The following is a 57,671-nucleotide window of genomic DNA, read 5'->3' on the forward strand; positions in this document are numbered from 1 at the left end:
ATCTTCTGCGAAAATGCATGAGAACCCAAAATTTGTATTGGCATCATATTTTGGTTTAGACCTTCCAAAAGCTGAACTCTAAAATTGGTACTCTTTGATAAAAATTGCCAATAGTAGTATTAAGATTGTGACCCTATCTAGCAATGGCAGATGCTGGAACTTTGCTAAAATAGTTATAACTAAAACCTACAAAGCAAAAGTTCCAAACGCAAATAAAGAAGTACATCGACCCTGAAAGATTGCCTTAACTAAAAAGCAACCTTAATTTTTTTTTCGGTTTAACATTGGGGTTAGTAATTCTTGGTGATTTCGGTGTAGTGGATTCTCAGTAATTGCGATTATACATCTTAATTAATGCTTTTTAATTTATTAAAAAAATCCTGCCGTCTATTTCTTGAAACAGGAAGTTTACTATTATCTTCCAATACAATATAACCTTCGTTAAGGTACTTTTTGATATGGCTTAGATTAATGAGATACGATTTATGAATTAAATAAAATGATTGATTGTCCAGTAACTTATTAAAATAGCCAATGTTATGTGAACTCAACATTGATTTTTTGTTCACAAAATGTATTTTAGTGTAACCATTATCTCCTTCAAAATGTAAAATATCTGACATTTTAACAAACTCCAGACCTTCCTGTGAGGGAATAACTATTTTTTTATTTTGAAAAGTTTGGACCCCTAAATTTTCAATAAGTAATTTATTTTTTTCCAAGGCTGATTTGTCTTCAATGTTTTGAATGGCTTTATTGACCGTAATCATTAAATCTTGGTTATCCACAGGCTTTACTAGATAGCCAATAGCACAATGTTTAATGGCTTCAATGGCATAATTATCAAAAGCTGTGGCAAAAATTATTTCAAAATCTGGGTTTTTTATTTCGGCTAGTAAATCGAAACCACTCATTTCGGGCATAGCAATATCAAGAAATACCAATTGAGGCTTTAGTTGTTTTATTAGCTCAATACCCTCATCAGGGCTCTGTGTTTCACTAATTACTTTTACATTGGGGCACAAGCGTTCTAATTTATTTTTTAAAATGGCTAGTGCTTTGCGTTCGTCATCTATTAAAATTGCGGTTACTTTCATTCCCCGATGTTTTGTTTAAAAATTAAGGAAACTATAGTCCCTTTTGCGTGCATATCAATATCTGATAAGTCCTGAATTTCATATTTAATAGTCCACTCTTTGCTTTTATTCAATAAATCTAAGCGTTCATATAACACCTTAGAAGAATTGGATTGATAGTTTTTTGAAGAAGCTTTATAGACTGATTTGGCTTTATTGATTCCAATTCCATCATCTTTTATAGTTACTTGATAGGTATCTTCTTTTAATTGTTTAAATAAGATCTTAACCGTTCCATTATCTTTTTTATGAAACAAGCCATGGTTTACTGCATTCTCTACAATGGGTTGTAGTAACATGGAAGGAATGAGTTGTTCTTCAATATCTATTTTTTCACAGACAGAAACTCGATAGTTTAATTTTTCTTCAAAGCGTAATTTTTCAATTTCCAAATAATTTGTCAATAGTTCGAGTTCTTCATTAATGGTAACAGTTTGTCTTCTGGAATATTCAAAGAACAAACGAATTAATTGAGAAAACTTTGACAGATAATTTTCAGAAAGTTCAACCTCATTTCGCTGTATAAAATACTGAATGGCATTGAGAGAGTTATGTACAAAGTGCGGATTCATTTGACTGCGTAATGCCTTTAGCTCCAAACCGGCTACTCGCTTTTCTTGTTGAGCTTTGTCATATTCCTTTTTTTGAATACGTTTTTTCATATATAGAAATAACAAATACAAACACAACAAAGCCAATAATACAAAACCTATTCTGGCAACCATTGTTTGCCACCAGGCAGGGAGGACGTTTATATATTGTTTGACAATTGTTTGCTTATTATGCTGATTTATGGCTTTTACTTCTAATTGATATATCCCTGGCGAAAGATTAGAGAAATTGAGCGTTTTGGTTTCTGTAGTTGTCCAATTGGCCTGGTTTGGTAACAACCGGTACTGAGAAGTTACATGTTCTTGGTTCACATAATCTTGTAAAGCAAAAGTAATAGACACATTATCACGTTCGGCGTGATTGTAGCTAAGCGTATCGTTTTTTGTTTTAAAATAGAGTTTAGGTTGCTGTGTATAAATTGGACTATCAAGGTTAATTTTTGCTAAACCTATATCACTTGCAACATATAACAAACTGTCTTGTTTATATATGTCGTTGGTGTTATCTTGAAGCAAACCATCTGTTGTATAATAAGCGTCTAGTATTTTAGATTCGGATAAACCTTCTGGTATAATACCTATTTTTTTCACCCCTTTTTGTGTGGCCAACCATAGGGTATCTTCTTCTTTAATAATTTTTTGTACGGACAAACCATCAGTTTCTTTTAGATGAAAAACTTGATCTTCATTGTATAAATAAACGCCCCTACCATCGGTACCCACAAGAAGGTTCTCATTTGAAGACGATAAACTGGTGATAGGTACATTTAACAAGTCATTTTGAAGTTTAGGTTTTACGAGCGAATCATTTTTGAAGACACTTAAGCCATCACTACCACCAGCATAAATCTTATTATTAAAAGCAATAAGATGCTGTAAACCAATTTTACTTCCTAAATATTTAGAATATTTATCTTCGGGCTTGTATTTAATAAGTGCTGAAGAAATTATACAATAATAACTTTTATTGAAATAAAGAATATCCTTGCCTCCTGAAAGAGCTCCACCCAAAAGAATATTATTTTTAGTGGTTTTAATTTGGAATTCATGAAAATTATTATTCTTTAACCCATAAGATTTATGAGCGGCAACAAATAAGTATTGATTTTGATTTGAGTCTTTTTTTATTTGGTAAATCTCACTATGTGGAATATTGAACTCTACTAATGATTGCTCTTTATTTGAAGTGGTGTTTAAATTATAAAATCCTTTATTGTTTACACCTAAGAATAAATTATCCCTATTGCCATTTACTTTTTGCACTTTTAAACCCTTGAAATAAATTGGAGTTTGCAATTGTGTATTTGGAATTAGCGAAATACCTTTTGAAATATCAGTTAGCCATAGATTACCTCGGCTATCTTTATAACTATATTGACTTAGTGGCTCTGGGAAAGTAAATTTTTCTAAAGCGTTAAGTTGATAGTCAAAAATTGTCAAATGGCCTGGAATACTTATTTGAAACTCATTGGCTAAACTCTTACATTTAAAGTACATTGGTTTTTCTACCCCACCCAAATCTTTAAAAGATATGAATTGAGAAGTATTGTTTTTAAAATCAACAAACATCACTCCTGTATCATAAGCTATATAACCTATTTGGTTATACATTACACCTGATGCGATAAATTGAGAACTAATTAAGGGATTCTCGACGGGTAGCGTAATAGGTGTTGTATGCTTAAACTTAAAACCCCAATCATATACTAATAGCTGTTCGTCATTTATATTAATAAAAATGATTTCTTTATTTTCAGGGTTTAAAAGAAAACTATGACTAATATTATAATCATAGCCATACTTTTTTTTGAGTTCTAATTGAAATGAAGCATAATTATCCGGGGTTAATCCCAAATCAATAATTTGATCATTTTTAATCGTATTTACATTATTACTATAAAACCAAAAATTATCTGTGGATTTGTAATAAAACCTTGGCGTTAATAAGTCTTTCTCTTTTGTAGAAAATTTATAAATGCTATCATTCATTAAATAACCCTGATAAGCACTTTTAGAAAAGTACCACAACCTACCTCGATAATCTGTTTCTAACCTCCAAGTATCGTTATTGGGTAACCCATCTTGTATGGTAAACGTTTTAAAAGTTTCACCATCAAACTTAACCACGCCTTGTTTAGTGGCAAACCACATAAAGCCATTGGCATCTTCAGCGATATCATATACATGGTTTGTAGGTAGCCCTTGTTTTGTAGTATAGCGGATAGGTTCTTGTGCAAATAAGGAAATGCAGCAAAATAATGCAATTAATATCGGGGAGTTTTTTATCACATTTTAAAGATAATGTTTATATATTTTTATTTTAATTAATTTTTGTTCTCAATACCCATTAAATAAAAATCAAAGTTTTCTGTTTTAAAAGTTGAAGAATTTAAATCAATTTCATAAAAGTTTGTCGTAGCGGCATCCCTTCTTGATGTTATATAATAGGTGTCATCACAAGCATCATAGGTTGTAGCGTAAAATTCTGGATTTAATACAATACCACTTGCCTTAAAATCAAATATTATTGTTGGGTTTTCGGCAGGATTATTAATATTGATTTCAACTAGTTCTAAACCCTCTCCTTGGTCAGTATTGCGATCCCTAATAGCCAATAAATTTCCATTATTTCGCATTTCCAATCCGAAGAATATTTGATTATTTGTAGCAAAATCAAAATCAGGCACCAATTCAATGTATTGGGTCGTCATTGTATTGGTATTAAACGTGATTAGATTTGAGCCCGAAATAAAATAAATTATACCGTTACCATCTGAAGTCGAAGACATACTTTCCCAGTTAAAATAACTCTGTAACGGGAAGCTATTGCTTGCCAATGTGGTAAGTGAGCCATCATTGGTATTGATAGATTCAATTGTATAATTAGCTGGATCTGTAGCGTAACCAAAATTGTCAATAGTTATGGTAAATAGGTTACCATTATTAAACACGGGTGCCGAGTAAAAACCAGCTACAATAATTTCTTGCCTTGTTTGCGTATCAATATCGTATTTGTATAATCGCTGTTGTAAGGGAAACTCTATATAGTATTGGTTGTTTATAACGTCATAAGCATCATAATTTGAAGGCCTGTTAAACACATCAAACTGATTGTCATCCTGCCCATCTTGTCTAATGTTTTGAAACGCTAATGGTATGTTGATTGGTTTGCTTAGACTATCTAAAGAAAATAAAGGTTGACCGATTTCTTCGGAACGCATAATAAACAAACCAGTATCACATAACCCTTCTGGCGGAATGGTATTGTCATCCAAACACTCACAATTTTCACAACCAAAAACTGCAAAAAGAGATACTAGAAAAATTAGTATTTTAATTTTTTTTCTTTTCATTGCTTTTTGGTTTTTTGAAAAAATTAGTATCTACGGGCTTATTTATAACATCCTCTTTTAAGCATTCTGGGAGTCTCTTTTTTGCTTCGTTTGCATTTTCGAAAACAAGTAAACGCATCATCTTAGTTGGTTCTGGACAGAACTCACTTTCGTTGTCATCCACAGGAATTATTTTCCAATACAGCGCATTATCTGGATAGGGTTTATTTGGGTTTAAGCCAATTTTAAAACGTCTTTTAAAATCCATGATGCGTTTATCTACCTCCTTGTATTCTCCGTTTTCTTTAATATAGAATAGTAACTGATAACCCTTATCTTCTTTCAATGTTCTTGGGTTTTCATCAATCCACTCAAAAATTGCATAAGGCGTTTCACTTAATACTACATAATCATTGTAACCTGGCGCTTCATATATTACACGTTCACAAATATATTCTTCTTTAGGCTCATTTGTTGTTATAGGAATATCTGGCTCTTCTTCAATTACTACTTGTGGGTTTGAGCCACCTCCAATTGTAATGGCTATACCAACGGTTCCATTTACAGTGTTTATATTACACTCGTACGTTTTAGTTATTTCTGGCGTGTTTTGGAGGGTTTCATATAATACGGAAGGTGACTCATCTCCAGTAATTTGTATATCTCTTGAAGTGTAGGTATGGATAAGCCCATTTATATGGGTATAATTTGCTCCAATGTGTATTCCAAGGGTATTTGAAAGTTTGTAGTTAAAACGAAATCCCGATAGCATCATAAAGTTTAGATTACTTTGTGTTTCGTTAGGTGTATTTGCTTCAAAAAGGGTGAATTGCTCTGTTGTTGGAGTAGAAACATCCACAAAATAACGATACTCCGGATAACTTACTTTGGCAATCCCTGCTTTTGTAAAACCCTGTAATTGTAGGTTTTGTGTTAGATTAAAATTAATTGTGGGACCAATATCTAGTTGTAAGCTTTTCCAGTTGAGGTTATCTCCTTGAAATAAAACACTAGAGGTAAAATTAGGGTCATTTACCTGATTAGGAAAAAGCGTTGAAAAATCAGTTTCATAACTATGATACCCGGCATATAAACCCAAGCCAAATACTTTCCAAAGGTTTTGCTTTTCTAGGTGTAGACCACCACCAAAACCATTTTTAGTGTTAAAGGTTTCATTACTAAACGCACCAATGGGTTGTCCTAATGAGAAATCTGGTAGGAGTTGGATTGGGTTTTGTTGGGCATTTGTCTTAAACACATTAAGCACGAACACAAAAATTATAATATATTTCATTAATTACTTTTTTAATCATCCCACATTAGGACATCTTTTCTTAACTCTTGTTCTAAAGTAGGCATAGGATTATCTGGTTTTGGTCTTACTCCTTGAATTATTACTTTTTTTAAATTTCCATCAATCCATCTATAATCTATATAATGAGGTTTGTCATATTCATTGTTGTACAACTCGATTAATTCATTCCACAACTCATCTTGGAATTGCCAATTTTGTCTATACCTTTTCATTAAAAAACTGTGAGCTTCATTCTCTTTTTTTGTTATAACATCACCTGTAGCATCTGCCAAAAATTTATATGGATTTAATTGAAATAATAAGTCTACATATGAAGGTGGCATTAATATGTTTTTAGGATTTCTTCCAATACTAATAATGGATCGAGTATTACCAAGATCATCAATTTCTCCCGCATTAAGCATATAATCTGCTTTTTTCCACCTTAACTCTTGTATTGCATCAAGCATCTCATTATTTCTTTCGCTATCTTCTTTATCATTTTCTTGGCTTGTTTCAATTAATGAATATCTAGTATTAACTAAATTTGGAAATGAATTAACTTCTGATGAGACACCAATAATGGATATAACTGTACCTACTGGCATAATATGTGTTTTCTTAACTCCATTTTCATTTAAACCTTTCCATTCCGGATTAGCACTGATTAATGTTCCATGTTCCATACCCCATGCTTCCTCTAAACTCCAGAATGTATCACCTTCTTTCATAGTATACGTATTTGGACTTACAACATTACCCTCTTCTAGCCCCTCAAGTTCTATATACTGAATTACTTTATTCCCTGAGAACTGGTAAGATGAATAGTGTGGATAATTTGAAGTTAAAGGATCCACAGCAAAAAAGCGTCCTAACCTTGGGTCATGTACTCTGTATTTATAATTAATACTATTATTTGCACCGTTAACCTCATCGTCTTTTTCTTGACCTTGAAAACCATATCGGTGCGCTTCGGCTTCGCTCAGCGACCTATTTTCTAATACCATTCCATACGGGTAATAGTCGTTAAAGGCTTTTATATCTGTATCGTTAAAAGCAATTATTGTATTTGTGGCTTCAGGTATTGGTGTTTTTCGATCGCTAACAACAGTCATCACATTACCTAAGTGGTTGGACACCTCGTAAGACTTGTTGCCTAAAGTGCGGGATTGGTTTTGGGCATTAATGTAGGATGCGATTAAAAGTATTATGATATTTGATATTCTAAACATTCTATATTCTTATTTGTTAGATATTGGCAAACTTTTAATCGGTTTGAACATTTATATTTTCGTTATGACTCATCCTTACAGATATATTTATTTTATAGGATGGTATTCCCATCTGACTTAAAACATTTTTTAGAGAAGCTTTTCGAGCGTTAATTAATTCCTTAAATGTCTTTCCACTATAAGAAGCATTACCTTTTATATACGTTGATCCCATTGCCTCAGCCAATGGAACTAGAGTATTTGAATTATTATAAGTCATAGTCGCCCCCATGATTATATTTACTCGATAAAAACTCGTAGGATCGTTATTAAATATTTGTACAACTTCATCAAAAGTATCTTTTAATTTCGTCCAATTTTGATTACTCATCGTTGCTTCCAACAAATCCCATTGAATAGGTACAATTTTATTGACATTTGTATTATTTACAACAGGAGGTGTGGCAGGAGGTGCAATAGGGGGATTTATGGGTGCTACCACAGGAGGTGGTGGGGGTCTTTTGAAAACTGGCACTATTATATCACTTTTTGGACTTGGAGCCAATTCACTGACCCTATATACTTCCATTTTTGATAAAGTGCTAAATTTTCTTTTTATCAACCAGCCCTCTTGTCTTTGCTTTAAATTAACTTCATCATCATTTGAAACTCTACTGTAAATTGGAACGGCCTCGACAATTGGGTTATTAGCAAATGGGCTTTGGTTATCCATCGGATTGTTGTCATGATTGTAGGAGTATGTTTTTTCTATCCCTCTCTCTGTAAGATATTCCTTATCATAAGAGTCTACTTTCTCTAAACCTTCCATCTCAATCGCATTTATGACAATATTCTCACTAAACGCATAAGTAGAATTATAAGGGTATTTTGAAGATAAAGGATCCACACCAAAAAATCGCCCCAACCTTGGGTCATGGACTCTATACTTATAATTAATACTATTGTTGCTCCCTTTTACTTCATTATCTTTTTCTTGACCTTGAAAACCAAAACGGTAATCTTTACTTTCGTTTCTTCCATCTAGTAACATCCCATAGGGGTAATAATCATTAAAAGCTATTATATCTGTTTCGTTAAAGGCAATGGTTGTATTTGTGGTTTCTGGTGCTGGTGTTTTTCTATCACTCACTACTACCATAACATTTCCTAAATGATTAGATAACTCATACGATTTGTTGCCTAACGTGCGCTTATTGGTCTGTGCAATACTTGTAGTATAACAACCTAAAAACGATATGGAAAGTAAAATTCGCATTAGCATTTTAGTTCATGGTTTTATTTTGGGTATTAGTTCCTAAGCGTTTGTTTCCGTAAAGGATGAAATCTTCTAATGTTAATTTTCCTGTATTGGTATTGTATTTGTAAATGGCTATTGGGTTGCCTTGAGCATCTAGCATATAATAGGTTTCTGTATCTTTTGTTGGGTCATAAATACCAGTGTTTTGGTCTTTTGATTTTACTAATTTCCCAATTCGATTTCCCAAAGGACCATAATAAAAAACTACATCTGCATCTTTATCAGTTTGTATAAAACTGGTTACTTTGTTGCTTACGTTCCAGTTAATCGTTTTGATATTTTCTTGTCGGTCTTGTACTAAGCGTCCTATTTCGTCATAGGTATAATTATTAGCTGTTTGTCCACTTTCTATATCTATGTCGTATCCGGCAGTGGTAATGGCATCCTCCACCTCAAATAATTGGTTATTAACTTTAGCATTAGCTGTTAAAACATTTGCAGTAGTTTTTGGCACTGGAGAATTCACTTTATTATAGCCATAAGTCATATCATCCATTTTTTCATTAGATAAATAGGCACTTGTAATGCTATTCCGTTGTAATCGTTCTATATTTCCATTACCATCAAACCAATAATTAGCGTTATAAAATTCGCTTTCATTACGTGCGTTATCCGTTGTAAAAGCATTATCGTTTAAAGGTTTGTTACTGCCTTTATCCCAATAGGGTTTAGAGCTTTTAATACGGTTAAGTTGATCATAACGATAGGCGTTTGCCATTACTTCAATAGGTTCTTGGGCCAGGTTTTTTAAACTGGTTACCATTTTGGCTATGTTTCCATTGTATAAATCTCTACTATCATTAGGGTTGAGTATGTCAATGGCATCAAAATTCCTGGCAATCACATTATTGCTACTAGATGAAATTGGTTGGTAATGATCTTTATAATAGTGTAAGCTAAAGGCAAAAGGATCGCGACCTATATTTTCGTTTAAGCCGCCTTTCATACCATCTTTTCCTGCATCGCGTTTTGCATCTACCATAGAGGAATTCATAGCAGTTATCCAACCTCTAATATCATAGATGTAGTCGTTTGCAAATACGATTTTATCTCCTATTTCTTCACGGGCTAAAGGTCCATGGGCATAGTAGAAATAACGGGCTTCTGTTTCCCAAATCATGTCATCAACACTGGTTCTTACTTTTACCAAACGGTTGTCGGCATCATAACTATAACGATGCATAAGTTGGTCTTCTTTATCTTTCTGGTAAGATACTTGGTTGACGTTACCACTTACTAAATCATACGTATAATCCAAACGTTTTACACGATGTTGTGCAAATGCCCCCGGAATGGCTCTGTTTTCTTGCCAAAGGGTTTCTACATTCCCTAACACATCGTAGGTGTAATGTGTAAGTGCATCGTACTTTAAAGGTATTTCTCTTTGCGATGGGGGTGTATTGGTACTGTCGTCATAAGAATCTCCTGTATTATCGTAAACAACTGCACTAATTCTGTTTCTTAAATTGTTTTGCGATTGATATGCTGGATGGTTATTGGGTATAATAGCTGTATTTACCTCATCATAAAACGACAAGGTGCGCTCATTTCTCTTTTTGCCGTCTAACCACTTCAGTAATAAATTAGCACCTCCATTAGCCACAGGATTATTATAATCGTTGATATCTTCGGCTGTTACTTTGTCCATAGGAGTAGGGGAAAGTAGTTCTCCAGCTTCAATAGTTCTTCCTAATGCATCGTATTGTAAATAGCTATATGCTTTTCTGGTTAACTGATTTGCATTTTGCGATACAGCCATTCTACCTAAAGCATCATACCAAAAGTTTGAAATACCTCCATCGGGTGTTTTTTGTGTGATTACATTTTGTAAGGAATTGTATTGGTAATTGGTAACCATTAAATGCTGTGTATGTACGAATGGGTTGTTATCAGGATCTTTTAAATACTCCATTGCTTTTTGATGAATCGCTGGTTTTAATATGCGACTGTCATGCACAACAGCTCCAGATTTTAAGTCTTTCTGAAATATGCCGTCTGGTGGTACAGTAGCTACCAAATCGCCTGCCTGGTCATAATAATACAGGGTATAGTGATACTCGTTGTACTCATAATCCATTTCAAATTTCTCTGAATATTGCGCCTTAGCAAGACAGCCAGCAATATAAGCTTGTCTGTACTCTTCTGCTTTTTGATTTAGCAATCGTTCAAATTCTGCATCTGCAATGGCTTGTGCATAGGCATTAATTACTGTTACACAATCTGTGTCTGGGTCTTCTTCCTTTTCGGTTTCATTACAACTAAAGTATTTTGCTAATTCATAAGGAGTAGAGGGATTGCCGCCGGTCCAGGAGTACAGCGGTTTTTTATTACAGCTTTTGTACCAATCAGAAAAATTTGGCTTTAAGCCTAATTCTGTTGTATCAAGAACTAGGTCTAAAGCATCTTGTATTTCTTGGGAATTGGCGGCATTTGCATCAGAAACAATATCTTCATAAGTTCGGTTGGGGTCAATACTTTGATTTACATCTACTACAAAGTTGTTGATTTTTGCGCAGGCACAAGATTCATCAGTTTGTTCGGGCAAGGCTTCTAAAAAACAAGCTTCCGGAAGTTGAGATGAACACCGAATGTATTCTCTTATAGCTTCATTAATGTCTACTGTAACAGCAGGGTCTTTACAGTCTTCTAAATATTGATTATAAACAAATTTTCGCAGTTCATCTTCTTGACTAGGAGTCGCCAGATCACATTTGCTTTTTAGTTTATTAATAAAAGTATCTGCAGCTTCTTCTGCTTGTTTTTCACAGGAAAATTCATTTTCAGAATTTTCCGGGTGATCGGGATCAAGGTTTTCAAACACAAAATTTTCAGGGTATCTAATGGCAAAACCATCAGAGGTAAAGCCGCTATCATCTGTTGATTTTAGGTACAAACCAGAACATTCGCTTTTAACCTTTTGATATTTTAAATATTCTTCATAAAATTTTCTTGCCCTATCTTCAAGTTTTTGTGGCGTAAATTCTGCTCTTGTAGATGCATCTGCATTAGGTCCTAATTCAATAAGTGCATCTTGTGATTGCTTTTTGAAATCGGTATTGGTTAGCCATGTATTTATTTGAGTTTGATCTGCGGGAGTTAAAGGGTCACAATCAGAATGTGAGGGATCGTCTGATGGATTACCATTAGTTCTATTTACATTTTCATCACCTTCTCCTTGAATATCACAAATAGCTTTACCACAACATAAGGTTTTATAGGCACACCATTCAGGATGTAATGACACTAGGATATCTGCGTATTCTGGTTTCCAGTTTTTTCTTAGCTCATTAAATAAACCTTCTCGTTTACCTTCATCACTCCCAAAACAATCTTTTAATCTATAAAATTCTTGGTCTGAAATTGTATTCAGCCATCCGTTCTCATCATAACTTGTATTTAGTGTGTTGACATCTGGCGCAGGTTGATACATATCTGGTAGGTTATCAAAATATTGACCACCTGGAGACATATCTTGTTTTAAGAGCGTTAGCTTTAATTCACATTCAGACATAAGAGGTTCGGTCGGATCATAAGCTTCGCATTGGTCTTTACATGCTACGATCTCTCCTTGAATACGTGTATATTCTTGTTGATCTATAACTGTTGTTACCACATCATTTTCAACTTTAGCCACATGAACTCCCGTTTCCGTGATATAATACTGCACACCATCCCGATCTTTGGCTGTCATAAATGATTCTTCGCATAAGCTTTCACAATCTGGGTTGCATGAAGTAATTGGGTCTATAATTCGTTTTGGAATACAGGTCTGGTTTTCTTTCCATTTTATTACTGCTTTGTCAACCGCCTCTTGATTAAGTGTTAGCTTTTTAACTAATTGATAAGATCCTGTTGAAACTTTTTTTGTAGAAAACTCATAAGGCATTCCATCTAAACTGGTCCCGGTAATTGCTTCTTTTTTAATTTCATCAACCAAAGTCCCTTTATATTTTAGTTTCTGGCGACTACCATATTCATCTAAAAGATAGATTTCTAAATCATAAGCGCATTGGGCATTAACCCCACAATTATTGAAAAGTGCCTGATCTATTTCATACGAAAAATTATAAGTTGTAGTTCCAATAGCGATCAATGTTTTGTTTACGATTAAACTTTCTTCTGAAATTTCATTTAAATCATTTAAATGCACTTTTAAAGTAATTGGCTTATCGGGCTTAGTATCTATAGCCAGCAAATTGTCTGGTTCATCTCCGGCTAAAGATGTTGCGATAACGCGGCCGGATAAATCTTTAATAGCGGCTGAAGCTTGTCCGTTAGCATCTATGGCTACCGTTTTTTCATAATACTCGGCAAAACCTACATTATTTCCAAAGAGCATAAATAATTCTTCCTGAAACGGGGAGCCATATAAAAATTTGGTTTCGTGTTGCATCGCTCCATTGTTTCCAAAATATTCTTTACCAACACCGCTTACTGCTTTTACACGACCCGAACCATCATTTTTATAGATAGTTCTAGAATAAGGATAGCCTTTTGCATCTGGAATGTATGGACTGTTTATTCCCTGAGAATTTGTATTTTGAGTAGAATAATAATACCCGGCGCCAAGATTTCCATTTGGCGACAATTTATCAGGTTCTACAATGTTTGGAGATTGAGGTGTGGTTTGATTACCTCTAATTGGATCTAAATCAAAATCTTTATAACTATAATCTAGTCCAGCTGAATTTTTGTGTAATGGCTTATAATAACGAATCCCTTGACTTTTTTGAGGCGCGGGTAAAACCTGTAAACTGGTCCTACCAATAAAATCGTAAATAGGTTGGGCAATTACAGCTGATTCATCCGTATTTAAAATGGTTGCCGTTTGGGTTGGTTTTAAAATACCATCATAGAAGTTAATGACTTCTTTGCGTTTTCCATCTTCGGCATAGACTACATTGTATTGCCAGTTTTTGTTGGTTTCTAAACCATTCCAGAAATAAAATGTGTTACAATATCTAGAATTGCCTGATGTGTTTCCTGACCTTGGAATTAAATCTACACCATTTTGTTTATAAAGCCCTCGTTGATTAAAAGACCAAGCTCCTTCAACTCTTCTATTGTATATTCCTGAATTTATTGTAGCTTCTTCATAACCAATCGCTCTAATACGATAAATTAAAAACCCTCTAGGATATGCCATCGATATTTTATAAAAATGCTGTTCTGTTGTTATTCTTGTTGCATTTCTAAAGTCGATTTCAAAGTTGTCTGTTTGAGTATTATTTCCAATATCTACAAATAACCATTCTACATCATATTCTGCTGCTCCCGGTAGAAAATCCCAGGAGATGGTATATTCATTTGTAGCATTGCTAAATGTCCCTACACTATTAACTCGTGGTCTTTGATTAGGATTTAAAGTATATATTCTATTTACTTCGAGATTTAAATCGAAATGCACATCATCAGGAATTCTATTATTTATCTGGGCGGTAGTACTTGTATTATTATCTAGTATAATAATATCCGTGATTTCGACTTCGGCTTTAGTAAATTGATCTCCTGATATTGGAAATATTTCGAGAGCAATATCTTTATAATTATTTGTTGGGTGATAGTTGATGGTTAACTTTTTACCGGAAAATATTTGTGAAACAGTTGTCCCGCTTACATAAGTATATAACTTGATGTTATATTCAATTTCTATAGACCAATCTGCACCATAATAATTTCTAAGTGCGTCATCAAAATATAATTTGGTGTAAAGTTTTGTGAATTCTATTTCAAAAGGGTAGGGACAATTTATGGCAGATGAGGAACTACATTTAAAGTATTGATCTTCTAAATTAATTGTATTTCCATATGCAATGTCATCTCCGTTTAAACCCTCGACAAAATGTTCTTGTGAAATAGAATAATGTGATACTAGCAATAAGATTAATATAATATATAGTTTTTTCATCATTGCGCAGTGTGGTTATTTACTAAACTATATCCTTCATAAGGAGTTGTAAGTCGAAGCTTGCTATCAATTTCAATTAAATACTTATTTAATCGAAAAATCGAATCATCTATATTTTGATTGAAGTTGCTTGTTAGATATTCGATTTTTATATGTGCTGGTTGCCCGTATTCTTGACTAACCGAATAGTAGTCGACAGTTTTTAAAAGTTTAGAATCGGTATTGAACGTATACACAGTCTTCTTAAACGTCGGATTTTCTTTGAAAGCTATTGTTGTTATTTGTGTATCCCTCTTAATAGATGCTATCATATCTTTCATTTCAGAAAAATCTGGAAGGGTTGATTTTATGTGTTCTGTTTGTAAGTGCTTTTGCTCTTCTTTATTAAAACTCACATATCTTACTTCTTTTGAAATATGATCTATTACGAGTTGATAATTAGTAGTCTGAATGGTTGTTAATTCTGGTGTTTGGATGTAAAAATTATCATAGGATTTTAGTGTATAGTTTTTTTGTTTGGGATAAGCCAATGTTTCTTTGTTATTAAACATTGCTACTTCAACTTCCATTTCATAACTATGAGCAGTATTATATGTGTTGTATACATCTCTTAAAAAGGATAGCTCTGGATCCTTTTTTTCTTGTGCGATCAATTTCATTCCTATTATTAGAAATAAAAAAGAGAACAGTTTATATATATATGAATATGTTGAGCTCACTATTTCTTGATGTTATTGCGGTTAGATGAAATTGTTTTTATACCCCGTTCGGTTTCCACCTTAGTTTGGGTAAGGTTGCCCTCCTCATCATAATTGTAGAAGGTCGCATAGTTTTGATTGCTTAAAGTGGCCTTTAATCTATAATTGGTTGGATCATAGACATAAGTCTCCATACCTGAGTTGAAGGGCTGTATGCGGATGTCGTCAAAAAGTGTTACTTGATCATCATTTTTATTGCTAAATAGTATTTCACAAGTATTAGACGTAATGGGTATTTCAAAAGTCCCTTCTAGTTTCCTCCACCCATCGATAGTTTGAGACTCTGGTTTCAATTCAATCGTATTTAAAACAGTAGCGTTTGATTTAACTATTATTATTCCGTTATCTGGAATTGAATTGTTCGAAACCCACGCACTGATATAATATTTTTTACCGCGTTTGGGGTAGAAATAATCTTCATCCAATTGATTGTAATCAACCTGATGTTTGATCCCAAACTCAACAATTAGACTTTTTTCTCCGGTATGGGCAAAATTGCTTAATTGATACGTGTTTCCTAAAAATTTAAGATTGCCATGACCGTTTCCATTGTAGACATTATACTGATCAACAGAGTAGTCTTCAAATCCATCAAAAGCAATGTCTGTTGTCTTAGAGTTTGATGCGGAAGCCGTTACTAAATGATTGTTATAACCAAATAATGATGCTGCGTAAATGTCTAATCTGTTTCTTCCTTCTTTTGAAGCTCCATTAACATTGTATTTTGTTACTTCATTAACCCAGCGCCAGTTGTAATTTTCGTTATAGCTTATAGGTTGCTCCCAGTCAAACCAGTAAAATTCTTTGTACTCACCATCTTTATCTAACCTCAATTTATCACCATAATTCCCACTTTGTAATCTGTCTATTAAATATGCCGATGTACGCATGGGTCGCCAAATACCTTTCATTCCATATGCATATGGATTTCCAGCAGAAGTGCTGTTCGCTATATCAGATAAGGAGTATCCTGTTATATCTGTAGATTCATCTTTTAACTCAGAATAATTAAGTTTCCAATCGTCTGAAAATTCGGTGGTATCTGCGTGGAGGATTGTTATGGAGTTACGTTCAATACATTCAATACAATCTTTAATAGTACTCATGTCTATTTTAAATTGAATACCATTAAAGGCACTAGTTGGATCATCATAATACATAAACGCTATACCTGTAATTGGATCATATGAATTTACATTGAATTGAATTTTATCATAGAAAAATGAAACCTGATGTATGGAGAACGATTGATCCATAGGCATAATTTTAGTTTCACATAAAACGTCTTCTCCACCAGTACTTATATCGATAATTTTAAAATCTATATAGTTTACATTGATATTGCTTTGTAGGACAATTTTATAATTATCATCATGACCACAAGGCAATATTTTATAACCTTGAGCTAATCCAAGGTTGGAACTAATGCAAATGAGTATAAGAAACACATTTTTCATATTGATCTTTTAATTGTTATATTTCATCATAAAGAGTGGGATATTTCCTGTATTAGTAATGTTTGAGGCATCAGTAGGATCTTCCAAACTCACAATCTTTCCTTTTTTGGTGCTTTGCAGGTTTTTATAACCAGATTGCATAATTGTAAAATATTTTGTCTGTAAAGAAGTAATTGTAGGTGTAGAATTGTCTCTACTTTTTAGGTTAAAAGTATTAGCAACTCTGTCTATTTCACTGATGTAATATTTTATGTTATCACTACCGATTAATACATCTCCATCTTGAAATAATTCCTCCGGAATTTGTCCACTAACATTTAATCCAGCATCTAATTTGAATTTTCCTCCTGAAGCATTGTCTATTTTGACAGTTGCTCTATAATTTTTATAAGCCCCTTTCATTTGTTCATAGGTCCAATGTGCAGGGAAATTATAGGTATAAATAAGTTGTTTCCATTCGTTAGTGACCGATGTTATAATTGGTTCACCGGTTTCATGATCAAACACTAAATTTTTGGTAGATACTTTCGCACCATCTTTATACTGAATGATGCTGTCTAAAATAGGGGTATTGTATATAATTTTATTAGTTGTAAGGTAGCGTGTACCCTTTCGTCCGGTGTTTATCTTTGGAAAAAAACTAGGTAAAACTAAAGTTGGTGGTTGATAGCTAATGTTAACTTGCCCACCTAAACCTATACTATATGTATTTGCTTCAATTTCATCAATATAAAAATCGATTTCCTTGCCCATATATACTTCCTTTTTATTGCCTTCTTTTAAAAGTGTCATCACTTTATTGTCTAAAGATTTATTGTCATTAGCTAAGGTTTTATATTTATAAACCGATTTTTGTATGGGTTCTCCGGTTGGCTGGTCGATTGTATATGGATAGGTAGCAACCGATTTCGGTCTTCCGTAAATAGAATTATTTAACGTGAATGAATACCCCATTGAATAGCCATTGTACCTAGTGTTTTGTTGCCCAATAAACGGTATAGGCACTGGAGCCCAATAAGGGGCAAACAATGCGCCGCTTCTTTTGGCTTTTGTAGGGAAATCTTTTGCAGTATAAAACTCTGATATATTGATGCCGCTTTGAGCCATAGTAACATTATCATTCTCTAAATTTCTAACGGTGACGCGGCTGTAACCAACGGATGCACTTGGGTATAATCCTGCCCCCAAAGGTTCTTCAGAAAAAGATTGCTCGTTAGAAAAAATGATTTTATGACCGTTGTTATTGGCATTATACCAAATGGGAAGTGTGAATGGAGTTTCTTCAATTCCTAAAATAGGTTCCCATTCTGCCACGCCCGATGACCTTCCATCTGATAAAGTATAATCATAAGTTTGTCCAAATTCTCTGGCATTAGTTTCATCAGATTTTAACTTAATTCTTTTTACCCTTGCGCCACCACCATATTTTCTTTCAGGACTTATTAATCGCACATAAGAGGGTTTATCTAAATTCATTTGAGAAGCCCAGCCCTTTATTTGTGCTTTTTTATAGTACCCAGTAATCATAGTTGATGCCTCATCTAACATGGAAAGAATGTTCTTTGTAAAGAAAACTGTTGGTATTGCATTTTCAATTCCATCGTATTGTACCCCAAGGTCTGGTCTTGATTTCCTGATATATTGAAATGCTGCTAAGCGAATAGGATTCAGAAAATAAGTGCTGGAGTTTTTAGGCTTGAGGCTTTTAATTTTAAAATAGCCAATATTGGTGTCTTCAATGTAACCTACCGTGCTTAAATCGTTCAAATCATTTGAAAGATCTTTTTCCACTTCTGCGTACCCTTCCACATAGTCTTTCGCCATATCCTTATTTAAATCTTTTACAACATCAGAAAGTCTATCAGGATATTTCAGTTCCATAAAAACCCGAAAGCGAACAAATTCAATTCCTTCTATCTGTTTCAGCACATTTTTCTTATCATTATTTAAAGGGAATGGTGATTTAAAATATAAATAAACATCATCAGTCTTAACTTGGGTGCGTATGCTATTACTATTGGTATAAACTTTATCTCCAGTGCCTAAAAGTTCTATATAACTAGTAGCTTTTTTATCCTGCACATAAGCATAATCATCCTTTTCATATTCAACTTTAATACCGCCTTTGGATGGTAAAGTGATCTCATTTAATAGCCACGCGGAAGCTTCATTATCTCTTTTGGCATAGTTTTCTTCTTGATATGTATATGGGTTTTCATTTACTTGTATATCTGGAATACTATTGGTTGATGTCTTTCTCAATTGATCTTCTTGATAAGCGCCCCAACGATCTTGTTGATGATCTGAATAGTCTGGATTTACACCATAATTAAATTGATATTTCGCATTTTCTCCATTTGTACTATTTTGATAGGTAAAGTATAGCTCTTTTAAGGCTGGTGCCATTTCATTTCCTGTGGTATTAGGAATCCCTTTTTTTAAGGAATAGTCTTGATTTAAGTGAACTGTTTGAATAGGACTAGGCCAATTAGAACTTGGTTGGTTTAAGTAAAACTCTTTTACCCATTTTGGGTCTGCTTTACTATAAAGGGTTATTGAAACTAATTCTTTCTGATGCTTAGTTTCTGAAGCATCAACTAATTCTGAATTTTTGGTTTCAAACACCGCAATATGGGTTTTAGTTTCAATGGATTTTACATAAAATAAATCTTTTTCACCTTCTTGATAAGATGCTTTATCGTCTTCTGTATTTTCCAAATAGCCTTTAGAATAGTAAGCACCTTTAAATGGGAATCGCCATTTGTAGTCACGTACTTTTTCATAGTTCATTTTAATATAAGTGCCAATGTCATCCATAGTGGGTCCATCATTTTTAATATCCACATAATCTTGTGATAAAATGGAAGTGATAAAGAAAGTATGTGCATAGGCTGGAATGGTTTCCCTGCTATAAAATTCGTCTTCACCAGCCTTATTATTCACTTTTGCAAATGATAAAACGTCATATGAAGGGCCAGGTATTGGTGGGTTTAGTACTGTATTAATATAGGGCGCAATAGATTCTATTATTTTTGGATTGTCACCATTTGGTCCATTAGTATAGTAATGTTTAGCACCATATTTTTTTCTTCCGTTAGGAACGGAAAAAGTTACCTTCTCAGTTGTGTGGTTATAGGCGGGTAAAAAATAATTATAACGCACGCCATTTGATTTTAACACCGATATACCATTAAGGTGATATCCTTTTCCTTTATCATAATCAATCGGTTCTAACTTGTTAGTATCGTAATTAACAATATGTGGGGAAGTATAGGAATTCTCGATTTCATCTTTTGTAAAATACTCTATGTTTTGGGTCCGAGGACTTCTCCCTTCATTTTCTTTGCCTTTAAAAGTATTCCCAGATCTATTATAACCGGAATGTGCCTGAGCTTTTGCAGCTAGAATATTATAATCCCATCTTAGGTTTATGTCAAATGCAATAGGCTTGTCAGTCTGAAACTCTTCCCAAATAGTTGTATCCATTGCGGATGCCTCGCCAATCATCTTAAAATAGAAGGGCTCAAAGAGTGGTTTTGAAGTGGTTTTTGAATTAAATTTGTAATCATATAATTCGTGTAAATAGTAGTATGGTCTATTATAGTGCTCTTTCCAAGCTCCAGAATAAGCCCCTGAATAAGTGTTTGTAAAATCAAACCCTGCTTTGAATGCCCCAGGCCCACCTAATTCAATTCCACGACTCTCAGATACCGATATTGAATTTTTTTTTGGGTCTGCTAATCGCCCTATGGAATTTTGATAGGCTCTAAAACTCCCACCTACACCATGCCCTTGAATACTGAAAACATCATAAGTTAAAACTGGAATACCTGTTAACACATTATCTTTTGTTATCGGCCCTTCGTTTTCCCTATAAAAATCCGTAACTGCATTTTCGCCATTCTTATTCGCCATATACATAGCACCAAAAGCAGGTGATTTTATTTCTTCACCAGTAACCCACGAACGGGATATATTTCCTGAAATAGATGCTATTTCATTATCTGTCAACACATTTGATTTTGTAGGGTCTGGGGTAAAAGAAAATCCGCTATTGGTTGAATACCGTGTTGCTTGAATGGATGATATTGGGGCCGAGGATGCAAATGATATTTTACCCGAAAAGGAAGATTTTTTCAAATTTAATCCAGGTCCATCATCCAACCTTAAAACTCTGTCCGCAATCATTCCCCTAAGAGTTAAATCTTGTTGCCTACTTCTTGCATGGCTTAGATTTAGATCCCCAAATCCCTGTTTAGAATTAATTGTTGCGCCGAGAGCGGTAGTTCTACTTTTCCCATTCACAAATAAAAAATCTTTATCCTCATTATAACTGCTATAAGATAAGCTTGGAGTTAAACTAAAACCTTCTTGACTCCCAAAAGAAAGACCTAATCCTGCCCCAAATCCATCCTGGTTTTTAGCATCATCTATTTGGTTTAAGGTAGTTCCGAGACTGACATTAATTCCTAAACCACTATAATTATTATAATAGACTCCAAAGCCACTACCAATTGATAGCTCAGCTCCTGCAATTTCTTTTTTTAATAGCGGAACAGCTATATCAAAATTTATTGTTGTACTTGGTTTAGTGTAAAACTGTTTAGTGATTAAGTCTCCTTTAAAATCATCTGGTGTACCTCTTAAATTTCGTTGTATTGCTCCAGCATTTAAGTTCCAACCCAAACCTACCCAACTTGCTGCTTGATCCATCCCAACATTACTGTTGTAAAACACATTAATAGGATAACCACCATCGGGTCCTGGAATGACCATCAATGGGATATTATAATTAAAATCCCCCGTATATAAATTAACCATGTCATCCACTCCAATCGGGGCAAATCCAGCGGCCTCAGGCTGCGTAGGTCCTGTTGTTTGCCCTGACATCAAATGAGTGAAAAGAAGAAAAATTATTAGTGTTACTATTTTTGTCATTTTAAACACTTTTTAAAAATGTGAGATATTTCTTTACGCCTTTTTCGTTTATAACTTCCAGTGTATAGATGCCCGATGAAAGATTATTTAAAGGAATGCTAAGCTTGTTTGTTCCGTATTTGACAGCAACTGATTGTGTGATGTTGTTTTGAACAATTACTTGCTTTTGATTGTAGATATTATATTCCAACTTCCCATCTTGATCGTTATAATTTTCTTGATAGATTACTCTTATATGGTCATCATTTATGTATCGTGGATGAGTTGTAATATTATCTTCTAACTGAATGAAATCCTCTGGATTTGATGGAACTGCAGGCACAACGTTATAAATTGTTGTGCAAGATTGTAACAGTACTAAGTAAAAAATGAGGTGTAAATATTTCATTCCTTAAAACATTATTCTCCGTAAGATTAGAAAATCATAACCTTAGAAAAACCTTGAATCTATTAAAGGTTGGTTTGAATCTATTACCTGTTGTTTTAAGTACATAAAGTGTTTTCAATGAACTTTAGCATAAAAAGGGTGAATTTTGAATGTAAGATTTAGTGAATCGAATATTTTGTCTCTATAATTCTTCTCTTTCCCTTTCTAAATACGTCTGTATGTTAATACATATGGGTTTCGACATTTTAGTCGAGACAGAATTAGAACTTGTGGCCGTTTTTTTAGAACGTAAATGGACTTATTTTTTTAAATTAGCTATAACTAAAACCACCAAATAACCAATAGTTCTAACACAAATAAAGAAGTATATCGCCTCCTAAAGATTACCTTAACTATAAAAAGCAATTTTTAATTTAAAACACTCAATGATGGATATACTTAAAAAACCAATTAAAATTGAATATATTGAAAATGCAGGTGCGTTGAAAAAATTTGCAAAACACCATTCAGACTATATTATCTGTCTTATGGATCGCAAGCCGGATTTCTGGAGAAAATTGGGTATTACCCACTCACGAATCACAGATTTGGGCCCACTCCCCAGTACTCCTGTAATAGCTCTACACAGATAGCTATGATAGCTCCATTATCAAACTTGTTGTAGTATTTTTCTACTGGTCAATTAAAAGGCTTTGTCTTTTTGAATATGGTTTAGAAGACTAATTTATGATAGATTATATATGAGCTAAAAAATCTTAACATTTTCCGAGATCTAACTAGTCGCTATGAATTCAATATTTAAAAAAACTAGATATTTAAAAAAAGTCAATTATAGGTAATCACTTCAAACATCAACTTTGTAGATTTTGACAAACTTGTAATTTGTATAATTATACAAAATATTAATTGTTAAATTATTGTTAAAATTAATAAATTATTAATTTATAACGGCTCTGGTATATATCTTTGTATTATATATCACAATAAGTTGTGAATTATTTAGATTAAGTATTTACCTATACTAAGTAGCGGGTTTTTTAACCCGCTACTTTTTTTTTAATTACAAAAATAAAATATGTTAATTAAGAAGCTCATTGATCAGGCCAATTCTATAATTTTCGGGGAAGTTACTTCCTATTAAGTCGTCAATATTTATATCTTTTAAAGATTCTTCTAATCTGAAATTCATCTCTAAATATATATAAACGTATTCGTGATGAGCTACTTCAATCTTATCATTATAGAAATCTACCATAATGACATAATCTCCTGATGTTTTGTCATGATTTATCACGAAGTAGTCATTTATTTTCTTATGTGCTATTTCGTAAAAATCTAGTCGCTCTATCCAATTTTCTTCAAGGTTTTTCATAATAAAGTATGGGTTTATTTTAATTGAACATTTAAATTCATTTTCTTAAGTTCTTCTCTTATTATATTCTGAATTTCTATTTTGTTTTCTGAAAAACACAGAATTTCATCATGTCGAGTAATTACCTGTAGCCCTGCACTTACCCCTATTCTTTCTACAATTATTTTACTCTCCTTTTTTTGCAGTATTTCCCAAAGCTTTTCTTTTTGTTTCATTTCGTTTATACTTTGTATTACGCCTGGATATAACGTTTCCATACTATCATAGAGCTTTCCAGATTTTAATGGTTTTTCATTGAAAAAAATATATTTGAAGCACTGTAACTTAATGTCACACCTATCACTATTTGTCTGAGTAGCTAAATTTTCGTAGAATACACCCATACCAACATCTTTTTTATAACATTCTGAGTCAATCCTAGTGGCTAATAGGAGTGGCTGACAGTTAGCAATGTCAATGCTTTTTAATCCCTCACGGCCGTATAATGACATGAATGGTATAGCTGTGGATGGCAAGTTAACGACATTGGAATAAAAGCGACCGGTAGCAGAAACCTTGAACCACAGATTTTGTAAATTCACCTTGAGACATTTTTGTACAGAATTATGAGCGATCTCTGGAGTTAGCTTTCTCTTCTGAACAACCCCATTAACACATTTTGGTTTTAAATCCTTTCCTATATTGTCCCGCAACCAATATATATAACTATCAAGGTCTATACGGACATTATATGAGTTTTCTATCAAGTTATGGTGTTTAGGATATTTTGCGAGCCAATACTCTTTATTCCTTAAATTTCGAAATACTTTTTCAAAATTAATCTCTACTTCCGTGAAGTGAGTAGTGTTAAGAAAAGAGAGATCAATTTTATATGATCTTGTAAAACAATCAACACTATATTTTTTATTTATCTTGATTACTTCTGCCTCTTTCAATAGAGAAATTAATTCACTGTATTGAATCATCCGGCCTTTTAAAATGAGCTTAAACGATTTCAATTCCTTCCATCCTATATTTACATACATATCGTAAGATGATTCATTTGAGGCTATCTGGCGCTCATATATGTACATCCAAAGAGATATCAAAGTTTTTTTAAGTCGGTTGATTTGCTTTATTTGATATTTGTTATAGTTAGGCGATGATTTGATGCTATTATTTATTTGTTTGAGGAGTTGAGATGGTATTAATATTTTTTTCAAGTTTCATTACTTAATTTTTTTTAATGGATAGAGTCCTTTAAGCCCTTGTGGGTTTATGAAGCTGTCGCTATATTGTGTATTCAAAAAAGGAAAGAAAGTTTATTTTAAAATCGGGTAGGCATATGATATATAATACTATTTAAGGTAGGTTAGTTAATTGAAGTTAAGTAGGTAATTAAATATTTGACCACTTATACTCCATGACTTTCGAAATCCAATAGATACTCGAAGCTGAATGAAGAGAGCCGAAAGCCCCACAAAGGGCTTTCAATCGGCGAACAAATGAATGTGTATCTTTTTTTCAAAAATTGATTGTTAGAAATAAATAATTAAGAAAACTACTCAACAAATTACAATAGGATTTCAATTTTTATTTTACACAGCAGAATTTTATTAATATTATATAGTTTTAATTTTTTCTATAATTTGTTGAGCTTCTATAGTAAGCTCACCGCTCTCGTATGTCTTTAGTAGTTGTCCGGGGAAATGTTTCTCATACCAAACTTGTTTTTGCTCCCACCTTTGTTTGTATTTCGGTTTATTGAGCATACCTACATGTTCCCAGTAATAAGTTTTGCCGTTTACGTTGATGGTGAAATCAGGTAAGTAAAATGTCTTATCAGGTGCATACAAAATAGTCTCATAGCTGAAGCTTTCGACTTCATTGCTCACAAGTAGATTAGTAATAATTACCTCAGACTTACTTCGTACCATATACTCACTCAATGTCTTATGAATCTTTCCTTCTTCATACCACCCTCCCATATTGGAGAATTCAAGTGGGAGAGGCTCAAAATTGAAGAGTGATGAGTTGATGAGTTTAAGTTTAGATCGTTCCGGCCTTCTGAGGCTTTGAAGGATACTTAAATCTTTCTCAACGAAGAGTCTAAGTTTCACTGAGGCTCGGGTAATACCTGTATAGATTAACTCGGTAGAAAGCAGAGCTTGCTTCGATTGTGGGATAACCAAATACAAGTATTTAAATTCACTTCCCTGAGCCTTGTGGACCGAAATAGCATATCCTAACTCGATGTTCTCTTCAACCTGCTTATCACCAGAGAACGAAATCGAGTAATTCTTTTGACGGTTGAACTTTACATTGAAGCGTTGAATATTGTTAATGTAATTGTAGCGTTTTCGATCACGAGCATCAATCCAAACTTGCCCCATTTCACCATTGTATATCGCTACTCGTTCATTTTGGTGTGAATCAAAATTATACCCAAAGTACGATTTTCTTCCGGCACGATTAGTGAATTGAATTACCTTATCGAAGTAAGTAATACTTGCCAGACGTCCTTTCTTGACATTCTGTCCATTCAGGTTTTCTTGCAAGACTTCATTCAGTCTAGCTGTTCCGAATAGCTCACCACGGTATGGAGAAATTACCTGATAATCCATGATATTGTCTGAGCCGGACTCTTTCATATCTACTTGAATGGATTTAATCAGATGCTTTTCGAGTGTATCTTCATTTTCCCATATGTCAATTTTCACATCCTTATCTAATGTTCCTTCTTCATTCAATCGATTTAAAACATCTTCAACATCAGACTTAACTTCAAAATGATTAAGATTATCCGGTTGAGTATATAGAGAAGCCAAATCAATGATACCAGTTCCTTTTCTATCGATACGATTCTCCATTTGGCGCATGTTGTAGCCTAGTACACCGTGAGCTTCAGGTTCAGCAGACTTTACAAATTCAATAGTTTCTTTAAAGACCTTGCCTTTGCCGATGGGTGGTAGCTGGTTTGGATCACCTACAAAAATTAACCGTTTGACATAATCCCAATGAATAGCACGGAATAGAGTAGCCATGAGCTCAAGATCAATCATTGAGGTTTCATCAATAATGTATGTAGTCACCTGAGTTTCTCGCTTTCCACCATTTTTTTTCATCGTAAAGTTTGGATTTAACCATCCGCATTGAGCCAGAAATTGATGAATGGTCATGGTGTTTACTATTGAACCTTTGGTAGACTCACGCATGCGATCCGATGCTTTGCCTGTTGGTGCTAGTAAAAGGCATTTTTCTGTATTATTCGAACTAAGTTGAATTGCCTTAAGAATAGCATTAATCACAGTAGTCTTTCCTGTACCAGCTGCACCTGACAAAATAGCTAATGGCTTTGTGAATATCTGCTGACACACCTGTACTTGGCCATCAACAGCCTTTTTATATTCTTCAGGAGATTTTAGGTATATGGAACAGCCTGGTTTTAAAATTTCGTTCTCCCACTTCTGTTTGCTAAATGGTCGTTTAATTTCCACATCGACACGACCAATAAGGTTCCTGAGATTTTTCTCGATAAACCTCTCTTGGTCATATACATCCTTGTGGTAGAAATAAGTGATACCCTCTGCTGTTCTGGTAATAATCTTATGATCAAAAAAACCCTGATCAAACTCAATATACCCCTTGTTAAAATCATTTTTCTTCCATTCCGGATAGTTAGCGAGTTTTCGATTCACAGTATCGAGGATTGACTCTTGGTCGATGAAAGAATGAACACCCTCCTTCTTCAGAACATCAATTATAAGTCCCCGTAGCCTTCTTGGATCATCTTTTGGAATCAGGATATCAATTCCCAATTCCTGAGAAGGCAATACTGCGTGATCAATCTTTTCGAAGTTAATCACATCGGAACCATCATCACCAATAAATTCCTCCTGAAGCAGAAACACATTTTCAATGATTTCTTTTGGAGTTGCCAGCAATCCATTTTCTGTTCGATTATCATTAAGAATAAGTTTTATCTGATGGGGTTTGAGATCAATTCTGCTAAGAACATTTTCTATCAGTTGCCTTTTCTCAGAAGACTCGATTTTAATGATCCAGTTTCTCTGGTATTGCTTTAATATGGCATCCGTAACATTATCGGAAGGAAAGTCTTTAAGATTTTTGTCATTGAGATACTGAAAGATTGTCTTCTTTGCTTTAATATCTTTATTCTTTGAGACTGCTTTCTTATAAAAGTTCATCAATTCAGGCATTTCCATCACTTCCAAGACAGAGAACAAACCCGGAAATGCACCTCTGTACGTCCATAGGTCATTCTGAAGGCTCAGCAACCATTTCTTTCGTTCTTCCCAGTTCTCAGTATTATCGATCTTTTCTAAATAGTTGACTATTTCAGTTAGCCGCTCCACATAAATCAATGCATCATCATCAGAAATGTGTTTCGTCCCGTATTTGAAATTTTCAGCTATTTCAGGGATATAGGTGATGTGCTCCAAGACTTCTGGATTATCTCGATATTTATGGTATGGGATGGCGAATCCCTCATCAGGAAAATGAGAAGTGATTGGCAATTGCCAGACAAAGCCATCAGCATATTTCTTTCGATTGGGCTCTGATACATTCTCGTAGTACATAACATCTCCAACCTTCTTTACCCTAGAGATTCCTACCAGAACGAAATTTCTGCTATCTTCTTGGCTAAAGGGGTTGCTTTTATTTGCATAATAGAAAATTAAGCTTTGATCTGGTGATACTTTCTTGAAAAAATCTTTGGCTGCTTGTAAGCGTTTTGCATAATCATAGATTTGACTTGATTCTGGTCCGGCCTTGATGTCATCTGAGTACATTTGCTCATATGGCCATATGCAGGCAGTAGCAGCTGGGATTTCAAACTCAATTCCGCTAGAGTCGTCACGAAAAAAGTCTGGAGGATGACTCTCCCCTTTTACTGCTTTTGTTCCGAATGCATTAATGCTATATGAGCATGGAGGAATCCCATCAATAGTTGAGCAATGGCATCCCGCTACACCTTTCTGTTCCTCCCAGTCCAAGTCTCGCGCCTTTGAGATTAAATCACCGGGGTAAGATTGCTGCCCAACGCAATAGGTATTCTTCTTTGGTTCACGGCATACGTACCCATTCCATCCATCATCATGCCAGGCAAGTCTAAGTGAGATGTGTTTGGACATTATAACTTTTTAAAATGTGTTATCATTCGATTATTTTTCATTTGCTTACAAAGTCTCGGCTATAAGTAATTGTTGTAAATAGTACTTTACGCAATTTTTTATATTATTTCAAAGGTTTTAATAAACTCCTGAAATTTCTTTTCGACATTATTATCATCTGTAACTTGAAGCATATAACTTTTCATTTTGTGATGGAAGAATACCGCTTTAGTAGTTCTTCCATTCTGGGTGTTCTCATAATAGACTGCATCAAATTTTTTATACTTCCCTCGATTATTCTTAATGGACATTTCGTCAAATTTTGCTTGATAATAATCTAAATCATTTTTATTGAAATCAATTATTTCTTGTTCTGTTTGTCCTGCAAGGACTTTATCAAAACTGCTTACATTAATATTATAATCTGTACCATTATCGTAAACGTGAAATGGTCTTGAATTATCATTCATTCCGTTTTGTTTCATTTGTTGTATTCTCAATCTATCGAGCTTTATTTCTTTATTACATTTTACCATAAATCTCTCTTTTTGAAATACTTGGTAGCCATCTTCTATTGCTTCATTTTTATTAAATTTATTAGCAAAAGGAATGTTTAAAGTTTTTTCTTTCATTTCAATAGACTTTATGCTTTTAGCAATTTGAGCAAAATTATTGTCGCTGAGTGCCATTGAATTTATTGTAAATTGCTCCCTGTTATTTCGTACTATTGCAAAAACTCCGTATGATGTTAGGGTAACAATACCTACTCCTTGTTTTTTTAGATCTTCTTCATAGAAAGAAATAACTCCTTTAAAACCGCTTTTTTCAAATTCTTCTGTCCGAATCAATTCGCTGTTTTCAAATAAATCTTTAGTATTTCGCAATGTTAAATGTTCGTTGAGTTCAGTCTTTAAATCTGAATTTCCAATTTCCCCCATGCTAATGTTAAAATAAGTGTGTTCGCCTGCTTGCCAGGTAGTTTCGTTAGTCTTGCTGTATGTGTTTGGCAAATCAATCAAATATTTAGTTCCGACATCGAACTTTTTAAACGTTGTGTCCCTTTTTTCATTACAAGAATTTAAAATTAAGAGTACAAAAAATGCTGTAAAACAAACTATTAAGTTTTTCATATCGAATAATTTTTAATTGCAAGCTTTAAATAAAAGCATAATTATGAATCCGGAAATTGCATAATAGATAGCCATTTGAAACATTTTAGAACCAGCTTTTTTAGTAGCTTCTACACTTAAACCTACAATTTCTTGGAGTGTTTGTTTGGCTAAATCCACCGCTTGTCTACGGGCATTTCTCATCCATTTTTCTAATGTTTCATCTTCTACTTCATATTCGTAGCTCCTTGATTTTGTTTTTGTATTTTCTTCTTTCTTGTATTCCCGCTCTTCACGTTGATATCGATTTTGTTTTTTGAAGTCTTTGTATTTTGAATACTCAATATCATATCTTCTTCTGGCATCGCCATCTCTTAATATAAGATAAGCTTCATTGATTTCTTGCATTTTCATGGTAGTATCCTTACCAACATTTTTATCGGGATGCCACTTTAAAGCTTGGGTTTTAAAAGCAAGTTTTATATCAGCTTGAGTTGCTGTTTGAGGAATTTTAAGAATAGAATAATAATCTTTAAACACAATTTAGTCTTTTTTGTCTAGTTGATGTTTATCAGTTTCCGTAACTTCATTTTTTACTGGAGGTTTTTTCCAAACTGCTCGAATTCCTGCAACCATACCAGCAAAAAGAATTAATCCTAAAAATCCAGGTGTTCCACCTCCTTTGCTAGATGCTACGATAACTCCAAATAAAAAAATAAATCCAATAATAATTCCGATAGTAACAATGACTTTTGACATGATTATATGTTTAGTTAGTAAAATTTTAAATTCGTTTTATTTTTTTCTTCGGGTTTCACGCAAATAAGTGTGTTTATTTCAAGGTTTAGGGTCTTTCTTCAATATTATGCACAATGGTCTCGGCCATCTGTAATTAAGTGGTTTAGCTAGTGTACACCAAACTGAAAATCCTCTCAGATTTTCAGAAGTAGTCGAGAACAAGCAATATTGTTAGCCAACACTTTTATTTATAAAGTTTTTAAAGTTATTTTTAAAATCAGGTTTAAAAATATTGACATTAAACGTTTTTCTTTCGTTCCCGTTTTTTCCTGAAAACTGCATTGCTTTAAAAAATTCAGAGTCTAATCCCTTAAATTTTTCTTTATAAAATGTATTTGAACAAACCCAAGTTTCGCAATTAAATGCTATAAGACTTGATAATCTTCTATTAGTTCTTTTAATATTTTCCTTAAAAAACATATTTACAAAAGACTTTACTTTTGAAGCATCGTCTTTATGATACCCCATTAATAAAATTGATTTTCCCAAATAAGGGAAATATGAAATAAAAATTTCAGAAGTTCTTTCCATATCTTTCCCATATTTATATTGATAATCCATTATTTCTTGTGACGTATCGTAGGTGTAAATTGAGTTCAAGCAAAGTTCTGTTAAATCCATTTCTCGATATTCAAAAAAAAACGATTCGGATTTATTATTTAAATCGCTCCACATTGAATTTGTGTAAAACTCTAAATCTTTAATTCCCAACTTGTTTTGACGTATCGTTTCTTTTAACATTTCGTCGTTTACCTCAACACCGGAATGATTTATTATACATTCTTGTATTTTGATTACAACTTCTTTTAGCCAAAGTTCATTATAAGCTGTTCTTAAAGCGAAAAGTAAGCAAGATTCATAATCGTTAAAGTCAATATCTCCTTGAGTTTCAATTTTGCTAAATACACTCGAATCGTGATTGTTACAAAAACCACTAAAAGTGTATATTTTATTAATACCTATTCTTCGAAGACCTACATATTCTTGCTTAAAATGATCTACTGATAATTCCCATAAATGATTGTCATCTGCAATGGACGATAAAATTCCGTTTTTTTGCATTATATGAGAATTTATGGCTTTCTCATTGCAATTTGGATGCATACAAGTATTGGTACTGGATTTAGCTTTATCAGCACAATCAGTAAATATTTTTGCAATTTTTGGTCTTTCAGTTCTCAATTTTTGTTCAAATATTGGCTTGCCTTTATATAAAGCCAAATGCGTTTATATTCCATTTATAAATAGCTATAAAAAGAGGGGAGTAGTTCTCAAATATAAACAAAATCTTTAATTATCATCAAAACCACCCTAGTTGCAAAAAAAATATAGGATTTAGCCTTTTAGAAGATTTTTTAAAAACCATCATGTATTTAACAAATCAAATTTAGATGTGTATTCTTATTCCAAAATTGTGGTTAGACATTTTAAGATTGGTTTTCTCTTTAATTCTTTTGTTGGGTAAATATTTATGATTGAGTTTCAAAATTGATAGGCTCAAACAACTCATTTCCCGTTCCATATGGAATTCTTCTTTCATGTTGAAAACGACCTATAATACAAGCTGGATGAGTCCCGAATTTTTTCGCGAAATTTATGATATCTTTATATGTAAGAGGGTTAAAATTAAGAATTTCATCCTCTTCTTTTTTACTTAATATCCAATCGGATGCGAATTCGTCCGCTTCTTTCTCAAACTCTTTATTTTCTCCATCCACATCTATATTTTCAATTGAAATATATTTTTTACCATGTAATAATATATGTCCGACCTCGTGGAAAAATGTAAACCAAAAAATATCATTTCTTTTGTATCGACCACTCAATTGGATTAGAGGGGTGTCCTTTATCCACCTTGTTGATCCATGAATTGGTGCTTTCGGAAGACAAGGGGTATGCACAACTTTTACCCCAGCTGATTTGCATATGTTATGTAATTCTTCAAAGAAATCCTTAGGCTGGTTGGCCATTAAAGCTTTTATCTCGTATAGTTTCTTTTTAAATAAATTCTTGTTAAACTCCGGGGTTCTAATTTGATCGGCTTGTAATTCACCTCTTCTTAGCCAAGCTGCAATAGCAGTAGCATTTTCTTGATTTTTTAGAGATATTCTGAATGCTACTCGTGTTCTCTGATTATAGTAATAATCTTCAAATCCTTTTTGAGAGGCTACCTCAAAAAATTTAAAAAGTTCTATTACTTTTTCCTCTGCCTTTCTTGTTTTTTTCACCCATCCATATTTTACCATTTTTGCATATGGAAAATTTCTTGCCCATTCTTTGCATTGCTCAATGTTCTTCTGAAAATTTACGCGGGCCTCATATTCATCATAATTTCTTTGAGCTTCATTCCAAAAATGTGCGGGTATTTTTAAAACTTGTTCAAAAAGGACAGCCATATCAGGAGTAATAGAGCTCTCGCCTTTTAACACAGCAGTAATAGTTTTTTCAGGTTTACCCGTTTTAATTGCAAATTCTTTGGCTCCTATATTTTTCTCTTCAAGTGATTCTATTAGAAATTCGGAAGGGTGTGTAACACTCTCCGGATAATAATCATTAATCGTTGCCATCTGTTCTGTCATTAAGTAATTGTTTGCTGCCTAGTGGTAATCGTCAATATCAATGATTTCGACTCCTACAATTTCTATCCAAATGTATTTACCGTCTTTATCAGTAGGGATGGGATCTTCTTGAGCTGTAAACATTAATCTATAAGGATGATCTAAATCACATGCCCATTGTCCTTTTCTATTCCCGGATAATTCATGAAAGCGTCCTGGTTGATATCGCACATCCTCTAATGTCTCAGAAAACTTTAGTTGGTCTAATCTTTTTTTAAATACTTTATGTCTTTTAGGTCCTAACTTCTTGATTCCAGCTTTATCATTATTTGCACACTTGTTCAAGTTCTTTTTTCGAAATTTTATATTCACTTAAATAGAATTTTTTCATTTTACCACCTTGTATTTTTTAAAACTCCTCTATTTAAGAACAAAGATAGTTAATATTTTAATTAACACAAAATGTAAATTAAAAATTAGACTATAATAATTCCTTGGCAAAGGGAGGAGTGGTAGAACATCTAGTGCCCTAATTTCCATCAAAATTGAATCTGTAATTTAGCTATGATCGCTTACTTTATTTTCCATCAGCTCTAGTCAAATTTTTAAAAATTGAGCTTAAATATTCCTTATTATTCTCAATAAATAATACCTTATTTTCAGCGAAGTCATCTCTTGTAGTGCCTGATCCGTCACCCCAATTCTTTCTAACCTTTTCAAATGGTGTTACAGATAGGATGAACCCGGAAATAGAAACTTCTACCTCTTTTTTATCATCCCTTAATTGCTGCTGAATTTTACTTTCAAGTGTTTTGACATCTTCTTTACACCATAAAATCTTGGGGTTATTAAAGTGATTGTCTCCAAGTAATATTCCTTTGGGATCAAGAAAGTAGATGTATTGCTTTTTACCATCCAATACCCAAAGGATAAAATCTGGATAAAAAGATGAACTATCCATGAAGAAACCAATACCCTTAACCGAAAGGTTACGAAGTACGAATAGCTGCTTATCCTTGAATTTATCTGACTCCTTTACGAACTGGCGTAGGTGATCTATAAAGTCTCTTTCACCGTTATTTAACCTTACAGGAACAGTTTTAATCTCTTTGAACTTCTTACCATCGGCAATTGAAGCAATGGGCGAATAAAGGTGCTTATCAAAGTGAATGGATGGAAGAGTATTGTCATCTTTCTCATATATCACCGTGATTTTATCTTCTATTTCCTTGATGAATGAATCGTGTTTCTTTGGCACCTTCACAATCATGGTATGCGAAGCTGGAAACATTGCTTCATGCTCTTTGTGTGAAAGCATATCATAAGTAAGGTATTTGGACAGGAACGCCTTTTCTTTATCAGCATAGAACTTATTTATATAGTCCCTCACTAGACTCACTGCAACTCCTTGTATTTTGCCCGAAATAGCTTCATTGATTCCAAATTGCCCTTTATGGCTTAGTAGATTGAAGCCACTACTTTCTATTAACTCGGATAGGACAGATTGATTTAAAATTAAGTTGTGATACCCTTTGAGTAGCTTGTATCTGTTTGCTTCCAATGAAAGCGAGTTGTAGTCAATGAAGTCTCTAAACTCTTTGAGGAAATTTTCTTGATAATCTATTACATCTTCTGCTACCTGACTGTTTAAGCCACCTGCTGCTATGGTGATTTTATTCCGCATATCAATTGTGACTCTGTTGGCTACGTCTGAGTTGTATTCTAATTCAATCAACTCATCCTTAAAGGACTTATCTTCCTGTTTTTTGAAGGTCATTATTTTCCCATCCCACAGGTCTTCATGGTTTAGTATGATTTCAATAGATATATCGGTGTAATCCGGTACTTCTTTTTCTATTTCAGTTAAGAAGCGATTCATGTATGAAGCATTCAAGCCCATAATAGAGATGGTTTGTAATGCTCGGATATGGTAAGGCGCATTGGCTTCTTCACGTTTCAAGGATAAGTTTTTACCTTTTAGACGAACACCACGACCAAATAACTGAATAATTTGAGCACCTTCACTCTTACCCATATTCATTAAACCCATGCTTGAAACTCTCCAAGAATTCCACCCTTCAATAAACTTTTTAGATCCAATGAGAATATTGATGGTAGAATTGGTTTCTGAAATGGCTTGAAATAATGAATTGGAGAAATTGTCGTCTTGGATAGTCAATTCTCCGTCAGTATCAGCTTCAAGTGTTTTTGCGTACTTAGAAACATCACCAATATTGATAACAGCAAAGTATTGGTCACTTGTTTTGGTTTTTAACGCAATCTCACCCTCGGCTTGCTTTACTTGGAAGGCTTCTATATTTCCAATACCATTGAATACTTTACTAAGAATAGTTTCAGCAATAGGTTTGGCTGTTCTGAGATATTCAAAGTGTCCTTTAAAAATATCGTTTCCATCTGCATTTCTTAGCCCTGTGCTGTCATTGAGTATTTTGTCAATATCTCCCTGTAAAGAAGCAGGTGATGAAAGAGCATACTTAAAAAACTTGATAATACGAGAAACATCAGAGACTGTGGATTTATCTGATACTGTTTTGCCTGTTCCGATTACTCGGCTTCCAACAAATACCCAAAGGGGCTTCTCGATGTTGTATTGGCGCAGCTCTTTCTCATATCTCTCAAACAGCTCAAACTGCTCGTAATAACCCAATAAACTAGCTGTTAGCAGTAACTTGTTTTGTTCTTCGCTGTACTCATTCCTGGTATCGAGGTTGAATACACTAAAGTCCTTGCCATAACCATCTGTATAAAAATGGCGATAGGAATAGTCAAAAATGATGGATTTAGCATATTCATTAAAGAGAAACTTATTCTTGTTGGTAATAACCTGTCCAAATGTTGCAGAATATTCAAAAGTGAATGAATCTTTTCCACGAGCTAGATATTCTCTTAATGATTTCCATGTTTGCTCATCAGATTTACTGCCCTTGTGTCCTTCATCTATGAATACTAAGTTCTTTGACTCTGAGAAGTAATCTACATCAACACTTACACCTTCTCCTTCTTTGTCTTTAACCAATTTGGTAATCTCTAAAATGAGAATTTCACCTTCTTTGGTTTTTAGGCTTTCTTCACTTCCTGAATAGAGCTTTACAGGAATACCACTTTTAACGCAACTTTCATAATGTTGCCTGCTTAAACCTTCATTTGGAGTTATGAGAATGATGTTTTCCCATTCTTTGAAGTACTTAGTGATTTGCCAATAGTTGCAATGCATCAAAAGGGTTTTACCACTTCCGGTCGCCATCCAATAAGCAAGTTTCTTCAAGTCTTTTTCTGTGTAAGCTTCTATTTGCTTAAAGTCTTTGTTTCCTTCAGCATAGTCATTCAGTTTGGCAATTAGTTGATTTGCATTGTTGCTGTATTGGTCACAAAAGTACTCGGTAAATAGTAAGGCAAACCATTGGTAGTATTTGAATGTGAAAAAAGGTTCTGCGCGGTTTTCACGGAGTTTTTTCTCATAGCCTTGTATGGCTTCATCGTATTGCTGTATAGCTCGATCTTCAATGAGTTTGTCTGAGTTAGACATTAAAACACTGGCAAAATAAGTATAGCCTGTTGAGCTAGTGCCTGACTCTTTGTTGTTAAACTCATCTCGCAAGTCTTCAAAGGCTTCATAACCCAACTGATGCAAGATGTATCTGAAAAGGACAAGTTGTTTTTCTAGTTGCATGGTTATGAGAGCATTTTGTTTTTGAATACTTCTTCAATGGGTTGATATCCTTCTATGTGTGCCTGGTCATTGATGTAGAGCAAATCGTATTCAAAGGCTTTGATTTCTGTTTTTAGCGATGATGAATCTGCCTTGAAATCTTCTACATTCCAATCTTTTACCGAACGCCACACTACCAATATGTTTTTATTGGCATTGTTGTGGCCATAAATGAATTGATATTTCTTTTCATTCAGTTCTTTGGTGATGCATTTTTGCATGTGCAGACCAATGAGATAGTTGAAGGTTTCCACCAAGTCAACAGCCTGCTCGGTATCGTACGTGAAGCCATCCCACACTTTGAGCTTATAGTTCCAAGGGTCTTTCATGGCTTCGGTATTCACTAAGGTCTGGCTGCCTTTTGTTTCAAACTCCAAGAAGTATTTAGGTATGTACTGCTCAAACACTAATGCTTTTTGTATGGTATCATCTGAGGCATTGAAGGCGATGTTTTCTAGGGCTTCTTCATACTGTTCTAGGCGTTGGTATTTTAAAAAAACTCCATTACCACCACCAATTGGCTTTTGTGGTTGACCTGAACTCCATTCTAAGGAATGTGCTATTTTCTTTATTCTCGGTAAAATCACAGTATAGATATAATTACCCTGCTCTATGAGTAAGCATTTGCGATTTCCATCATCTTGATTATTCAAGTTTTGGATGGCATGAAAAGTAGTTCCCGATCCCGCAAAATAATCAAGAAAGAATCCGTCATTTATACTTGTGGCATACAGAAGATACTCGATTAACTTTACAGGTTTAGGATAGTCTACTTTTTCTTGAAGAGATAGATTTTCTAATGTTATACCGCCATCACTCTTTTGACTAATAATAGATCGGAGTAAAAAGGATTCAACTTCTCTGAGATAAGTAATTGAACTTGGTTGGGTTTTTTCATTATTCGCATACCAAATACGCCCTTTCATCATGGAGCCGTCTGGTAGTATAAACTCTTCCCCATTTCGTTCGGCAGCTCTAAAAGTTTCTTCTTTCCATCTCCAACCTTTATTTGGTATAGGAGCGGGTTTATTTGTTACAGGATTAATAACCTCATATCTAGGCCCTTCAGTCTTAGCATTTGGCCATGACATATTTATTTTTCCCCATATTTCGTAGTTTTTATCAAGCTCGCAATAGAGCGTTATTCCACGGTCAAAACCTTGCTTCTTGTAATACTTTTTGAGTATCTCCTGAGCTTCTTTGATCGATTTTCCCGATGACTTAGCTTTCTTAACTATCTCATAGACTTCTTCCAAAGAATCTTTTCGCATTACAAAGGATAGGTCACAAGACTTTCGATATTCCTTATTTCGTGTATACAGATAGATATATTCATGAATATTACCAATTCCTTTATCGTTCTTAGGTATGCGTTTATTCCAAGTTATCTTTTCAACTTTGTTGATTTCTCCATAGGTAGTGTTGAGAAGCTGACCTAGAGAAAGTTCTTCATGCTCATCACAGCTCACGAATAAAGCTCCTTTATCAGACAGTAAGTCTCTATTAATTGAAAGTAAAGGTTCAAACATAGTTAGCCAAGTTGAAGATTTAAACCTGTCTTTATAAATGAAACCATCATCACCTGTGTTATATGGCGGATCGATATAAGTAGACGCTATTGATTCTTCAAATTTTGGTTTAATAATATTAAGTGCAGGATAATTATCACTCTTAATTAATAAGCCATCTATGAGCGATTCTAAATTTTGCTTTACAGAAATCTTGCCTAGCAGTAGGGATTTAAAATCAGCAGAATAGTGCACTGTATCAATTGGCAGTTTTATCAGATTTAAATTTTCATCACTTAAAAAGTCAGAGGTTTTTTTAAATTTTGATAGGTCTCCAAACATCTCCTTCCACTCCGCTATCTGCTTTTCATTCCTGAGAACTTCTTCTAAAATGGGTTTGGCGGCTTCTTCACCTACATAATCTACCAAGCGATCAATGGTAATAACCCATTCGGTACTTAGTACAAACTTCTTTTTCTCCCATATTTTCTTTTGAAAGTTTTCTATCTGGCTCACAAAGGCAATAATGGTATCAGCAATGGATTTGAATACCTTGATGGTCTTCAAGTTATGCTTGAGTCGGTCAAAGTAAGCGTCGGTATCGGTTACATATAAGTCATCTACATTTACCAATTCACTCTTGATGTAATAATCTAATTCCCGCTCCAAGAAGCCTTTCAAGTTTTTGTGAATAAAGAAATCGTGTTTGTTCTTTCGGGTGTAGTGCTGGAGCTTTTTTAAAAGTAGGGGTTTACCGTCTTGTTCTTTCCACAGGTTAGCAAGTACCGGATTGGAGCTAAACTTCTTTTTTAAGAAATCAAAAGCTATTTCATCAAGGGTATCTTGTTTGCTATTGCCTTTTACCTTCTTTTTTTCCTTGTCGGTTAGTGGTCGATATTCAAAGAAAAAAGTTGCATCTTCTTTATTAATTTCAGCTTTTTTTTCTGAAAGAATAAAATAATTTTTATCACTTTCTTTAACGTTCCCTTGTTCCAATTGCGCATCCGTTAATTTGAAGTTTACAATTATTTCTCCACTGGTTGAGGGGACTTTAAAGGCATACTGGTTAAAAGTTTCTGATGATTTAATGTAATATTGGTCTTGATTCGCCCAATGAAAATGTGTTTCTTCCCCATTGTAAGGGACTACATACTTTTCGTTCTTACCAAACCTACGTTTACTGATGAAATCGCCCTTATCATAGTAACGAGAGAAGAATAGAGTCAGATGGTTGTATATCTGATTTTCCGTTTCAATCGATACAGAAGATTCAGTGACTTTAGCCTTTAACTCTTTATACTCGGAAATTTCGTCCTTGTAATCTTCTTCGTAGATAGCTAACCGGGTTTCATCTTTCTTCTCAACAGCTTCTAACCATTTATTGAGCGAAGTTGATTTCTCCATTTCCGTAATTTGGTCTTGCACCTGCTTGGCTTCATCGGCTGATAAAGTTTGTAACTCCGCTTTTACCTTATCTACCAACAGTTGGTCAATAAAGTTGGCAATTTCTTTCTTTTTGTAATGAAGAATCTTATAAACACCAAAATCCAAGTCTTGAGAATCGAACTGAAAGAGTTGATTGAGGAAGGATTTTAGTTGTTCAAGTGAGGTATTGTTTTTAGTCATTCTGCGGGTATTTCTCTATGAGTAAATCAAGAATTTTATACTTTTCTAAAGTACTTCTTTTAGCTTTAAGCTAAAATAACTTTTTCAATATACAATTCATTAATTTCTTAAATGATTTTTGAGATTATATAGAATACCTGATATTTTATATATACAAAATGAATTCAAGCTTATATCATGTCAAGACAATATTACTTTTTTTAAAATATTTTGAAGTCGAATTTGTGAAGAATGAAGACGTCATTTTAGGTAAAAGACACTGTTACCAAAAAGGTGATATAATTACAAAATCTTTTTTTATTAAATTTAATGATGATAATATATATACCATAAAAAAAGAAAATGATTTTTTAACCGAAACTGTGGACTTAGTTTCAGCTAAACTCGACGAAATTTTAGAGTTTCTTTTCCCGGACTTAGTAAGAGTGTTAAAAATTGATTATTTATTATATTGAGTTTAAAACCATGTTTTCACTCTTTATCTTCTAGTAGCTGATTTAAAGCGTGTAATCTTACATCTTGCCCATATATTCGAGACAATTCTTTTTTAAAATAATCGAAATTCTTGAGCGGAAAGTCATGCCCCCTTCATATTCTAGATTACCATCTCCATCATACTCAATATTTATCTCCGTCATGCATCCTATGCAATTAGCGTCACCATAATTTTGCAAAGAAAGATATATGTCAGCATCCATAATTCTGTAGCTTTTAAAATAGCTTCGCCACCTTCGTATGTGTATTCATCCATTTTGTTTGAAATCTAAATGTTAAAATTTGACCTTAATTAAAACTTTTCTTTGAATAAGTCTATAAGAAGTAAATAAAAAATATTTCAAAAAAATGGAAAACTTAAAATTCAATCAAATTATTTCAAAATTTACAAAAAATCAAAAAGAGCTTGACAAATTAATCCAGGAGGCAATACATAAGGAAAAAATCTATTATTCACCACATTCGCTTAAAACGGCCCTAATTGATGCACTCAATCGTTATTCTATAAATAATAAAAAGAAAATTATAAAATTAATTAAAGAGATAGACGATTACGTTTTTGTGGCAACAACCTATGCAGTACTCGGTGAAAATATTGACTCAATTCATAAAGATTATTTGATTCAACAAAAAAAAGCATTTAAGATGCTTGATCATTTAGAGGAGTTTGAGCAAATACAGGAATGTGATTACTCTTTTGGTTTAATATTCATGATCGCTCGAAATAATATGAAGCGACTTATAAACAGCTCTCACATGGATATTAATTCATTTACTGTACAATTGGCTTTTTTTCACGATATATTAATTGAGGAAGATATTCCAGAATTTTTTATTCGATCATTTTCTAAATTAATTTTAAAAACTAAAGATTTAGAACTTAATTAAGTTTCATCTAAATTTAATTTTGAGTGGCTTTCGCCTTTTTAACATTTTTGCGGAGGCCTCTCTTTACTTTAAGGCTATGTATTTAAAATGTTCATTTTTATACAATTCGAACATTGCTAGCAGACCCGTGGCCAGAAGTCATTCTAGCATAAAAAAATGTTCAAAATTATTCCGGGGTCTCATTTCTGAAGCTTACTTTAGCCCATAAAGAGGGGTATGACAGGTTCAAAATATATAGATTACGATCGGGCATCAAATATTGGCCGAAGGCTAATAAAAAATGAAGAAAATAAGAATTTTGGACTTCTTATTATTTGCGGGATCAACCTTGGCTTGAGAATTAGTGATCTATTGCAGCTAACCTTTGAACAGCTAAAAAGGGAAGAATTTATAGTTATAGAGCGCAAAACAAACAAAAAAAGACAATTAAAAGTAAATGAACATATTCGAGATGCCCTGACTTTTTTTGAAAGTGACTTGATCTATCAAATGGGGGGCTCCGCCTTCACATCTCAAAAAGGAACAATATATTCCCCACAGCATGTAAATAGAGAATTGAAGAAGTATCTTCGAGGAAGTTTTTCATCCCATTCTTTAAGGAAATCGTTTGGCAGAAGAGTGTGGGAAAATGATGATTATAGTGATAGAGCGCTTATTTGTTTGAGCCAACTATTCAACCATTCCTCCACGCAGATAACCCGTATTTATCTTGGTATTAAACAAGAAGAACTTAATGATATTTATATGAACTTATGAACGAAATTGAAAAAATGAGCCAATTCAGTATTCAAATTTCCGCTATTTTAAGTTCTATATCTGGGTATCCGGAGATTTTAAAGGAACTTGAAAAAAACTTAAAGCACTATAGAGTACATTCCTCATTTGTGGAGTTTACAATTCCTGAAATTACACCATACACCCTCAATGTCCACTTTCACAAATTCAGTAGATCAAAGAAGTACCGCAATATTTGGTATTGCAAATATTACATTTATACTCAGCCGGGGTGCTTGAGCTTCATCAATAAAGATCTAGATTATTCGCATTTTGATGAAACAGTATATAATAGGATTTGTGAAATTGCCCATATGGAAAGTGTAATGATAAAAATAAATAGTTAAAAATGAAATACTTAAATCGACTCGATAAAATTATCACCCCTGTAGTTGTTAATTATCCTCACATTTTAAAGCAACTAGAAGCTAAAATGGAGGATGTTGTTTTATTAGAAATAGAAAAGAATGATCAGACATTTAATTACCATTTCAAAACCTTAAAAAAAAATGAAAACAATAGCTTTAGTTACTTGTTTTACAGATATTCACCGCAAATGGGATATGAGTTCTTGGAAGGTAATGACCAGTATAGCTACCTACTTAAATTACTTTATAATGAGATTCAAGCAATTTTGAAAATCCCCGAGGTTATGGAAGAAATCAATGAAAGATAATTTTTTTCTCCTTATCATACCCTAATGAAAAAAAAATGCAATAGATAGATAATAGTTTTAAAATACATCTACAATATTCTTTTTGTGCGCTTTAAAAGCGCACAAAAAGAACCTTTTAATTAAATTAATCAATAGTAAAATCGTTTAGAAAATTCAACGTAACATAGTCATGTGATTTTTTTACATTTCCTTTGATAAGTTTTGTAGGGAAACCCTGTAAATATTTTTCAGTAGTACTTATATTTTTATGGCCAAGCAAATCTCTAATTAAATAGCTATCTGTTCCTATACTTAATTGATGTCTAGCGTAAGAATGTCGAGCAGTGTGACCTACTATATTTATTGAAGAGCCCATGTATTTATCCAATAATTTGAGGTTTTTAACATAGTTATTTCTACAGGTTGAAAATTTTGCTTTTTGCTCTTCATTTAGATTTTTTCGCGGGGCAAAAGATTCTTCATTATATAAACTTTTGTCTAATCCATAAACTAAAAACTCATAGGGGTCTTCTTTCTTTTTTTGTTTTAGGAGCTGTAATTGTTCCAAAAATATAGTTTTGTTCAAGCTACACATAAAATCGACACTCTTATTATAAAATTTAGAACCAACATCTTTTTTATTAAAAAGAAACTTATGTCTTTCTTGATGTCCAAAAAAAGTCATTGTATATTCTTTATTGTTAAGTAAAAAGTTATACTTTTTTTCGAAATAGAATTCATAAAATTTCTTTGGACTAATGAAAAAACATAAATACTTAAGAAGATTCATTCCTACAAAGACAGTTAATTGATGTTTAGTTTTAAATTGGGAAAACTCTATACTGGCCTCTGTGGAATCAACCACTATATCCTTATAACGTATAGTAAATAAATCACTGATTCTAAGTCCTTGAGCAAAATACTGAACCAAAAATGTCATTTTTGTTAATTCATCTTGAGATTCTCTGGGTATATCGGCATTTATTAAATTTTTTATATGGTCAATCGTTAAAAATTGTTTTGTTTTAACAGGTACTACTATTTTAATAGATTTGAAAGGACTCCGAATATTCGACTTATGCCCATCATCAAGACCCCGATTATAAATTGTTTTAAAATGTTTAAAGTATTTAGCTATGGTTGAAGAAGCAAGATTTTGATCTATGAGATAGTTTTTGAATTTAAAAGCAAGTTTTTTGTCAATATTTTCAAATTGTAAATCTTTAACCTTGACGTGCTTTAAATAATTATTTAACATTAAAAAAGCAGATCTATATGACTTTATCGTATTCTCACTTAGCGAATGGTCAAAATTAATTAATTGATCTTGGTAATATTTAATAAAAGAACTTGAATCCACTTCAGCAATTTCATTTGTATCTGAACTCTCTATTTCCTTTATTTTCTCAGACAATAACCTATTCAATTTCTCACTATTCGGATGAGATTTTCGCACTTACAATTCTTTCGGGTTCCAAAATCTTTCATGAATTTTTTCGCCTATATTTTTAATTTTCGACTTCCGATTAACTGTTACTCTGATACCTAAATATCCTTTAGATTCATTCTTTGATTTTTTTCTAAAACAAGCTTTTACTGTCATATTTTTATCTCTTTTTTTAAGGTGTACAACACGTGTACAACATTTTTTATTAATTACTAATAGGTTTATAAATCATATAGTTTATTATTATATATTTGTTTAGAAATAAAAGTGTTAAAGTTGCAAATAAGCAAAAGACTTCCTTTCCTTTCCTGGAGGTACCACATAAACCCGAAACGTTTGTTTCGGGTTTTTTGTTTTTTAAAACCTCTCTATTTACCAAGTCTATTCTATTGAAATTCCAAAAATCTAAATATCTTTATAGCTTAAGATAAATTAACGAAAAAGACACCCTTCTTCCCGGGCATTTGTATGAAACAAGAAGACATTATAAAAGCAATCAACGAAAAATACACAGCCTTGGGTGAAAATCCAGACACCTATCTTAAAGGACTATTGCAGGCCAAACCCATTAATTATTGGGACTACATTGAGGTTGAAACCTTGCTTTCTCTGCAAAAACCGCGAACCGATTTTAAAGATGAAAAAATCTTTATTATGTACCATCAAGTAATCGAACTGCTTTTAAAAATGGTACGTCACGAGGTTATTCAGTTACATGAAATGGACAGTGTAGACGAAGAAATTTGGCTTGACAAGTTTTCGCGATTAAATCGTTATGTAAATATGCTCATCACCTCTTTCGATATCATGAAAGACGGTATGAGCTATGAAGATTACAACATTTTCCGGTCAACCTTAACCCCAGCTAGCGGGTTTCAGAGTGCGCAATTTCGGTATATTGAGATTTACTGCACTAAACTTGAAAACTTAGTAAACGAAGAAGGCAAAAAACGACTTCCTAAAAACCCTTCAACCGAAGATTATTTCGAACACATTTATTGGCGTGATGCAGGATATAATCGTAAAACAGATTCTAAAACCCTAACCCTACGTCAGTTCGAGGAAAAATATCTGGACTCATTTATCTCTTTAGCCAATAATGTGAAGGGGGATACGTTGGAAGAAAAATTTCTACAACTAGAAAATCCTTCTTCAGCACTTCAGAAAATAATCTTAGAATTTGACAAGCTATACAATGTAGAATGGCCTTTGGTGCACTTAAACACAGCAAGACATTATTTAGACAAAAAGGGAGAAAATAAAACCGCAACCGGCGGATCGGAATGGAAAAAGTATTTACATCCTAAATTTCAACAGCGAAAATTTTTTCCCACGCTTTGGAACGAAGAGTAATGAAACTACAAATAAAACGAATATACGAAGATGCTGCAAATCGAGACGGACATCGAGTATTGGTAGACAGAGTCTGGCCAAGAGGTGTTAGCAAAGAAGATGCGCGTTTAGACGATTGGAATAAAGACATAGCTCCTTCAACCGACTTGCGAAAATGGTTTGATCACAAATCTGAACGCTTTTCAGAATTCAAGAATAAATATAAAAAGGAACTTTCAAAACATACCGATGACTTAAAAGAAATCGCGTCTATTGCTAAAGAAAAACAGGTGACACTGCTGTTCGGTGCAAAAGACGAAAAACACAATCAAGCCGTTGTCTTAAAAGAATACCTTGAAAGCAACTTTTAAACTACGATTTTTGCCTTGATTCTTTTCTCAGCTTTCTTTTTAATAGCCGTAAGGCGTTTCATAATATCCATTAATTTAGCATCTTTCGTCTTTTTATAACGTTCATTTAATGCCAATATTAATTTCTTAGCTTTCTTGGAAGCTACTATTCGCTCGTTGGTAGATTTAAAGCTTGTAGTTTCTTCTTCAAATTGTAGGGCTTCATTAACAACATCCATAGTAAATTCTTTTTTTATTTGTCAGTTTTTAAAACACAAAAGACTTTCTGTCTTTTTCATTTCTGTTTTAAGCGGTTAAAAGTAATGGCTTATTCTTTCTTTAAATAATTTTAAACAATACTTTAACACTGTGTCTCAAAATCCTATTTACTGAAATTATATTTTAAAATCTATATTTTTGCATTGATTGTGTTTATTGGTAAAAGATAAAACTTATGAAACTTAGTTTTTTATTCATCATTAGTGTATCTATAGTAGTGTTTTTTTCTTCTGAAAAAGCTACTTCACAAATTTTAAATGCAGAGTCATTGCGGAAAGTAACCGACACTTCTGGTTATTCTGGTTCGGCGAGTCTTGATTTTCAATTAAAACGAAATGTAAATGATTTTTTTACTATTTCGAACAACATACACCTTCAGTATAAAATGAATAAGAGTTTAATATTGTTCAAAAACGATATCGATTTTCAGAAAATAGAGGGCGAGAAGTTGAGTAATAGCTTTATTTCGCACCTTCGGTATAACTACAAACTCTCTTCATTGATAACTTGGGAAGCTTTTATGCAAGGGCAATACAATAAAGTTAATTTAATAAACTTTAGAGGGCTGGCAGGTACCGGGCCCCGGTTTAAGCTATCACAACTGGATAATTATAAATTCTACCTTGGGTCGCTCCTTATGTATGAATATGAGGAAGTCCTCGATGGCATAACACCCATACAACGGGATATTAGGGGCAGTATTTATTTTTCGTTCAGCCTATATCCCACCGAGCATATTAGTATTGTAAGCACTACCTATTACCAACCGCAATTGAGTAAATTTAAAGACTACCGGATTTCCAGTCAGTCATCGCTTTTGGTTGGGCTTTTTAAAAATTTCGCACTAAAAACCAGTTACACCTTCACCTACGATGCTTTTCCTGCAATAGGAATCCCCAACTCACAATACGATTTTACAACTGGGGTCGCTTATACATTTGACTGATAATTTAAAACTTCCGTAAGCTTTTTGTATTTCAAAAGACTACTTTGTTATATTTACCGAAGTAAAACCAAAGAGGTTTAACTTTCGTAACTATAATAAATACTAGCAATCATGTCTAATTATTATGACCCTAAAGACCTTCGTAAATTTGGAAATATCACCGAATGGAGCGAAGAGTTAGGAGAGAAATTTTTTGATTACTACGGAAAAGTCTTTGAAGAAGGCAAATTAACTGCCCGTGAAAAATCACTAATTGCATTAGCTGTAGCACACACCGAACAATGCCCTTATTGCATTGACGCATACACTAAAGATGCATTACAACGCGGTGTAACCAAAGAAGAAATGATGGAATCCATTCACGTAGGTGCTGCTATTAAAAGTGGTGCTACCTTAGTACATGGTGTAATGATGATGAACAAAGTAAATAAACTTGACGGATAATTTATGACCAAACTTAAAACACAATCCCTACAAAAACGAAATAGCGAACTCGCACAATCTAACAAACAGCTTGAAATTCTCTCAAACGGAATTTTTGCTAGTGGTGAGTTGCCAACATTTGCAGATAAAATTGAAGAAACGGGGCAATTTCCCATGAAACCACAAAAATTGGAGATTCTTCAGATCAATTTAGGGTATATGTGCAACCAAACCTGTGATCACTGTCACGTAGATGCCGGTCCCGACCGAAAGGAAATCATGACTGTCGAAACGATGAAACAGTGTTTGGAAGTTATAAAAAATACCGGTGCGCATACCGTTGACCTTACAGGAGGTGCTCCCGAAATGAACCCGAATTTTAGATGGTTTGTTGAAGAGGCCAGCAAAGCAGGGATTGAAGATTTTATTGTACGAAGCAACCTGACGATTATCCGCGCCAATAAAAAGTATTACGACCTTCCGCAGTTTTTCAAAAAACACAATGTGCATGTAATAAGTTCCATGCCACATTGGACGCGTGGAAAGACCGATAAACAACGTGGTGAAGGTGTTTTCGATATGTCAATAAAAGCGCTGCAAGAATTAAACGCCATCGGCTACGGAATGCCAGATAGCGACCTTCGGTTGGACTTGGTATACAACCCAAGTGGTGCTTTCTTGCCTACTGATCAAGAAAACATGAAAAAAGACTTTAAAAAGGCTTTATTGGAAGATTTCGGAATTCATTTCCACGATTTATTTGCCATTACCAATTTACCAATTGCCCGTTTTCTAGATTATTTAATTGCTTCGGAAAATTATGAGGAATATATGTACCAATTGGTGGAAGCCTACAATCCTGAAGCCGTTAAAAATGTAATGTGTACCAATACTATTTCTATAAGTTGGGATGGTTGGTTGTACGATTGCGATTTTAATCAAATGCTAGAATTAAAGGTTGATAGTGAAGTACAGCATATTTCAGAATACAACGAAGACGTCTTAAACGATCGAAATATTATCATTTCGCAACATTGTTACGGCTGCACCGCAGGTGCTGGTAGTAGCTGTCAAGGTTCTGTTGCCGAATAATCTATGAACAACAATACTGCAATATTAATTTTTGCCAATTCGGCCCAACAAGAAAAGGTTCTAAAACCCTTTCGAAAATCGGCAACTTTATTTGGTGAACTTAATAAACAGACCCTTTCTAAAGTAAAAAAAACAGGCCTTCCCTATTTTCATTTTTCTGAAAAAGAACAAATCGGGAACAGTTTTGGTGAACGTTACGTCAATGCCATTCAATCTGTTTTTGATAAAGGATACGAAAACATCATTACATTAGGTAATGATACGCCGCATCTACAAACGCGACACATTTCTAAAACTGCTGAAAAATTACAACACAACCCTATTGTTTTAGGACCTTCCACAGATGGTGGTTATTATATGATGGGTTTGCGCAAATCGCATTTTGATGCCTCCCTTTTTCTGAAACTTCCGTGGCAGACTTCCAATTTGAACAGAAGGATTTCACTGCTATTCCATTCTAAAAACATTCAAATAGAATGGCTGGAAACACTCACGGATATTGATTCGGTTTCCGATATAAAAGTTGTCCTGAATAGCTTCAGAAAACTTTCTTATTCATTAAAAAAGATACTTTCTACACTTCTTATTTCTGAAAAGATTTTATTTGAATTAGCACCCATTCATTTTCAGAAAACCCTTCAAAAAACACCTTTCAACAAAGGTTCGCCCAGAATTGCTTCTTAATCAAGTTTACTACACACTGTAAACTCAACGATTACCGAAAACCATCGGTAACACCTCTATTTTACTAATCAACACATTTTTATGAAGCAATTATACATGGGCTTATTGTTTTTTATTTCAGCAATAAGCTATTCACAAACTACTGTTACCGGCACCGTAACAGATGCTACAAACGAAATGACCATTCCGTTTGTAAACGTACTTTCCAGCAATGGAGAAGCAACCACAACCGATGAAAACGGAAGTTTCACTATTGAAATTTCCAATAACGAAAATATTTTGACTTTTTCTTCAATAGGATATATCACTCAAACGGTTCCCGTGGGTGATAACACGGAGTTTTTAATTCAGTTAAAAGAAGCGACCACTAGCTTAGATGAAGTGGTCGTAACGGCTTTGGGGTTAAAACGGGAAACCAAAGAGTTAGGCTACACCGTACAGACGTTGCAATCTGAAGGTGTTAACGAAGTAAAAGCAGTCAACTTTCTGGACAACCTTTCTGGGAAACTGGCTGGGGTTACCGTTTCGCAAGGAGCCACGGGAGTGGGTTCTTCTTCAAAAATTAGTATCCGAGGCGAATCTTCTTTCTCAAACAATAATCCGCTATTTATTGTCGATGGAACCCCCATTAATAATGAAACTGTCTTTAATTTTACCAACGAAGCCGCTGCGGGATTTCAAGAAATAGATTTTGGTAACGGTGCCATGGAAGTCAACCCAGATGATATTGAATCCGTCACCGTGCTTAAAGGCCCCAGTGCAGCAGCGTTGTATGGTACACGCGCTTCAAACGGAGTGATCGTTATTGAAACCAAAGATGGTAGCAAAGCAAAAGGATTAGGCGTTAGTATTAATACGTCGCTTTTTGTTGAAACGCCATTTAAACTGCCAGAATTTCAAAATGAATATGGTCAAGGTAATGGTGGTGAATTTGCCTACGTCGATGGTCTTGGCGGCGGAACAAACGACCTTATTAGTTATTCTTGGGGCCCACGATTGGATGTGGGGAATTTAATTCCGCAATACGATAGCCCGGTTACTTTACCAGACGGTACCGTAGTTCGCGGTGGAGACACCTCGCTTTACAGTGGTTTGCCGATAACGCCAACGGCTTTCGATTCGCATCCAGATAATTTAAAGGATTTTTACCGAACGGGTATTACGACTATTAATAATGTTTCGGTTTCCAATAGTTTTTCCACAGGTAATTACCGCTTGTCTTTTACCAATCTTCGTAGCGATGGTATTATTCCTGGAGTAAATTTAGACCGGCAAACAGTGGCTACTAAATTAGCTTTTAGACCTACTGATAAAACGAAGTTTAATGCTTCTGTAAGTTATGTAAATTCGGGAAGTGACAACCGCCCTTCAAATGGCTACGGAAGTGAAAACGTAAACTATGCCTTAGTAGCTTGGGGACCGCGCTCGTTGAACATCCAAAATATGCGCGATTATTGGCAACCAGGTCTTGAAGGCGTGCAACAATATTCTTTTAACTACACGTACTTTGATAATCCCTATTTTACGTTACTGGAAAATAGAAACTCGTTTGAGCGGGATCGTGTCTTCGGAAACATTTCGGTGACGCAAGATTTTACCGAGCATTTAAGTATTTCGCTACGGTCAGGATTGGATTATTCTTCTGAAAGACGACAATTTAGACGTGCTTTTAGTAGCAACCGTTTTAAAAATGGAGCGTATGGAGAACACGATGTGTTATTTAGAGAAGTGAACACCGACTTCTTAATTAATTACGATAATATTTTCGGTAATATTTCAGTGGATATTTCCGCAGGTGGAAATCGGTTAGACCAAACGGCATCAACTAAAGAATCACAAACGGTGAACTTGGCTCAACCGGGAATTTTTAACCTCAACAACGCTGCATCACCTATTGAAGTGTTTCAGTTTGAAAGCAAAAAACGTATTAATTCGTTCTACGGAATAGCAAAATTAGGCTATAAAAACTTTCTTTATTTAGATTTAACCGCCCGAAACGACTGGTCCAGTGCGTTGGCTACCCCTTTTTCGGTAGATGGGACCTCGTTCTTTTATCCATCGGCTTCAGCAAGTTTTATTCTTTCCAATGTAACAGAATTGCCTGAAGTCTTCTCATTTGCAAAACTACGAGCCAGTGTTGCTCAAGTTGGTAACGATACGGCTCCTTACCAAACTTCGGGAGCATTTGTTTCGCAAACGCCTTATCAAGGGCAACCGACTTTTAGTAATCAAAACTTTATTCCGAATTCAAATTTAAAACCCGAACAAACCACCTCCTATGAATTTGGTGCTGATCTTCGGTTTTTCAAGGATCGTTTGAATTTTGATGTTACTTATTACAATACCTTAACGGAAGACCAAATTATTTCGCTTCCCATTGGAATTTCTTCAGGATATAATCAACAGGTTATAAATGGCGGAAAAGTAAGAAACCAAGGTCTCGAAATTATAACTGGAATAACACCTATTAAAACAGCAGATTTCCGTTGGAACACCACCTTTAACTTTAGTACTAGCAAGGCTGTCGTTGAAGATCTTCCGCAAAGTGACGGTCGATTAACACTCGCTTTTAGCCGAATATACGACAGTGCCAACCAGACGGTTTGGTTTCAAGTAGAAGAAGGTGGCGAAGTAGGCGACATCTACGGAACAGGGTATTCAAAAAATGAAAACGGTGATTTTATCATCGATGAAAATGGAAATTATATTGCCGACAACAACCTTAAAAAAATAGGAAACTACACGCCAGATTTTATGTTGGGTTGGAGTAACAATTTTGAATATAAAAATTGGAACCTTAGCTTTTTATTCGACTGGCGACAAGGCGGCGAATTGGTTTCCCGAACCCGCGCTTTGGCAACCGTTGGTGGGCAATTAGCAGAAACCACCCCGCGACCAGAAGAAGGGATTATAGCCAATGGTGTGGTGAATATAGGAACCGAAGCGAATCCTGAATACACACCCAATACGACGGCTATTTCAGCAGAAAGCTATTACCGCCAGTTTTACGATAGGAATCACGAAGAAAACAATGTGTATGATGCTTCCTATCTAAAACTTCGCCAATTTTCAATTGGGTATAGTTTTGAACTGAGAAACGGATTTTTAGGTCTGGCTGAAGGAGGACAAGTGAATTTCAACATTATTGGTAGAAACCTTTTTGCTTTTTCAGAAATTCCACATTTTGATCCGGAGCAGCTTGCCGTTCAAGGAAACGGTTTTGTTAGCGGTGTGGAAGATATGAGTTATGCGACTACGAGAAGTATCGGTTTTAAAGCCGGAATTAATTTTTAAGATGAAAACCATGAAAAATTTACTCTATATATTTAGCTGCATCATCTTGCTTTTTGCAAGCGGCTGTACCAAAGATTTTGAAGAAATAAACACGAACCCAAATGCGCCTAATTCGGTGCAACCCTCTCTATTGCTTAGACAGGTAATATACGATTATGGCGAGCAAATGAGTTACGAAGGTTTTGTGGCTGGCGATCTCTTGTCACAGCACCGCACGGCGTTAGATTTTAATTTATTCGATCGTCACGCCTTAAAATCACCCCAATTAGGTGGAAATCCGTGGCCTATTTTTTACACCAACCTTCGGGACAACCAAATTATAATCGAGCAATCTCAAAGCACAGAAACCTTCGCAGTTTATGAAGGCCCAGCTTTGATTTTAAAAGCCTATATGGCAGCAGGATTGACTGATTTATTTGGCGATGTTCCCTATTCTGAAGCATTTAATGGCGTAAATGGCACGGTAACACCAAAATACGACACCCAAGAGGATATTTATTTAGCTGAAGGCGGAATTCTAGATAACCTGGACAAAGGAATTGCAGCCATTGAAGCGTATGATGATGTAATTCCGTTAGAAGGCGATATTCTTTTTGATGGAAATTTAGACAGCTGGATCACCTTTGCAAATTCTTTAAAAATAAAGCAATTGCTTCGTATTTCGGGAAAAGTGGATGTTTCAGCAGAATTACAAGCTATTTACAATGACGGGAATTATTTAAAAACGAATGACCAAAACGCTATTTTCAATTTTACGAATACCGATCCTAATAGTTTTCGTTTGGCACAACTTCGGGTAGGCGATTTTAACAATTTTGTTCTTTCAGAAACCATGGAGGATATCCTAAAAGAACTGAATGATGACCGAATTGTTGAGTTTTTCCGTCCGTTTGAAAATTCAGATTCAGGTGAATTTAATGGATTAATAAACGGAATTGACGCTTCCAGCACTTCTATTGAACTAGCTAATTATTCCTTGGCAGGCACTTCTTTTCGCGAAGATACATCAACTTTAGACGCCAACTTTTTAACGGCTTGGGAAACCTATTTCAATTTAGCTGAAGCTGCCGAACGCGGATTCATTTCCGCAGATGCACAAACGTTATACGAAACAGGCGTAACCTTAGCTTTTGAATATTGGCAAACCGAAATGCCTTCGGATTATCTAACAGGAACAGCAGCCTATAATGCAACTGGGACAACCCCAATTGAACAAATTATCACCCAAAAATGGATTGCGAATATCATTAATGGCTATGAAGGTTGGGTAGAATGGCGACGCACCGGTTTCCCTGAATTTAAACCCGTAGCTGCCAGTTTAAACAATGGAATTATCCCTATACGCATGCCGTACCCAGCCGAAGAAGAAGCATTAAATGCTGAAAATTATCAAGAAGCAGCGAATGCCACAGATGGCAACAGCATTAACGTGCCAGTTTGGTGGGATGAATAATATAAAAAGTGATTAAATGAATGTAACAATCTGGCAGTGGGGACTCATACTAGTATCAAGTTTAATACTATTTTTCCTATCCCCATTGGCGAAATCTACCGATCAATTTTTTAAGGCGACCCATCGTAAAAAAGCGCCCTCGGCTTTATGGTTAACGGGAAGCTTAATTATCTCATGGATTTTTGCCAAAAGCATTACCAATGCTGCAAACTTAGGGTTAGATTTTGGTATTGTGGGTGGCGTCGCCTATGCTGGTTATTATTTGTCATTTGCCGTTGCTGGTATTATAATTTATCAATTGCGGGTTAAAGGAGGGTTTAAAAGCATTCATGATTTTTTAACCAACCGTTTTGGGAGAGGAGCGATGGCTTTGTTCTCAATATTAATTGCTATCCGGCTTTTTAACGAAGTTTGGAGCAATACGATGGTTATTGGCACCTATTTTGGCAACCAAGGAAGCACACCGTACTATTGGGCGATTTTAGTCTTTACTACCTTAACTTTGGCGTATGCTATAAAAGGTGGATTGAGTAGTTCTATTTTTACCGATGTGATTCAAATGGGATTGTTTGCTATTTTATTGGTTGTTATTTTAGGTGCTATTTTTTCTACGGAAGATTTTACAGTTCAAAAAGTAGCAGTTTCAGGCTCTTGGACATTTGAACTAGGATTGAACTTATTCTTTGCTGCTATTATTCAATCGTTTAGTTATCCATTTCACGATCCTGTATTAACCGACCGAGCTTTTTTAAGTTCGCCAAAAGTGACCAGAAGAAGTTTTCTCTGGGCGAGTTTACTAGGAGCAATTTGTATTGTATTATTTAGTGTTATTGGTGTGTATGCACAATCGCTAGGAATGAAAGGACAAGCAGCCGTTGAAGTGGGCAAAGCGTTTGGGGTGGTAATTTTATTGGTCATTAATTTTATTATGATCACCTCTGCGGCATCTACACTGGATTCTACTTTTTCATCGTTTTCAAAATTATTGGCTGTCGACCTAAAAATGGGTATAGACCTTACTTTTGGAAGAGCATCTATGGCGGCAATCGCCATATTAGGTACCATTCCTGTCTTTTTAAATGCTGAAATATTATCGGCCACCACCATTTCCGGAACGATGGTTATTGGATTGACGCCTGTATTTTTATTTTGGAAGCTTCCAGCGCCTAAAATCAGTTTTTATTTAAGTGTTGTTTGCGGACTGGTTTTCGGCTTTTTATTGGTTTTTAAACTATTTCCACAACAGCTCATTTTTACCGAAGGAAAATATGCCGATTTACTTTGGGTAAATGTTTGGGGAATTTTAAGTTGTATCATTTTATATTTGACACCCACATGGATAAAAAAATAGAACATATAAACATACACGGGAAGGTTTTGCTCTTTGGCGGTGTGTACAGCAATTTGCAAGCACTCGAAAAACTGAAAAGCATTGCTGAAAAAAATAATATTTCGGCAGAAAACTGCATTTGCACGGGAGATATTGTAGGCTATTGTGCACAACCTGAAGAGACCGTCCAACTTTTTAAATTATGGGGTGCCAAAAGCATTGCTGGGAATGTAGAGTTACAGTTACGGGAAGGAGCTGATGACTGTGGTTGCGATTTTAAAGAAGGATCTCGTTGTGACGGGTTTTCACAATTGTGGTATCCGTATGCGCAAAGTAAGCTTTCAAAATGTTCATTGGATTTTATAAAAGAATTACCGGATCATATTCAATTTACGTACGCAGGAAAAAAGACAACGGTCTTACATGGTTCTTGGTCTAATATTTCAGAATTCATTTACAAATCAACACCATGGCCTATAAAACAGCCAAACTTTGAAATCACCAAAAGTGACGTAATTATCGCTGGACATTGTGGATTGCCTTTTAAACATACCGAAGAAAACAAAACATGGATAAATCCTGGGGTTATCGGCATGCCTGCAAACGATGGAAATCCACACGTTTGGTACGCTATTCTGGACGATGCCGATAGAAAATTATCGATTACACATCATACCATGGATTATAACCATAAATTAACCAGTAAGTTAATGCAAAACGGCCTATTGCCCGAAGAATACGCACGAACAATTATCACCGGAATTTGGGACAACACAGAAATTCTACCTCCGGTAGAAAGTGGGTTGCAAGGGTTTGGAATTCAGCCATAATTCACATCATTTTAACATCACAATGTCACGTAAGTTAATTGATAATATGTAAGTTTAACACTCCAATAATACTATGAAATACATTTTTTCTTTTCTCCTTTTGTTACTTTCAATATCTGGTTTTTCACAGCAGTCTTTAGGAGATCTTTTACAACAGTATAATACCCGAAGTATTCCGTATATTTCGGTGGAGGAATTACGGATGCGGCAGATGAACGATTCCGTTTTAATTTTGGATGCTAGAGAAAAAAAAGAATACAACGTAAGCCATATTGCTTCATCAAAATATGTAGGGTTTTCAAAGTTTTCGATCGATTCGGTTTCTAAAAAGATTCCTAATAAAGATGCATCTATTGTAGTGTATTGCTCCTTAGGAATCCGTTCCGAAGAGATTTCAGAAAAACTAAAAAAGGCTGGATATAGTAATATTGAAAATTTATATGGAGGAGTTTTTGAGTGGAAAAACAATAAATATCCCTTAATTAATGAAGAAGGAAAAGAGACGGATAGTATTCATGGCTTTTCGAAAAACTGGAGCAAATGGCTACATAACGGAACAATAATTATTAAATAAAATCCAATGGGCTTATTATCAAAAAAAAATGTGGGTGGTGATGAAGATCTGGCTAAAGATTTTCACTTTCCCACTTCAAAAAAAGCGTTACTAATTTTTACCCGAAATCCGGAACTGGGAAAAGTTAAAACGCGTTTAGCAACAAGTGTAGGCGATGAGTCTGCCTTAAAAATTTACAAATTTCTTCTACAGCACACCGCAGAAATCACAGCCAATGTACAGTCTGATAAGTTTGTGTATTACAGTGAAGGGATTCATAAAGAAGACAGTTGGGACAATAATACCTACAGCAAAAAACTACAACAAGGAGACGATCTGGGCATCCGGATGTATAATGCATTTACCGAGGTTTTTTCACTTGGATATGACCAAGCTATCATCATTGGCAGCGATATGTATGATCTAAATACTGAAGATCTTGACAATGCTTTTACAGCATTGAAAGACCATGATTATGTAATTGGTCCTGCGGAAGATGGTGGTTATTATTTATTGGGAATGAAACAGCCCAATCAAGCTCTTTTTAGTAAAAAAGATTGGGGAAAAGATTCAGTGTTGCAAGCAACTTTAGAAGATTTAAAAGACGAAACGCTGAAAACACTAGAAGAACGAAATGATGTTGATTATTATAGCGACATTAAAGATAATGAAGCTTTCCA

The 57,671-nt window shown here is 34.3% G+C and carries 42 protein-coding genes (2 of these 42 only partly in view); 17 read left to right on the top strand and 25 right to left on the bottom strand.

Annotated elements, in window-relative coordinates; all coding sequences use genetic code 11:
• A protein-coding gene (locus DZ858_RS01560; protein WP_117157818.1) for a hypothetical protein crosses the window boundary here: on the top strand, positions 1 to 82 show its 3' portion. It extends 122 nt beyond the left edge of the window; 82 of the gene's 204 nt are visible here — the last part of the coding sequence; the start codon falls outside the window, past its left edge; it ends in the stop codon at positions 80 to 82.
• A 265-nt stretch (positions 83 to 347) separates the two neighbouring features.
• Here the strand turns inward: DZ858_RS01560 and DZ858_RS01565 are convergent, their stop codons facing one another.
• From DZ858_RS01565 to DZ858_RS15145, 23 genes are all read right to left on the bottom strand, one after another.
• Positions 348 to 1,097, bottom strand: a complete 750-nt coding sequence (locus DZ858_RS01565; RefSeq protein ID WP_117157819.1) for a LytR/AlgR family response regulator transcription factor — start codon at positions 1,095 to 1,097, stop codon at positions 348 to 350.
• Positions 1,094 to 4,036, bottom strand: coding sequence for a sensor histidine kinase (locus DZ858_RS01570; RefSeq protein ID WP_117157820.1), 2,943 nt, complete (start codon positions 4,034 to 4,036; stop codon positions 1,094 to 1,096). The genes DZ858_RS01565 and DZ858_RS01570 overlap by 4 nt, the downstream gene beginning before the upstream one ends.
• Positions 4,037 to 4,071: 35 nt before the next feature.
• Positions 4,072 to 5,100, bottom strand: a complete 1,029-nt coding sequence (locus tag DZ858_RS01575; protein WP_117157821.1) for a hypothetical protein — start codon at positions 5,098 to 5,100, stop codon at positions 4,072 to 4,074.
• Complete coding sequence (locus DZ858_RS01580) at positions 5,081 to 6,373, bottom strand: hypothetical protein (RefSeq protein WP_147309556.1); 1,293 nt, start codon at positions 6,371 to 6,373, stop codon at positions 5,081 to 5,083. The genes DZ858_RS01575 and DZ858_RS01580 overlap by 20 nt, the downstream gene beginning before the upstream one ends.
• An 11-nt stretch (positions 6,374 to 6,384) precedes the next feature.
• Positions 6,385 to 7,605, bottom strand: coding sequence for an RHS repeat domain-containing protein (locus DZ858_RS01585; protein WP_117157823.1), 1,221 nt, complete (start codon positions 7,603 to 7,605; stop codon positions 6,385 to 6,387).
• A gap of 34 nt (positions 7,606 to 7,639) precedes the next feature.
• Positions 7,640 to 8,860, bottom strand: coding sequence for an RHS repeat domain-containing protein (locus DZ858_RS01590; RefSeq protein WP_158548336.1), 1,221 nt, complete (start codon positions 8,858 to 8,860; stop codon positions 7,640 to 7,642).
• A gap of 7 nt (positions 8,861 to 8,867) precedes the next feature.
• On the bottom strand, positions 8,868 to 14,813 hold the full coding sequence (locus DZ858_RS01595) for an RHS repeat domain-containing protein (protein ID WP_147309557.1): 5,946 nt from the start codon (positions 14,811 to 14,813) through the stop codon (positions 8,868 to 8,870).
• Positions 14,810 to 15,469: a hypothetical protein gene (locus DZ858_RS01600; RefSeq protein WP_117157826.1), complete on the bottom strand. Its 660-nt coding sequence runs from the start codon at positions 15,467 to 15,469 to the stop codon at positions 14,810 to 14,812. Before DZ858_RS01600 ends, DZ858_RS01595 begins: the two co-directional genes overlap by 4 nt.
• Before the next feature lie 59 nt (positions 15,470 to 15,528).
• The gene (locus DZ858_RS01605) at positions 15,529 to 17,025 is read right to left on the bottom strand and encodes a carbohydrate binding domain-containing protein (protein ID WP_117157827.1); all 1,497 of its coding nucleotides are present in this window, start codon (positions 17,023 to 17,025) and stop codon (positions 15,529 to 15,531) included.
• Positions 17,026 to 17,034: 9 nt separating this feature from the next.
• Positions 17,035 to 21,963: a hypothetical protein gene (locus tag DZ858_RS01610; RefSeq protein ID WP_147309558.1), complete on the bottom strand. Its 4,929-nt coding sequence runs from the start codon at positions 21,961 to 21,963 to the stop codon at positions 17,035 to 17,037.
• A gap of 1 nt (position 21,964) precedes the next feature.
• Positions 21,965 to 22,351 carry a hypothetical protein gene (locus DZ858_RS01615; protein ID WP_117157829.1) on the bottom strand — a complete coding sequence of 129 codons (387 nt, stop codon included), beginning with the start codon at positions 22,349 to 22,351 and terminating at the stop codon, positions 21,965 to 21,967.
• A gap of 1,078 nt (positions 22,352 to 23,429) precedes the next feature.
• Complete coding sequence (locus DZ858_RS01625; RefSeq protein WP_117157831.1) at positions 23,430 to 23,723, bottom strand: hypothetical protein; 294 nt, start codon at positions 23,721 to 23,723, stop codon at positions 23,430 to 23,432.
• Between the two features lie 14 nt (positions 23,724 to 23,737).
• Positions 23,738 to 24,925 carry a hypothetical protein gene (locus tag DZ858_RS01630; protein ID WP_147309559.1) on the bottom strand — a complete coding sequence of 396 codons (1,188 nt, stop codon included), beginning with the start codon at positions 24,923 to 24,925 and terminating at the stop codon, positions 23,738 to 23,740.
• A 399-nt stretch (positions 24,926 to 25,324) separates the two neighbouring features.
• Positions 25,325 to 28,858 (bottom strand): ATP-dependent DNA helicase, encoded by a 3,534-nt coding sequence (locus tag DZ858_RS01635; protein ID WP_117157833.1) that lies wholly within the window; start codon positions 28,856 to 28,858, stop codon positions 25,325 to 25,327.
• A 98-nt stretch (positions 28,859 to 28,956) separates the two neighbouring features.
• Positions 28,957 to 29,967, bottom strand: a complete 1,011-nt coding sequence (locus DZ858_RS01640; RefSeq protein ID WP_117157834.1) for a hypothetical protein — start codon at positions 29,965 to 29,967, stop codon at positions 28,957 to 28,959.
• A gap of 12 nt (positions 29,968 to 29,979) precedes the next feature.
• Positions 29,980 to 30,486, bottom strand: coding sequence for a J domain-containing protein (locus tag DZ858_RS01645; RefSeq protein WP_158548337.1), 507 nt, complete (start codon positions 30,484 to 30,486; stop codon positions 29,980 to 29,982).
• A 3-nt stretch (positions 30,487 to 30,489) separates the two neighbouring features.
• The gene (locus DZ858_RS01650) at positions 30,490 to 30,705 is read right to left on the bottom strand and encodes a hypothetical protein (protein WP_117157836.1); all 216 of its coding nucleotides are present in this window, start codon (positions 30,703 to 30,705) and stop codon (positions 30,490 to 30,492) included.
• A 210-nt stretch (positions 30,706 to 30,915) separates the two neighbouring features.
• Complete coding sequence (locus DZ858_RS01655) at positions 30,916 to 31,965, bottom strand: hypothetical protein (protein ID WP_117157837.1); 1,050 nt, start codon at positions 31,963 to 31,965, stop codon at positions 30,916 to 30,918.
• Positions 31,966 to 32,213: 248 nt separating this feature from the next.
• Positions 32,214 to 33,323: an ImmA/IrrE family metallo-endopeptidase gene (locus tag DZ858_RS01660; protein ID WP_239990697.1), complete on the bottom strand. Its 1,110-nt coding sequence runs from the start codon at positions 33,321 to 33,323 to the stop codon at positions 32,214 to 32,216.
• Between the two features lie 18 nt (positions 33,324 to 33,341).
• Positions 33,342 to 33,674 (bottom strand): type II toxin-antitoxin system RelE/ParE family toxin, encoded by a 333-nt coding sequence (locus tag DZ858_RS01665; protein WP_117157838.1) that lies wholly within the window; start codon positions 33,672 to 33,674, stop codon positions 33,342 to 33,344.
• A gap of 205 nt (positions 33,675 to 33,879) precedes the next feature.
• Entirely contained in the window at positions 33,880 to 36,993 is a 3,114-nt protein-coding gene (locus DZ858_RS01670) for a DEAD/DEAH box helicase family protein (protein WP_117157839.1), read from the bottom strand.
• A gap of 2 nt (positions 36,994 to 36,995) precedes the next feature.
• On the bottom strand, positions 36,996 to 40,166 hold the full coding sequence (locus tag DZ858_RS01675) for a site-specific DNA-methyltransferase (protein WP_117157840.1): 3,171 nt from the start codon (positions 40,164 to 40,166) through the stop codon (positions 36,996 to 36,998).
• A 512-nt stretch (positions 40,167 to 40,678) separates the two neighbouring features.
• Positions 40,679 to 40,864 (bottom strand): hypothetical protein, encoded by a 186-nt coding sequence (locus DZ858_RS15145; RefSeq protein WP_158548338.1) that lies wholly within the window; start codon positions 40,862 to 40,864, stop codon positions 40,679 to 40,681.
• 145 nt (positions 40,865 to 41,009) lie between these two features.
• Between DZ858_RS15145 and DZ858_RS01685 the strand changes: the two genes are divergently transcribed.
• From DZ858_RS01685 to DZ858_RS01700, 4 genes are all read left to right on the top strand, one after another.
• The gene (locus DZ858_RS01685; RefSeq protein WP_117157842.1) at positions 41,010 to 41,549 is read left to right on the top strand and encodes a hypothetical protein; all 540 of its coding nucleotides are present in this window, start codon (positions 41,010 to 41,012) and stop codon (positions 41,547 to 41,549) included.
• 216 nt (positions 41,550 to 41,765) lie between these two features.
• Complete coding sequence (locus tag DZ858_RS01690; protein WP_117157843.1) at positions 41,766 to 42,305, top strand: tyrosine-type recombinase/integrase; 540 nt, start codon at positions 41,766 to 41,768, stop codon at positions 42,303 to 42,305.
• Positions 42,302 to 42,670, top strand: coding sequence for a hypothetical protein (locus DZ858_RS01695; protein ID WP_117157844.1), 369 nt, complete (start codon positions 42,302 to 42,304; stop codon positions 42,668 to 42,670). The genes DZ858_RS01690 and DZ858_RS01695 overlap by 4 nt, the downstream gene beginning before the upstream one ends.
• A 2-nt stretch (positions 42,671 to 42,672) precedes the next feature.
• A complete protein-coding gene (locus DZ858_RS01700; RefSeq protein ID WP_117157845.1) occupies positions 42,673 to 42,999 on the top strand; it encodes a hypothetical protein in 327 nt (108 codons plus the stop codon).
• 124 nt (positions 43,000 to 43,123) lie between these two features.
• On the opposite strand, the gene DZ858_RS01705 is transcribed toward DZ858_RS01700, so the two are convergent.
• The gene (locus DZ858_RS01705; RefSeq protein WP_158548339.1) at positions 43,124 to 44,392 is read right to left on the bottom strand and encodes a tyrosine-type recombinase/integrase; all 1,269 of its coding nucleotides are present in this window, start codon (positions 44,390 to 44,392) and stop codon (positions 43,124 to 43,126) included.
• Positions 44,393 to 44,893: 501 nt separating this feature from the next.
• On the opposite strand from DZ858_RS01705, the gene DZ858_RS01710 reads away from it, so the two are divergent.
• Positions 44,894 to 45,778 (top strand): tryptophan 2,3-dioxygenase family protein, encoded by an 885-nt coding sequence (locus DZ858_RS01710; protein ID WP_117157847.1) that lies wholly within the window; start codon positions 44,894 to 44,896, stop codon positions 45,776 to 45,778.
• Positions 45,778 to 46,128 carry a DUF488 domain-containing protein gene (locus DZ858_RS01715; RefSeq protein ID WP_117157848.1) on the top strand — a complete coding sequence of 117 codons (351 nt, stop codon included), beginning with the start codon at positions 45,778 to 45,780 and terminating at the stop codon, positions 46,126 to 46,128. Before DZ858_RS01710 ends, DZ858_RS01715 begins: the two co-directional genes overlap by 1 nt.
• On the opposite strand, the gene DZ858_RS01720 is transcribed toward DZ858_RS01715, so the two are convergent.
• The gene (locus DZ858_RS01720) at positions 46,125 to 46,346 is read right to left on the bottom strand and encodes a hypothetical protein (RefSeq protein ID WP_117157849.1); all 222 of its coding nucleotides are present in this window, start codon (positions 46,344 to 46,346) and stop codon (positions 46,125 to 46,127) included. The genes DZ858_RS01715 and DZ858_RS01720 overlap by 4 nt on opposite strands.
• A gap of 215 nt (positions 46,347 to 46,561) precedes the next feature.
• On the opposite strand from DZ858_RS01720, the gene DZ858_RS01725 reads away from it, so the two are divergent.
• From DZ858_RS01725 to DZ858_RS01770, 10 genes are all read left to right on the top strand, one after another.
• The gene (locus DZ858_RS01725) at positions 46,562 to 47,332 is read left to right on the top strand and encodes a DUF481 domain-containing protein (RefSeq protein ID WP_117157850.1); all 771 of its coding nucleotides are present in this window, start codon (positions 46,562 to 46,564) and stop codon (positions 47,330 to 47,332) included.
• Between the two features lie 108 nt (positions 47,333 to 47,440).
• A complete protein-coding gene (locus DZ858_RS01730) occupies positions 47,441 to 47,776 on the top strand; it encodes an arsenosugar biosynthesis-associated peroxidase-like protein (RefSeq protein WP_117157851.1) in 336 nt (111 codons plus the stop codon).
• A 3-nt stretch (positions 47,777 to 47,779) separates the two neighbouring features.
• Positions 47,780 to 48,847: an arsenosugar biosynthesis radical SAM (seleno)protein ArsS gene (arsS, locus tag DZ858_RS01735; protein ID WP_117157852.1), complete on the top strand. Its 1,068-nt coding sequence runs from the start codon at positions 47,780 to 47,782 to the stop codon at positions 48,845 to 48,847.
• Between the two features lie 3 nt (positions 48,848 to 48,850).
• A complete protein-coding gene (locus DZ858_RS01740) occupies positions 48,851 to 49,531 on the top strand; it encodes a DUF2064 domain-containing protein (protein ID WP_117157853.1) in 681 nt (226 codons plus the stop codon).
• An 81-nt stretch (positions 49,532 to 49,612) separates the two neighbouring features.
• Positions 49,613 to 52,825 carry a SusC/RagA family TonB-linked outer membrane protein gene (locus tag DZ858_RS01745; RefSeq protein ID WP_117157854.1) on the top strand — a complete coding sequence of 1,071 codons (3,213 nt, stop codon included), beginning with the start codon at positions 49,613 to 49,615 and terminating at the stop codon, positions 52,823 to 52,825.
• A 10-nt stretch (positions 52,826 to 52,835) separates the two neighbouring features.
• A complete protein-coding gene (locus DZ858_RS01750; RefSeq protein ID WP_117159485.1) occupies positions 52,836 to 54,278 on the top strand; it encodes a SusD/RagB family nutrient-binding outer membrane lipoprotein in 1,443 nt (480 codons plus the stop codon).
• 16 nt (positions 54,279 to 54,294) lie between these two features.
• Positions 54,295 to 55,629 (top strand): sodium:solute symporter family transporter, encoded by a 1,335-nt coding sequence (locus DZ858_RS01755; protein WP_117157855.1) that lies wholly within the window; start codon positions 54,295 to 54,297, stop codon positions 55,627 to 55,629.
• The gene (locus tag DZ858_RS01760) at positions 55,614 to 56,438 is read left to right on the top strand and encodes a metallophosphoesterase family protein (protein ID WP_117157856.1); all 825 of its coding nucleotides are present in this window, start codon (positions 55,614 to 55,616) and stop codon (positions 56,436 to 56,438) included. Before DZ858_RS01755 ends, DZ858_RS01760 begins: the two co-directional genes overlap by 16 nt.
• A 73-nt stretch (positions 56,439 to 56,511) precedes the next feature.
• Complete coding sequence (locus tag DZ858_RS01765; protein ID WP_117157857.1) at positions 56,512 to 57,012, top strand: rhodanese-like domain-containing protein; 501 nt, start codon at positions 56,512 to 56,514, stop codon at positions 57,010 to 57,012.
• Between the two features lie 6 nt (positions 57,013 to 57,018).
• Positions 57,019 to 57,671, top strand: partial view of a TIGR04282 family arsenosugar biosynthesis glycosyltransferase gene (locus tag DZ858_RS01770; RefSeq protein WP_117157858.1) — the 5' portion only. 37 nt of this gene lie beyond the right edge of the window; 653 of the gene's 690 nt are visible here — the first part of the coding sequence; it begins with the start codon at positions 57,019 to 57,021; the stop codon falls past the right edge of the window.

The sequence above is a fragment of the Marixanthomonas ophiurae genome, assembly GCF_003413745.1.
Classification (GTDB): Bacteria; Bacteroidota; Bacteroidia; order Flavobacteriales; family Flavobacteriaceae; genus Marixanthomonas; species Marixanthomonas ophiurae.

Coding starts and splice junctions, on each gene's coding strand:
- DZ858_RS01565 (WP_117157819.1), bottom strand. CDS start 1,097: ATGAAAGTAACCGCAATTTTAATAGATGACGAACGCAAAGCACTAGCC.
- DZ858_RS01575 (WP_117157821.1), bottom strand. CDS start 5,100: ATGAAAAGAAAAAAAATTAAAATACTAATTTTTCTAGTATCTCTTTTT.
- DZ858_RS01580 (WP_147309556.1), bottom strand. CDS start 6,373: ATGAAATATATTATAATTTTTGTGTTCGTGCTTAATGTGTTTAAGACA.
- DZ858_RS01585 (WP_117157823.1), bottom strand. CDS start 7,605: ATGTTTAGAATATCAAATATCATAATACTTTTAATCGCATCCTACATT.
- DZ858_RS01590 (WP_158548336.1), bottom strand. CDS start 8,860: ATGCGAATTTTACTTTCCATATCGTTTTTAGGTTGTTATACTACAAGT.
- DZ858_RS01595 (WP_147309557.1), bottom strand. CDS start 14,813: ATGATGAAAAAACTATATATTATATTAATCTTATTGCTAGTATCACAT.
- DZ858_RS01600 (WP_117157826.1), bottom strand. CDS start 15,469: ATGAAATTGATCGCACAAGAAAAAAAGGATCCAGAGCTATCCTTTTTA.
- DZ858_RS01605 (WP_117157827.1), bottom strand. CDS start 17,025: ATGAAAAATGTGTTTCTTATACTCATTTGCATTAGTTCCAACCTTGGA.
- DZ858_RS01610 (WP_147309558.1), bottom strand. CDS start 21,963: ATGACAAAAATAGTAACACTAATAATTTTTCTTCTTTTCACTCATTTG.
- DZ858_RS01615 (WP_117157829.1), bottom strand. CDS start 22,351: ATGAAATATTTACACCTCATTTTTTACTTAGTACTGTTACAATCTTGC.
- DZ858_RS01625 (WP_117157831.1), bottom strand. CDS start 23,723: ATGAAAAACCTTGAAGAAAATTGGATAGAGCGACTAGATTTTTACGAA.
- DZ858_RS01635 (WP_117157833.1), bottom strand. CDS start 28,858: ATGTCCAAACACATCTCACTTAGACTTGCCTGGCATGATGATGGATGG.
- DZ858_RS01640 (WP_117157834.1), bottom strand. CDS start 29,967: ATGAAAAACTTAATAGTTTGTTTTACAGCATTTTTTGTACTCTTAATT.
- DZ858_RS01650 (WP_117157836.1), bottom strand. CDS start 30,705: ATGTCAAAAGTCATTGTTACTATCGGAATTATTATTGGATTTATTTTT.
- DZ858_RS01660 (WP_239990697.1), bottom strand. CDS start 33,323: ATGACAGAACAGATGGCAACGATTAATGATTATTATCCGGAGAGTGTT.
- DZ858_RS01670 (WP_117157839.1), bottom strand. CDS start 36,993: ATGCAACTAGAAAAACAACTTGTCCTTTTCAGATACATCTTGCATCAG.
- DZ858_RS01675 (WP_117157840.1), bottom strand. CDS start 40,166: ATGACTAAAAACAATACCTCACTTGAACAACTAAAATCCTTCCTCAAT.
- DZ858_RS15145 (WP_158548338.1), bottom strand. CDS start 40,864: ATGGATGCTGACATATATCTTTCTTTGCAAAATTATGGTGACGCTAAT.
- DZ858_RS01685 (WP_117157842.1), top strand. CDS start 41,010: ATGGAAAACTTAAAATTCAATCAAATTATTTCAAAATTTACAAAAAAT.
- DZ858_RS01690 (WP_117157843.1), top strand. CDS start 41,766: ATGACAGGTTCAAAATATATAGATTACGATCGGGCATCAAATATTGGC.
- DZ858_RS01695 (WP_117157844.1), top strand. CDS start 42,302: ATGAACGAAATTGAAAAAATGAGCCAATTCAGTATTCAAATTTCCGCT.
- DZ858_RS01700 (WP_117157845.1), top strand. CDS start 42,673: ATGAAATACTTAAATCGACTCGATAAAATTATCACCCCTGTAGTTGTT.
- DZ858_RS01710 (WP_117157847.1), top strand. CDS start 44,894: ATGAAACAAGAAGACATTATAAAAGCAATCAACGAAAAATACACAGCC.
- DZ858_RS01715 (WP_117157848.1), top strand. CDS start 45,778: ATGAAACTACAAATAAAACGAATATACGAAGATGCTGCAAATCGAGAC.
- DZ858_RS01720 (WP_117157849.1), bottom strand. CDS start 46,346: ATGGATGTTGTTAATGAAGCCCTACAATTTGAAGAAGAAACTACAAGC.
- DZ858_RS01725 (WP_117157850.1), top strand. CDS start 46,562: ATGAAACTTAGTTTTTTATTCATCATTAGTGTATCTATAGTAGTGTTT.
- arsS (WP_117157852.1), top strand. CDS start 47,780: ATGACCAAACTTAAAACACAATCCCTACAAAAACGAAATAGCGAACTC.
- DZ858_RS01740 (WP_117157853.1), top strand. CDS start 48,851: ATGAACAACAATACTGCAATATTAATTTTTGCCAATTCGGCCCAACAA.
- DZ858_RS01745 (WP_117157854.1), top strand. CDS start 49,613: ATGAAGCAATTATACATGGGCTTATTGTTTTTTATTTCAGCAATAAGC.
- DZ858_RS01750 (WP_117159485.1), top strand. CDS start 52,836: ATGAAAAATTTACTCTATATATTTAGCTGCATCATCTTGCTTTTTGCA.
- DZ858_RS01755 (WP_117157855.1), top strand. CDS start 54,295: ATGAATGTAACAATCTGGCAGTGGGGACTCATACTAGTATCAAGTTTA.
- DZ858_RS01760 (WP_117157856.1), top strand. CDS start 55,614: ATGGATAAAAAAATAGAACATATAAACATACACGGGAAGGTTTTGCTC.
- DZ858_RS01765 (WP_117157857.1), top strand. CDS start 56,512: ATGAAATACATTTTTTCTTTTCTCCTTTTGTTACTTTCAATATCTGGT.